This window comes from Pelatocladus sp. BLCC-F211, from assembly GCF_041928655.1.
Lineage (GTDB): Bacteria > Cyanobacteriota > Cyanobacteriia > Cyanobacteriales > Nostocaceae > Pelatocladus.
In genome coordinates this window covers 1-57,671 of record NZ_JBHFLM010000041.1, presented here as the reverse complement: position 1 = coordinate 57,671, position 57,671 = coordinate 1, and the positions used below count along the sequence as shown (strand labels likewise).

The window sequence follows — 57,671 nt, the reverse complement described above, 5'->3', positions numbered from 1 at the left end:
GAGTTCGCTATCTATTAAATAGTGCTTTTCATCTTTTCAATGTTCTGATAGGAACTATTATTGGTGTTTTAATTTTACTTTGGCGACCAAATTTTTTGCTCAATTTAGCTGCGACTGTCAATCAATATCCTCTGCAAAGTGGGTTGTGGGGTTTAGGCGGCTTGTTTGCTGTCATTGTGCTAATAATTCTGTTAGCAGTGAGCTTAATTGGCATACCGTTGTTACCCCTAGTTGGGTTGATAGTTGCGGTTACAGTTATACTGGGAACTCTCGGAGTTGCTCTTTGGGTTGGACAAAGAATTTTGACTGGAACAGAGCGATCGCCCATGCAACAATTTCTCGTCGGTGTGCTGATTTTAGCTTTAATCGGTTTGATTCCAGTACTGGGAGGATTAGTGTTGTCAGTGGTGAATATTTTTGGTTTTGGTGCATTATTGCTGTGGTTGTTTAAGAAAAGGCGTTACGCGTAGTTGTGCTATGGATGTTCACAAATTTTCTTATATCGTGTCCGCTTGAACACTATGACATTTTTGACGAAGCTGGCTCATTTAGTTTAAAATCTACTGTAACTTGATAGATTTACAGTAGATTTATGTTAAGTAATAAAAATGACATTAGTCCAAACTATTCATAAAACTAAAAAAGTTAATGATCATCACTTGTGGAAGTTAGCAAAACAAGGTGCAGCATTGCTCACGGGGCTATGGTGGCACACTAAAGCATATACGACGGTTTTTGGAATTATGCTCCTGACTTTTGCTAGCTTGGGCTTTTTATACATTCATTGGTCAGGGCGAAAGTTAACACAAATTTTTAAGCACAATACTGTTGTAGAACCAGAATGACTATCTTACCAAAACTACGTGCTGTATCCTATTTAGCTCCTAATTACTTCGGATTTTACCAGGAAACTACAGCTTATTTAGGGCGTGTTTTAGGATTGGAAACACAGCTACACCAAGGAGAATATGACCCTTTGGAAGATCCACTACTATTGCAAGACCAAATAGACCTGGTATTTATTTGTGGACTACCACTCATTCGCTACTGTCAAGTGATATCAGATCAATTGCAGACATTGGTTGCTCCTGTGATGCAATTATCTCGATATTACAACCGCCCCATTTATTTTGCAGATGTAATTGTCAATGCTAATAGTGATATCAGAGCATTTGCAGATTTGGCAGGAAGAATCTTTTGCTACAATGACTCTGATTCTAACAGTGGTTACAATCTGCTCCGCAATCAATTAGTTCAGCAAAGATATCCTTTAAATTTTTTTGGCAAGACGATACAATCAGGTTCTCATCAGTGTTCAATTCGTTGGGTAGTTGAGGGACTAGCAGACTGTGCAGCGATTGACAGTGTAGTATTGGAACAAGAATTACGCGACTTTCCCGAATTGTCACAGCATTTGCGTGTGGTAGAAGTACTTGGCCCATCTCCCATACCACCATTGGTAGTAGCACAGCGTTTGGGTGTATCTTTGATTAGGCAGATGCAATCAGCACTACTCCAACCAGATGTAGAATTGCAAAGGGCAATGGAACGAGCAGGAGTCAAGCGTTTTACTACAGTTGAATTAGAAGATTATACGGTACTAGTTAAAAGTGATGGTCTGAAATATAGCGATCGCCAGAAAACCGATCTAATATTCCACCACATTAATTGAGAACATCCCAATTTTTGAAAATTAATTACCAAAGACGGCGGTTCCAAACCGCCGTCTTTTTGTGATTCACCCTTTTGGGTGAATACGATCGCACCCAGAAAAATCTACTCTGAAAGCAGAAGACGGACGTGTCTGATGGGTGTGTGGGTGTGGGGATCGGGTGTAGGAGAAGTCCGATTTTCATCCTTGGTTATGGAATTTTTCCGTGAGTGGCTGGCTTGAAGTACGAGATTCAGATTTAGCAAGCTTATTTATTTGTAGAAATAATTTAAAATCGAGTGACCAGGATGCTTATATCAGTACAGAATTTCCCTATTTTTTATTTTTAATTTTTGAAATTTTGAATTTCTTATTTGAATTGTTTACCTGGGATGGATTGCAGATGAAGACTACAAACCGCAAGTTAAGGGAGGAGGAATTGCATCAGGTTGAGGCGCGTTATCAGGCGATTTTAAATGCTATCCCCGATACAATGTTCTGTATCAGCCGTGATGGAGAGTATCTGGATTTCAAGAGTGAGTGTATCACACAAGAGATTATTGGTAAAAACTTGTGGGATATTCTGCCTGAAAATGTGGCTGTGATCAAGCAAGAAGCGATCGCTAAAACTTTGGCTGCTAACACTTTACAAGTTTGCGAATATCAACTGTCAACCCCTTTGGGAATGCGAGATTATCAAGCCCGGTTAGTCAAAAGCGGTGAAAACGAAGTCTTAGCAATTGTTCGAGATATTACCGAACCTAAACAAACAGAAATTGCTTTGCAAAGTTTGGCTGAAAAATTTTCTAAAGCTTTTCGTTGTAGTCCTGATCCAATCACAATAAGCACGCTTCACGAAGGACGTTACATAGAAGTTAACGATAGCTTTGTGCAACTGAGTGGTTATCAAGCTTCAGAAGTTCTTGGACGTACAGCTTTTGAATTGAACCTTTGGATAAACCCCAGCGATCGCACAATTTTACTGCAACAATTGCAAAATCAAGGATCTATTCGCAACCAAGAAATTAGATTTCGGAAAAAATCTGGTGAGGTAATTTTAGTACAAGTTGCAGCAGAAGTGATTGATTTAGATGGTATCCCTTGCTTACTTGCAATCAGTCGCGACATCACTGAACGTAAACAAACTGAGGAATTATTGCGCCTATCTTCTCAACGCGATCGCTTGTTAGCAAAAACATTAATGCGAATTCGCCAATCCCTCAATCTAGACGAAATTCTGCAAAATACTGTTACTGAAGTTCGGCAATTTTTGCAAGCAGACAGGGTATTTATTGCCCTTAATGATAGCCGTGATTTATTTAAAATGATAGCCGAGTCGGTCGAGCCGCAATATCCATCTGTTTTGAATTGGAAGAAAAAAGATCAAACTCTTTTGCAAGAATTAAGAACCAAACTCTTAACAGATCAGGTGCGTGTAGTAGAAGACATTACCCAAATCGCAGTATCTCCCCAGCTAGCAGAACTTTATCAGCAATTTCAAACTAAAGCTAGTTTGGCTGTACCCATTATGCTAGGTAAAGAATTGTTTGGCGCGTTAATTGCTAACTCTTGTGCGAAACCACGCCATTGGCAAGAAATCGAAATAGATTTACTTCAACAACTCTCACAACAGCTAGCTATTGCTATCCAGCAAGCACAACTTTATCACAAACTCGAACAACTCAATAATAATCTAGAACGGCAGGTAGAAGAACGCACTGCTCAATTACAGCAGAAAATGCAAGAACTGCAAGAGATTAATCGAGTCAAAGACGTACTTCTGCACGCAGTTTCCCATGATTTGCGAACTACGGTAATGGGTAATTTGATGGTGCTGAAAAATTTGCTTAAAAGTCCGGGAGTGAAGGGACAAGGAGGAGATGGGGGACAAGGGGGACATGGGAGTAGTCTTTCATTTTTGTCTAGCTTGTCTTCTCTCAATTCCCAATCCCCAATCCCCGTTCCTCGTTCAATCATCGATCGCATGATTCAAGGTAATGATCGCCAACTACGAATGATTGATTCATTATTGGAAATACATTCAACTGAAGTAGAGGGAATTACTCTCAATCAGGAAATCATCAAATTTAATATATTTATTCGAGAAGTAATCAAAAATGTCGAGCCAATGTTGAGACAAAATCAGTCACAATTAAAAACATTGGTGGCTAGAGATTTACCGTTAGTATCTGCTGATACTGTAAAATTACATAAAATTTTTGTCAATTTATTTACTTATATTCTCCAAAGTAATCCACCGGGTCTAGACCTCCAACTTACTGCCAAAGTACAAGCAGATATGATTCGTTGTAGCATTAAATTTAACGGTACTCAAATGAGTAAATTGGAGTGCGATCGCCTATTCGAGTTATATGTTCACGATCCACAAGCACGTTTTTCTACAGGTATTAGCTTAAAGATGTACCTGTCTCGACAAATTATTAAGGCGCACGGTGGCGAAATTGGCGTTGAGAGTCATCGTCAGCGTGGAGTAATTTTTTGGTTTACACTACCATTAGCAATAAAACAAAAAATTTAATTCCTTATCCTTACCAATGACAAATGACATAGACGCGATGTTCCTCGCGTCTCTACTTTATTTGTGCCAACCTATGTATAAGCGATTTGGTCACAACTAATGAAGACCATGTGGAAAATAATGCGGAAATGGCGAAAAAAAGTTGTTTCTGAGCAAAATAAAACGCCAATAGCAGATTATATCGCCAATGAATACCAAAATTGGCGCAATAACTTTTTATGGCAGAGACTAGGTTTATTGTTATGGCTGGGTCTCATCTGCATCTTAACGTTTACATTGCGAGACGTTTATAATTTTTTCTTCCCTCTCAAAGAATTGCAAAAACTACCAGAGGTACTCAGAACTCAAGCTCTATTCATGGATATTGCTATGTTTCTGAGTCTGGGTTTATGCATGGCTTTGCGTCAAACAAAATTTGGTCGTCAGTATCCAGGAATAGTATTTTTAAGTTCATCTTGGTCAATAAATCTCATCCCTCAAATTTTTGCAACTCTCAAAGGTTTTGCACTACCTGACACCTTGGGTTGGTCGCTTTTGTTCCTCAGTCAAGCGACATTTTTACCAGTACGCTGGACTCTGCATTTAACATCTCAACTAGGATTATTTATTTACTATTTTGGTCTGAATACAACGCTAGGGCTAAAATTACCACTCCCAGAACACCCGGAATTATATAATGTCACCTTTATTTTATATTTGTTCTGGTTCTGTACTATTTGTAATATTGGTGTTTATTTATATGATCGCCTACAACTCTCTGAATTTTACGCCCGTAAAGAACTGGAATTTGCCTATCAAAAATTGAGAGTAACAGAAGCGAAATATCGCAGTATATTTGAAAACGCTGTTGAAGGTATTTTCCAAAGTACTCCCGATGGACGTTACATTACTGCGAATCCAGCATTAGCGCGTATTTATGGATACTCATCTGCAACAGAAGTAATAACAAATTTCACTGATATAGAACATCAACTTTATGTTAACCCCCAGCGACGTTCAGAGTTTGTGCGCTTAATTGAAGAATACGGAAAAGTATCGGAATTTGAGTCACAAATTTATCGTCAAGATAGTAGTATCGTTTGGATTTCGGAAAAAGCATACGCAGTTCGTGACGAAAACGGGAAGTTACTTTACTACGAAGGATTAATAGAAGATATTACTAAACGTAAGCAAGCTGAGGCAGCTTTACAAGAACAATTGGATTTTTTACAAGTTTTAATTGATACTATTCCGACGCCAGTTTTTTATAAAAATGCTGAAGGTTTTTATCTAGGTTGTAACAAAGCTTTTGAGGAAGCTTTGGGACTCAAGAAAGAGCAAATTATTGGTAAAACAGAGTATGATTTATCGCCCAAAGAACTAGCAGTAAAATATCAACAAGCAGATACAAATTTATTTGTACAACGAGGTGTGCAGAGTTACGAAGATTCAGTGGTGTACAAAGATGGCAAAAAACACGATGTGATTGTTTACAAAGCAACTTTTTGCAAAGCAGACGGATCTCTTGGTGGTTTAGTCGGAGTAATTTTAGATATTAGCGATCGCAAACGCACCGAAGAAGCATTACGAGTATTTGTCCATGCAGTCTCTCACGATTTACGTAACCCGGTTTTGGGTACACTTATGGTGTTGAATAATTTACTTGCACGTCCTTCCTCTATTCCCGTTCCTCGGTCAATATTAGAACGGATGCAACAAAGCAGTGAGCGACAGCTAAATTTAATTAACTCACTGATGGAAGCTCATATGAGCGAAGTGCAAGGTATTGTTTTGCAACGTCAACCTGTAAGATTGCACAAAATTGTTGAAGATGCGATCGCTGATCTACAACCAATGTTGACAGAAAATCAAGCCACTTTGACCAACCTAGTGAAAGATGAACTACCCTTAGTGAGTGGCGATTCAACGCAACTATGGCGAGTATTTTCTAACTTAATTGTCAATGCAGTTAAACATAATCCTCCAGGATTGAGTATTACCATCAATGCGATCGCCCAGGAAGATAAGATTTATTGCACAGTTACTGATAATGGTGTGGGTTTGAGTCAAAAACAGTCCGAAAGACTATTTGATTTATACTTCCGGGGTAGCAATAACCGCAATTCTTTAAGCTTGGGATTAGGATTATATCTATGCAAGCGAATTATAAATGCTCATGGCGGAGAAATTGGTGTTGATAGCACACCAAATGCAGGCGCAACTTTTTGGTTTACCTTACCTGTTAACCAAGAATTTTAGGGGCGAATGGGATTGTCGCAACGAATTATATTGTAGGTTCAAAGGGAACTCTTAAGAGGGAACAGGCAACACTGAAATTTTGAAATATAATGGCGATCATTTTTCTCAGTCACATGACAATCACATAAGAATTATACAAGCGATCGCACTTATTTCTCTCCCTAACAATTTAGTAATACTGTCTTATATACTCGTAAGCCTTGCCAAACAATTCTTTGTCCTGATGCAGCGCATATTTCAACAGGGTTTTCCGCAATGCTTGTTTGACTTCCCTCTCTCCTGCGCTAGTTTGCTGCCAACCAGGGAACCTTACCAAACGCACAATTTCATCGATATCATTGACAATTCGTTCCACCATTTTCGGGGTTTGGTCGTTGCGAACTTCTGTAAATAATTCGGTTAGTGCTGCTTTTCCCCTGTCTTCGTTTTGTTCGATGGATGTGTCTTTCTCTGCTAGGAGCAAATCCCTTGCTAGGTCGAGTAATTCTTTTAGGAAGGTGACGCTGTAAATTTGCCCTTGTTCGTGACGTTCTTTGATTGCTTCTAAACGTTGTGATAATGCCAAGAAACGGGGGTTTCCGATATGTTTGCGAAGACGATTGGCAATTTTGATCTCGATTTCCTGGGATTTTTTGTGGGGATCGGGAGAATTGAGGACTACTTCTAATAGTTCAGCATTGAGGACTATTTCATCGAGGTCATCACGTACTGCTTCGACACTAATGTTTTTGTGGATGAGTTCGATAGTTTTTGCTCCTAGTGCGTGCCAAATCAGTCTACCCATACCTGTTGTCGGTTGTACGGACACGTATATTTGGGACAGCCATCTGTAATCTACTTCGTATTGTTGCAAAATTGGGTCGGGTGATATTGCTTCCCACAGGTTAGAGAGGTTGCTGTAATCGGCTGCGAAGGTATCGCGGGTATCGTTGTTGGGTAAACATTCCTGTGCTGCAATTAGTCCTTCGTAACCTGTGAGGGTACGGTCTACTCCCAAAAAGTAAGCAAGACATTTTTGTATTGCTCCTGGTAGCTGGTTTTTGAGGGTGACAATTCCAGATACCACTTGTTGAAAGCCTTCCTCATCAAATTCTAGTGCTTGGGCAACATCATCAAATATACCCAAATAATCTACTACTAAACCGTGGGTCTTTTGGCTGCCGTAGGTGCGGTTGGTGCGGCAAATGGCTTGCAGTAAGGTGTGTGCTTTTAAGGGTTTATCTAGATACATCGCTTGCAGGATGGGTGCATCAAACCCTGTCAGCAGTTTGGCTGTGACTACCAATATTTTCATCGGGTCATTATGGTCGCGGAATCGATCCAAGAGTTTTTCTTCTTGGTCGCGGGTGCGTTGGTAGGGTTTGAAGCGTTCGTCCTTACCTGTGGCGGAAATTATGACTTCGATCGCTTCCTTCGGTAGGTGTTTTTCTAGTTCGGCTTGATACAACAAGCAACATTCTTGGTCGTAGGTGACAACCATTGCTTTAAAGCCGTTGGGGGCGACTTTTTCTTGATAATGTTGGGCAATGTCGGCACAGATATTTGCGATTCGTTCCGGTGCTTTGACTAATACCGCCATTCTTGATGCAGCTTTGGCGAGGTTATCCCGATCGAGGTCGGATAATCCTCCGGTTAACTCAGCATAAGCTTGGTCGATCGCATCATGATCGATATGCATTTCCAGCAAACGTGGCTCAAAGTGTAGGGGTAAAGTTGCCCTGTCGCGGAGCGATTTTTCAAAACCATAGCGACTCATATAACCGCGTTCGTCTTCTTCTGCACCAAAAGCATAAAAGGTATTTCTGTCCCTTTGGTTAATGGGTGTACCTGTAAAGCCAAATAGAAAAGCATTTGGTAATGCTGCCCGCATTTTAATACCCAGGTCGCCTTCTTGGCTGCGGTGGGCTTCATCTACAAGCACGATGATATTATCACGGGGGTTGAGGACACCATCGGCTTCCCCAAATCTAAAGATGGTGGTGATGATAATTTTGCGGGTGTCCTGTTTGAGTAGCTTTTCTAATTCTGCGCGGGTTTCGGCTTTGACTAGGTTGGGTATATCGGAAGCGTGGAAAGTAGCACTAATTTGGGCATCTAAATCGAGGCGATCTACAACAATGATGACTGTAGGGTTACGCAGTTGTGCTTGTAACCGCATTTTTTGAGCCGCAAATACCATTAACAGGGATTTACCGGAACCTTGGAAATGCCAAATTAACCCTTTTCTAGGTCTACCAGCCAACACCCGGTCAACAATCTTATTGACAGCTTCGTATTGTTGATAGCGACAGATAATTTTGATGCGGCGTTTCTTCTTGTCGGTGGCGAATAATGTGAAGTGATTGAGGATATCGAGAACAACAGAGGGGTTATGTAGAGATGCGATCGCCTGTTTGAGTCCGGCGAGGCTATTGGGTGGTGTATCATCAAGTCGCCAAGTTCCCCACAATTCTATCGGCATTCGGATGGAACCGTAGCGTAATTCTTTGCCTTCGGTGGCGACGCTGAAGACGTTACAGGCAAATAATTCGGGGATATATTTTTCATAATCTTCATGTATCTGCAATGCCCCATCAACCCAGCTTACTGCTTTCCTGACGGGGGTTTTGGCTTCGATTAGCACCAGGGGAAAGCCGTTAACCAACAGGACTAAATCTGCACGACGTGATTCTGCACCAGCGCGGTAGGTGTATTGACTGGTGAGGATATATTGGTTATTTTCTAGGTTATCAAAATCGATGAGGCGGACTGTTGTGTGTTCGTAGTTAGTGCCAAAGGGCATAGTGCGATCGCCCCTTAACCATGTGGTAAATTCTTCGTTAGCGCGGATCAGTCCATCGCTGGGGGCTGACCGCACAATTGCCCGTAAGCGGTAGAGAACTTCTTCGGTTCGGTTGGGGTTAGCGGCGATTTCCGGGTTGAGGCGAATTAAAGCATCACGGACAAAGGTTTCAACGAAGACTTCTTGTGGTTGGCGGGGGATATTTTGTGAGGGGAGGTAGTGCCAACCGACACCGTTTATTTTTCCGTTTCTCCGTGATAAGCCAGGTTGAGGTGGTGTGGCTTGGGTGACTTTACCGCAGATGATATCACGGATGAAGGCTTCGACGGTGTTGGCTTCGTTGAACATCTCTGACTTCCAATTTTGCAAGAAAGCACTGTTTAATCACTTTAAGCTCGTTGAGTCTCTTCAGCAAGGAGGTATACGCTTGAACGTATTCTTTTGATGTCTCAACAAGTAGCTGCTGTTGTTTTACTGTGGGAACAGGAATTTTAAGTAATTTCACCACTGTTGAATTGAGGGTATTCAAACCACTGGTACTTTTGGCGCAACTTCTAAAATAATTTCGTCCAAATTTTGAATTAATAAAAGAACAGAGATATTCTGGTATTAGTTGTGATTGGCAACGAACACGAATCAGGTGGTTTTGATGAAACATTTCTGTCTCGTCCTCTAACCACACAGCCGAACGACCTACTTCATTTGAGTCGGCATGACCCTCAACAATTAGAACATCTCCTTTATGGAGTAAAAAGGTTTCATCCCCTTCAAGTTTACCAGTATACTTAATTTCATCTAAGTTTAAATTCGCGCGCTGTACATTAGCAACACGCAGATAAGGAATCTCTAAGTTAGCGTTTCTCCTTTTAGAATTGATAGTCAGTCCATACTGCACATCAGCCATATCACTAAGCGAAACCGTAGGAACATTTCGATAAATTTCACTTAGCTTTCTAACTATGTAAGCCTCATGTAGATTGAAAATACTATGAGCAAGATAATTTATGCATTCAAATGTATTATCAATATTACTTAGAAGATTTATAAACTGCTTTTGCTCCTTCAATGGGGGCAAAGCAAACTCAAATTTAGCAAGACTAGTCCAATTTGTTCTCGGAGAAAGTGACCCAGATGAAGTTCCTACAGCATATTCAAAAAACCGATCTGTTTGACAAATAAACGGTAAAAGTTCAGGAAGTAATACGCTTGGATTAGCACTTTCAAACACATAAATATCCCCAGAACAAACCCCTTCAAAATCAGCAACAGCAACCTTGCGCTGATATGCTCGACGCTTACCAAATAAAACCTGTCCAGGCTTAAATTTGCTCGTAAAAGTTGTTCCCTCAGCTACAAGTCCCCAGCGCCGAATCCGTAAATCATCAGGGTCAATATGCTCAAGCCCCACGTATCGCTCAATACCTTCTGCTTCTGGATTGGCAGCACGTTCTTTGCTGAGGCGTACCACATCCCCAAACTTTACCAACTTCCACCCTGGTTTTAACGTATCAGCCTGTATCATCTTGTACTTATTCTAGCCCTTGCAACCCTAGTACATCACTTATATTACTGTGATGATTTTCCTTTTATCCGCTCTAAATTAGTGCAATATTGGGCTTCACGACGGAGCCAAAACCCTGCTGTACTTCCTAACACCTGTTCTAGTTTTAGGGCTATTTCTTCATTAATAGAAACTTCGCCCTTTATCAACAAAGTCACATATTCACTGCTATAACCAAGAGCTTCTGCTAATTGTAAAACTGTCCAATTACGTTCTTCTAATAAATCAGCAATGGTATCACCAGGAGAAGAAACCCAATCAGGAGTAAAGGGTCGGTTTGTTTTAGTCATGGTAATCTCCAATCAAAGCAATACAAGCAGCAGTAACTTTTGACCAATAAATGCTTCCCTCCTCAGTTATGTTTCTTCTGGTTATCCCAAGCTATTCAACCAAGTTACCAAATCCTCTGCATTTGTAAAATCTAATAAAGCATCAGCTAAATCTTCCACTTGAGTCGGCGATAATTGCTGAATCCGTGCTTCTAACTCTGGTGTAACCGCACCAACTTTCCTGTTAAGCCAACGCATAACTATTTCCAGTCTTCCTTGCAATTGCCAGCTTGTTACAATTTCCATAACTACCTCTTGTTTGGCGGATTCAAATTGAGCAATTTCGCTTTGAAAAATCTCCGCTTTCTTATGTTATGTTTCTTCTGGTTGTCCCAAGCTATTTAACCAAGTTACCAAATCGTCTACATTTGTAAAATCTAATAAAGCATCAGCTAAATCTTCCACTTGAGTCAGCGATAATTGCTGAATCCGTGCTTTCAACTCTGGTGTAACCGCACCAACTTTCCTGTTAAGCAGATGCATAATTATTTCCATTTTTCCTTCCAGTTTTCCTTCTTGCCTTCCTTCTTCTCTTCCTTGCAATTGCCAGCTTGTTACAATTTCCATAACTACCTCTTGTTTGGCGGGTTCAAATTGAGCAATTTCGCTTTGAAAAATCTCTTGTTCTGCTGCATTTAACTGGAGATATGTGTCAACAAATCCAGAAATCAGTTTCATTTTGGCTGGATTTAGTCGTAAAGTCGCCAATAAGCGCAAACATTCAGCCTTCACTCTCGGACGCTCTGAGGGTGCTATCCTCATTTTAGCCATCAGCGCACTAGCAACAGGGTTTTCTTGCTGCAAAAAATCACGCCAGTTTAATTGATTGAGTTGTACCACCCCATAGTTAAATTCCAGAACCGTTTTGTCGGGAAATGTCACACGATAAATATTTGCTTGGGGTGTGCGGGGACTGTCGTAAGAGAAAATGACAATTGGATATACAGGTAATCCATATTTTTCAAATAATCGAGCAAAGTAGCGGAACATCCTCCGTCCAAAGTCAGCTTCTGGGTATGACTGATTTTCTATATGCACAAGAAAGAAAGTTTCTTGTTCTCGAAATCGGATTTTGACCACTAAATCAGCTTCGTATTGTTCGCCAGCAGTGACATCAGTAAATACTTCTTTATCTAAAAATGTCAATGATTCTGGTTCTATATAAGTAATGATTTGGGGAAAAAATAATTCTAAAAATTCTAGGAAAAATGTAGCAATTAGTTCTTTAAATAAACGGTCATGGTCAATCATATCAATATCGTCAATCAAGATAAATTACAAAGAATCCAGCATCTCAACTAAAGCATCCATCTCTAGCCAAAAAGCCCTACTCCCCTCTTCCCAATCATCCCAAACTTCTTGCAGTGTCTTCACTTCCTCAGTTTGATGATTAGCGATTTTACGCCGCACATAAAGCGGAATCGATAAACTGTAATCCTGATTGGCGATTTCCTCTAAAGTGGCAACTTTAGCAAAGCCAGGGTTATCAATATAACTTTGATAGGCGTTGAAAATACGTAACTGATGCTCCGGTTTGAGGAAACTTTGCCCCTGCATACGGGCTACTTCATGCACCGCATCAATAAATAAAATCCGTCTTTGCCGTTCTGGGGGTTTACGAGTACGGCAAATAATAATACAAGCTTCCATTGGTGAATTATAAAACAGGTTTGGTGCCAAACCAAGGACACATTCCACCAAATCAGCCTCAACCAGCTTTTGCCTCATCTGGGCTTCTTCCTTACGGAACAGCACCCCATGCGGAAAAAGGATTGCACAGCGTCCGGTTTTCGGATCAAGACTTTTGAGAATGTGCTGAAAAAAAGTATAGTCAGCCCTTCCTTGAGGCGGTGTCCCCAAAAAATTACGCTGCCAAGGGTCTGTTTGAAACGCTTCCCGGTTCCACTGTTTGATAGAGTAGGGGGGATTGGCGAGAACTACATCAAAAACCCGCAATCGATCGCTTTCAGTAAAAGCAGGACGTTCCAAAGTATCCCCGCGCATAATTTGGTAATCACCGACACCATGTAGTACCAAGTTCATGCGAGCAATCGAAGCAGTCATGTGGTTGCGTTCCTGTCCATAAAGCTTGAGGGTACGGTGTTCTCCACCTGTGCGCTTCACCTCAGCCAAAGCCGAAATCAACATTCCACCTGTACCGCAAGTTGGATCGTAAATGCGATCGCCTGATTTTGGTGCGAGCATCTGCACCATTAAATAAACCACGGTGCGGTTGGTATAAAATTCTTGGGCTGTATGTCCGCTATCGTCGGCAAATTGTTTAATTAAATACTCGTAGGCGTTACCTAATTCATCTTCGGGAACATTCGCCAGGGAAAGCACCACAGTCGAAAAATGTTCCAGCAGGTTCTTAATTACGGAATCCGGCAAACGTTCCTTATTTGTCCAAGGAGCATCCCCAAAAATACCATCCAAGCGACCTGGGTTAGCAGTTTCAATTGCCCGCATCGCATCCTGTAAAGCTTTGCCAACATCCTTGGCAACAATCCGCACATCTTTCCAGTGAGCGCCATCGGGGATAATAAAGCGATCGTTGGCAGTATCACGGGCATAATTCGCATCACTCGTATCAGCTAAAGCTTGAGTAAATTCCTCATCCCAAACATCAGATAACCGCTTGTAAAACAGCAAGGGAAAGACATATTGCTTGTAGTCACCCGCATCAACTAACCCCCGTAAAATGGTGGCTGTACCCCAAAGATAACTCTCCAGGGCTTGTTGTGTAATTTGTCCCATCAATCCAGCCATCCCCCTTCCAACATTACCTGGTGCAAACGCTCCTCAGCTTCCCGGCATTCTACCAAAGCCTGTTTAAAAGATGCGATCGCTTCTTCTAGCGGTGGAATATCTGCTCCTATGGGCGGTAACACGTAACGCGATATATTTAAAGTCCACCCTTCCTTTTCAATTTCCTCCAGGGAAACCACCCGTACCCTATCTTCGACATCGACAAATTCCCGATACCAACGCAAAATTTCCGCAGTGTGTTCTGACTCTAAAAAGTTTTGAGCGCGTCCTTTGCGAAACTGGGTTGATGCATCGATAATTAAAACCTTACCTGCTCGTACTTTGGCTTTATTCTGACGTAACACCAAGATACAAGCAGCCAAACCAGTACCATAAAACAAGTGTGGTGCTAGTCCAATCACCGCTTCAATCGCGTCCATTTCCAACAGGGTACGCCGAATTTGTCCTTCCACCCCACCACGAAATAAAGCACCTTGGGGTAACACCACAGCCATCCTTCCATGTGGCTTTGCCATTGATTTAACCATGTGTTGCACCCAGGCAAAATCACCACTACTATCCGTCGGTAAACCCCCAAAAGCCCGTCCCCAAGGGTCAGTTTCCCAAACTTCCCGTCCCCATTTTTCTAGGGAGAAGGGAGGATTCGCGATTACCACATCAAATTCTGCCAAGCCACCCGTATTGGCGTTGGTAAAAACAGGGGTACGCAAAGTATCACCACGTTCAATGACAAAATCTTCAACTTCGTGGAGGAATAAATTCATCCGGGCAGTAGCAGCAGTAGTTAAATTCTTCTCTTGCCCGTATAATTTGCCAAAGAACGTCCTTGCATCTCCTCCCTTATTCCGTACATGGGCAACAGCTGCAAGTAACATTCCCCCCGTACCGCAAGCTGGATCGTAAACTGTTTCCCCTTCCTGGGGGTCTAACATATCCACCATCAGCTGTACCACACTACGCGGTGTATAAAATTCCCCCGCTTTATTTTTGGTAGTATCCGCAAACTTTTTAATTAGATATTCGTAAGCATCCCCCATAACATCATTGTGGACGCGCTTGTTACTAAGATTGAGCGCCGAGAAATGTTCAATTAGGTCTTTGAGCAGTTCATCAGACAGCTTCTCTTTGTTTGTCCACTGAGCATCGCCGAATACACCATACAAATGTTTTTGATTAGCAACTTCAACATTACACAGGGCATTTTGTAAAGCAGTACCAACATTACTAGATGTCAAGCGCACATCTTGCCAGTGGCTACCTTCAGGAATTTGGAAACGGTGTTCGTCGGGAAAATTTTCTCCGTATTCTTCAATCATTTTTTGACATTCTTCATCCCAAACATCACAAATGCGCTTGAAGAACAGCAACGGCAAAATATAACTTTTCCAATCAGTACGGTCAACAGGACTACCACGGAGGATGTTTGCTGCCTCCCATAAATGAGATTCTAGTTCTTGCAGCGTAATAGGAGCATCAAACAGCGATCGCTGAATCATCGATTTCCATACTCAAATAAACGAGCAACCTTTGTTTTGATGTTACAAACACCAAAATATAGCGACGATAATTATAGGACAGAACCCCTTGTTCTATCCTGTTATACATCAAGCTTTAATTATGTTGTTTTGTTAAGCTCATTTGGTAGCTTTGTGATTGGCTTTTGTCTCTTACCAAAGCCAGCAGTCGGATTTGAACCGACGACCTTCCGATTACAAGTCGGATGCACTACCACTGTGCTATGCTGGCATAGCTTTGCTGATATTTAACATCAAGCGTCGCACTAATTTTTAATTATACCATAAGGCAGTTTAGTGTCAACTATCAATATTATGTGTTAGGTATGGGGCATGGTTAACCATTAACCAACACCAACTTTTTCTACCAAAAGGATGATGAAATTTTTGAGGAAATCGTGGTTTGTATAGTGGTTTGTAACACTGATATCATCGATAAACTAATATAAACATCAAAGTTGCCTCAACTTATAGATGAGATACAGAAATATTTGGTAGAGTTTTAGAGCGCTACTTCTTGCACGGCAGTGTGCAGAACAGAGAAGATATAATTTTTCTTTACAAACAAGAAGCATGGCATTGTTGAGCGGACGAGATTTATTAAGTCTGGCAGACCTCACTTCCCAAGAGGTCAAAGAACTCCTGCAAATGGCAATCCATTTGAAATCTCAACAGTTAAGTTTACGATGTAATAAAGTTTTGGGACTGTTGTTTTCCAAAGCTTCTACTCGCACACGAGTAAGTTTTTCCGTGGCGATGTATCAACTGGGTGGACAGGTAATAGATTTAAATCCAAATGTCACGCAAGTGAGTCGCGGTGAACCTGTGCAAGATACTGCTAGGGTTTTGGATAGATATTTGGATATTTTAGCAATTCGGACTTTTGCCCAACAGGAATTAGATACTTTTGCAAATTATGCCAAGATTCCTGTTATTAATGCTTTGACTGATTTAGAACATCCATGTCAGGTTTTAGCAGATTTATTGACAATTCAAGAGTGTTTTGGTGATTTATCTGGGCTAACCTTGACTTATGTTGGTGACGGTAATAATGTCGCCAATTCTTTGTTGTTGGGTTGCGCTTTGGTGGGGATGAATGTAAGAGTAGCCACACCAAATGGATTTGAACCAAATGCAACAATTATTGAAAAAGCACGAGCGATCGCCAATAATAAAACCCAAGTCATTCTCACCAATGATCCTGAAACTGCAACCAAAGGCGCCCACGTACTTTACACTGATGTTTGGGCAAGTATGGGTCAAGAATCAGAAGCAGACGATCGCCTCCCCATTTTTCAACCCTACCAAATTAACGAGCAACTATTGAGCATTGCTGACCCACAAGCGATCGTTTTACACTGTTTACCAGCTCATCGGGGCGAAGAAATTACTAACGCAGTGATTGAAGGTTCACAATCAAGAGTTTGGGATCAGGCCGAAAATCGTATGCATGTGCAGAAAGCTTTGCTTGCTAGTATTTTAGGAGCAGAGTAAACAAGTTAAAAGTTAGCACAGACGCGATTAATCGCGTCTGTACAAAGTTAAAACTCAAAATTTCTGACTTTTACTTTTAACTTTTTATTTTTATCTTTCCATCGGGGGGTTTTTTGTAGTACTAATGTTCTAAGGAACTATTTATTTTTACCTCCCTACAAATTTATGGAAAGACTCACTGAAGCGCAACGCGAACTTTATGATTGGTTAGCAGAATTTATCCGACAACACCAGCATTCTCCTTCAATTCGGCAGATGATGGAAGCGATGAATTTGAAGTCACCAGCACCAATTCAAAGCCGCTTAGAACATCTTCGCACGAAAGGATACATTGAATGGAGTGAAGGAAAAGCGCGAACAATTAGAATCTTGCATCCATTAAAGCAAGGTGTACCGATTTTAGGAACAATTGCTGCTGGTGGATTAATAGAACCCTTCACCGACGCTGTCGAACATCTCGACTTTTCCAATATGTCCTTACCACCCCAAACCTATGCTTTGCGGGTAGCAGGCGACAGTATGATCGAAGATTCAATCGTTGATGGAGATTTGGTTTTTTTGCGTCCCGTACCGGAACCAGACCAACTTAAAAATGGCACAATTGTCGCTGCGAGAGTAGATGGATACGGTACGACATTAAAACGATTGTACAAAGACGGCGATCGCATTATTCTCAAACCAGCCAATCCTAAATATAACCCCATCGAAGTACCAGCCATGCAGGTACAGGTACAGGGTTCCCTAGTCGGTATCTGGCGTACTTATAGTTAAGGGGAAAGGGGATCGGGGATCGGGAATTAGGAATTGATAGGACATTGGTGTTTTGTTTATCCCCTCCCTTATCCTCCTTATCCTCCTTGTCCCCCTTGTCCACGCCACGTGCTACAACGCGGGGGACCCGCGCAACGCAGTGGCTCCCCTTGTCCCCCTTGTCCCCTTTCCCCTTTCCCTCTTAAGCGTTCCCCAATGTATCTGACACAGCAAAAAGTCCCGTCACTAAATACTTTCGCAACCAAAGTTAATAAACCTTCAGGAAAGTATCGCCTGAAATTACCATTTGCGGGTGAAAGTAAGGGTAATTACCAAACTCAGCAACCATTACCAGGATGTCCGCAAATGCCAGTATATCTGCAATTGCGACCATATCAGCGTCAAGCTGTGAATAATTGGTTTGCTAACAACGGCAGAGGTACACTGAAAATGGCAACGGGTAGTGGTAAAACAATTACTGTACTTGCTGTTGCTTGCGAGTTATATAAACAAATTCACTTACAAGCATTACTGGTAGTGTGTCCCTACCGTCATCTTGTTACCCAATGGGCGCGAGAATGTGAAAAATTTAATTTACAACCCATCTTAGCTTTTGAGAACTTACGCAATTGGCAAAGTCAACTTTCTAGTCAACTTTATAATGTCCATTCTGGTTCACAATCATTCATCACAATAATTACAACTAACTCCACTTTAATTGGTGATGGATTCCAATCTCAACTCAAATATTTTCCCGAAAAAACTTTAATTATTGGTGACGAAGCTCATAATTTAGGCGCACCCAAATTAGAAGAAAGTTTACCCCGACGTGTCGGTTTGCGCCTAGCTTTATCTGCAACACCAGAAAGATATTTTGATGAAACTGGAACCCAATCTGTCTTTAATTATTTTGGTTCGGTTCTCCAACCAGAGTTTACTTTAAAAGATGCTATTAATCAAGGTGCTTTAGTCCATTATCTTTATTATCCAATTTTAGTAGAATTAACTGAAACCGAAAGCCGTACTTATGCAAAAATTACCCAGAAGATAGGCAAGGCTTTATTGTATAGAGAAAAAGAAAACGGATATGCAAATTATTTTGAAGATAATGAAGATTTAAAACCATTGTTAATGCAAAGAGCGAGATTAATTGGTGCAGCTGCAAATAAACTCAAGGCGTTGCGTGAATTAATGGCTACTCGTCGCGAAACAACTCATACTTTGTTCTATTGTAGTGATGGTTCTCAAGAAACAGGACAGCGTTCTAATTTGCAGCAACTTAAAGAAGTTGCCAAGATTTTAGGAGTAGAATTAGGTTACAAAATCAACACCTACACGGCTCAAACTTCTTTAGAAGAAAGAGAAATTTTACGCCGTCAATTTGAAAGTGGAGAATTACAAGGTTTAGTTGCAATTCGCTGTTTGGATGAAGGTGTAGATATTCCAGCAATTCAAACTGCTGTAATCTTGGCAAGTTCTGGAAACCCTCGTCAATTTATCCAACGACGCGGACGAGTTTTACGTCCTCACCCTGGTAAAGAAAGAGCAACAATTTTTGACATGATTGTTTTACCACCCGATTTGGACAGAAAAACTTTAGAAGTAGAACGTAATTTGTTAAGAAAAGAATTGCGACGCTTTGTCGAATTTGCTGATTTAGCAGATAATGCTGGTGAAGCCAGAATAAAGTTACTTGATTTGCAAAAAAGGTATGAGTTATTGGATCTTTGAAGGGATCGGGGACTACCGCTTCGCGAAATTAAAAATTAAAAATTAAAAATTAAAAATTGGTAAGGAGGACAAGAGGAGAATAAACACCAATAATCAATGACAAATGACAAATGACAAATGACAAATGACAAATGATCAATGACAAATGATCAATGACAAATGACAAATGACAAATGACAAATGACAAATGACAAATGACAAATGACAAATGACCAATGATCAATGACAAATGACAAATGACAAAAAACAATGAATAATCAACCTAATATAGATGATGTTCAAGAACCAATAATAACTGCTCCTCCAGAGGTAAGGCAAATTATTGAACAAGTATGGCAATTAGAAAAAAGCAGGTTGGATAAAAAAAGTAATAGCCATATCAATGATGATATTTTAAGGATAGTGAAGGATGCTGTGCGATGAAGTTAATTTCTATTAAATTATGCAACTTTCGCTCCTTTTATGGTAAAAGTCCAGAAGTCATCCTTGCTCATGGAGATGCTAGCAACACAACCGTAATTCATGGGAATAATGGCGCAGGTAAAACTAGTTTTTTGAACGCATTTACTTGGGTGCTTTATGAAAAATTTAGTGCGGCTTTTTCCTCAGCAGAACAATTAGTAAATAAGCGTGCGATCGCAGAAGCAAAAATTGGACAACCTATCGAATGTTGGGTAGAAATTGTCTGGGAACATGATAATAAACGCTACCGCATCAAACGTGCTTGTCGGGTTTACAAAAATGAAACTGATTTTGAACCCGGTAAAACAGAATTGAGTATGTGGGTGGGTAGAGATGATGGTTCCTGGTATTTTGTTCCACCCAATCAAAATTTAGAAGATATCATCAATCAAATTTTACCCAGCAGCTTACATCAATATTTTTTCTTTGATGGAGAACGTATAGAACATATTGTGCGTTCTGATAAAAAAGCTGAAATTGCTGAAGCTACAAAAATTTTATTAGGAGTTGAGGTAATTAATCGCTCCATTAGACATTTAAGCGAAGCTAAGAAAACCCTAGAAAACGAATTAAAAGTTATTGGTGATTCGGAAACAAAACAGTTGCTCAAACAACAAAGTAAAATCGAGCAAGAAGTTGAGCGAATTAACACTCGCCAAACAGAAATCAAGCAAGAACTAGAATATCAGCAAACTATCAAAAAAGAAACTAGTAACCGTTTACGAGAACTCAGCGCTGCTAAAGAATTACAAGAAAGACGACAGAGTTTAGTATCACAAAAAACTCTCAATCAAGAAGAATTGAAAAAAAAATGGGAAACACTGAAAAAAACAATTTCCACACGTGGATATACAGTTTTACTTTCCGAGACTACAGTACAATTTCGAGAGATAATTTCCAATTTAAAACAACGTGGTGAATTAACTCCTGGAATTTCTCGAGAATTTTTAGATAATTTACTCGATTCTCAACGTTGTATTTGTGGTGCGGAATTACACGAAGGAACTCACCCCCACACAAATGTTAAAATCTTGCTAGAACAAGCAGGTTCATCGGTAGTCGAAGAAACTGCGATTCGGATGAATGCTCAAGTTGATGAAATTGATAAACAAGCGATCGCATTTTGGGAAGAAGTTGATCGAGAACAAGTAGGAATCAATCAGTTAAGACAAACAATCTCTCAAATCGAAGCAGATTTAGATAGCATTCAAGAACGATTGCGAAAAGATCCCAGTGAAGAAATTCGCAATTTACAAAAACGCTTGGATGAAATAGAAGAAAAAATTACTGATTTAACCTTAGAACAAGGGGCTAATCAGCAGCAAATCGCTAACAATAAAACCGAAATTGAAAGCTTAAATAAACAAATTACTAGACAGAAATTTAACGAAGAACGCCAAGCACTAGCACAACGCCGGATTGCTGCTACCCAAGATGCAATTGATAGATTAAATTTAGTCAAAACACGCCAAGAACAACAATTTCGCTTGCAATTGGAAAAGCGAGTTCAAGAAATATTTAGCGAAATCTCATTTACACCTTACATTCCCAAAATCAGCGATAAATACGAACTGGCGCTAGTAGAAAATACAATTGGTATAGAATCACCAGTTGCAGCTTCCACTGGTGAAAATCAAATTCTCAGTTTATCTTTTATCGGTGGAATTATCGACAGGGTAAGAGAGTGGAGTCAAAAAAGAATGTTGATGGTTCCAGATACTAGTACCTTACCAATTGTCATGGATTCACCCTTTGGCAGTTTGGATGTGATTAATCGCCGTCAGATTGCGAGAGTAATTCCTAAATTAGCAAATCAATTAGTGGTGTTAGTAACTAAAACCCAATGGCGAGGTGAAGTCGAAGCAGAAATAGCCGAGAGAATTGGTAGAGAATATATCTTAGTTTATTATTCTTCTAAACCTGATTGCGAACAAGATTATATAGAATTGGGAGAAGAAAGATATCCTCTTGTCAGACAAAGTCCCAATGAATTTGAGTATACAGAAATTATTGAAGTGAATCGTAATAGTCTAGCATCATCTTGAAATAAATAACTAATAGGTTATTTATAAAGTAAAAATAAAATCGCTGTAGCTGTAGTGGCGTGGCAAGGCTAAAATGTTGCATTAGATTTTTATAGGACTTACGCAATAACTCTCCCAAACTCTTATTTCTACCTTTTAGGAAGCCACTGCGTGTCTACGTGTCCTTTGTGTCCTACCCTGCGCTTCGACACTCCCTGTCTACTTGCAGAAGTCGCTAACGCGTCTATGTGGTTCGTTTTTTCATGATTTTGCGTAAGTCCTATTTCAATACGGTTCAGTTAAGAAGAAATGTAGGTTGGGTTGAGCGCAAGCGAAACCCAACAAAGCCTTGATAATGTTGGGTTACTCTGCGAGAAGCCGCGCAGGGCGCGTCTACGTTCCTCAAACGCCAGGTGCTACAACGGGGGGACCCCCGCAACGCACTGGCTCCCCAACCTACGCTAGTTTTAGTTTTTAGCCTTAACTGAATCGTATTGAGTCCTATTTTAGTTTTTTCAGCGCTTCAGCGCTGACTACAAACTTTTTTCGCACTACTTTAGTCTAGACACGCCACTACTTAAGATTTACTACTCTTACTCATCGGGATATATTAACAACAAAGTTAACCTGACCACAACCTCGCTGAACCTGTGGATTTCTTCTGATATATTCCTGACAACTTTGATATTCCTCAAAAGTGCGATAACCGCTCCGTGACAACCTATAATCTTTAGAATGAAGAGTATTAGCAATCTGATTAGAATCTAAACCAGTATTACCAGTATTCAAAATAAATGAGATGTGTCTTTCATCTATTAAAACAACTTTTGAATCACTGAAACGCAATACAGGAGTGTTGTTAACTATTTGCGTTACCTTAAAAGGTATTACATTGCTTTCAGCATAACCAGACTTAGTTAAGACAACACCATAATTCTTACTATTAGAACGAATTGAAGAGGAATTTATCTGTTCTCCAAAATTTTTAAAATTTAAGCCTCCAGGCGGAAATTCATAATATTCAGTAGACACACCTTTAGACCTCACAAGGTTCTGGAACTTTGTCAAATTAGTAGTACCTAATGCTACAGTTATAGTCTGTCGGGGATTTCCTGGAGGTTTAATTTTTTGATATATACTTCCAACTAATTGATTCATATTTCTTGAGCTATTAAAAGCTTGACCAACTTGAACTCCATTTGCATTCTTGATAGTTATTCTGTATGAACTTTGCGCCGATACAGGAGTAAAAGCGAAAAATAAAGACACAGATGTTAATGTAATACTTTGATAAAAATTAACTTTCATGTCTAATTTACTCCATAACTTGAAGTTGATAATTCAAATATTAACAGGTAAAAAAGTCAGTATTAGTAACAAAATCTATCAATTATCTGACTTAGAAATGGCACATCTAAATCCGTATTGAGGGTCACGTTGACTAATATCAGATAAGGGAGTTTCGTATACAGGACTAAATTGTTGGGGTCTACCAAATGAGCCTCCTTTTAAAGCTTGCTGATGATAACCAGACTTTATAGCAGTAAGTTCCTTATTTACAATTGGTTCCACATACCAAATATCCGTCCACTCAGAAGCATTTCCTATCAAATCAAAAACCCCATAAAAGCTGGCTCCATCCTGATATTTTCCTACCTCTTCTGTTCTGCGATCATTCTGATTAGGCCATTTGTCAATAGTGTTTGCTTTGGTAATATCCGGTTCATCACCCCAGGGATACGCATACTTTTTTGGTTGTCCTTGTTCATCTCTTCCAGAAGCTGCTTTCTCCCACTCTAAAACAGTTGGTAGACGTTTACCTTGCCATGCACAATAGGCAAAAGCATCATACCAATCGACATTTATAACAGGAGACATATTAGTTTTGCTATAGATTTGATACGGAAAAGTTCCCCATAAACCAGGTTTATACCCATCTTGATCTTTCTTATATTGAGGTTGATCGTTATAAAAAAATTGATAGCTTTCACGGTTAGCTGCAACTTCTTCAAGAAATTTTTTATAATCTTGATTAGTTACTTCATATTTATCAATATAAAAACTATCTACAACAACTGAACTTTTCTCTAAACTGTTGATTTCTGAAGGATTACCAACAATAAATTTACCTTTAGGCACTAGAGCCATATCTTTGACTAAATCTATAGATAATTTATCTGTAGGTATTTTCAGAATAACTGGTTCGTTATAATTTCTATATCCATCTATTTTTACTGGTTGTTTAACAATATATCCATTGTGTTTGACTTCTGCATAATAAAGACCTCTAGGAATTCCATCGAAGTAAGGAACTCCCCAAGCAATCTGATACTTTTCTTTAGAGCCATCATTTTTAATAGTAAATAATTCAGTATTTTTGTGTAAGTCTTCTCCTTTGAAGGATTGAACTCTTAAACGACCAATTTCATGGGGTATCAGATAGAAACGATGAAAAAGTTGATCGGCGAGGAAAGCAAATAATCCAGAAATTGCAAATCCAATCAGGAGATTTGTACCATAATAGATTTGTGAACTACGTTTAAATAATTTTTCTCCCTCTTCATCTATACTTAAGTTTGACTTATATCTTTTAATTGCTTGAAATTGCTCTCTAGGTATTGGTGATTTATAAAGCTTCCAGTTTGTTAAGCATCTTTCAAAAAGCTCTTTAGCCTTTTTAATTTCTAATTCTCTAATGTCATACCACTGGTTGACTTTCTGAACTAAATACTCATGAGTTAATGAATATTTTCTTTCGCTTGGTATAGTCTCAATCAGACGACTACGATCTAGTTGTTGAATTATTTTTTCTATTTCATCTTCAGAAAGATTAAGCTGAGTTTTAATTTCAATTAGTGTTCTAAAAGCACGGGTTCCTTGTCCAGTTACCATTTGTTTAAGAATAGACTTAGCCTCTTCTCGCTCTTTTGGCGTAAATTGAGCAAGAATAGAATCAACGTACCCCAGTAATATTCCCTGAACACCACCTAGTTCTTGATAAAGATTTTCCTTGATGATGATTGTTTCACCATCTTGAAGCTTCTGTCGATTTTGAGTTCTTACTTCATCAAATAATCGGTTACAAACTATTTGCAGATGAACTGGCTCAACCTGTGCATTTGATTGTTTCCCAGTATCTTTGAGTAAGTGAGGAAGCAGTTGAGTTTCTAAGAAGTCTGGGTCGTATATGATATTGGGATATAACCGTTGTAAAGGCTTTTTAATTGCATCTAAAGCCTCGCTACGACTTAAGGATTCTAAATAATACTGATAACTCTCTGTATTAAACTCAGGTGAAGCTTTCCAAAATTCCCCAAGATTACCATAAAAGTCTTGACGCACAGAAATAATAATGGCTATTTCATGAGATTTGATACTATTGAGACATTCACTAAACTCTTGAATAAACTGAGCTTGCTGGTTGACGTGAAGATTTAGAAAAAATCTTTCAAATTGATCTAAAAAAATTGCTATTGGACGCTTTGCATCAATGTGAGTCTGATGCAAAATCTCAGTAAGTGTTCTACTCTCACTTAAATCAATCTCTACATTTTCCAGACTATCAATACCAGCCTTAATAATATCCGTTGGATATCCGTAATCTCTAAAAATAATAGTGAAATAACCTCTTTCTGTAAGTCGAGGAACGATACCAGCATTAATTAAAGAGGTTTTACCGCTACCAGATTTGCCATTAATAAGTACTAACTTATGATTAGATATTTTGGAAACAAGTAAATCTGATACTACTTCTCGACCATAGAATATATCTGCATCAAGGGTGTCATAGTAGCTAAGAAATTTATATGGTTCTTCTAAAGAAGATTGAGATTCCTGACGGTAACGATTCCAACTTGCTTGTCCACTCTCAGAATTAGAAGACAGAGCATAAAATCTAACTTCATATTTATTTCCGCCGACTACATCTCCTTGAACAACTGCTTGATCACCAAAGAAAATTCCCCCACTACGATTATCTATACTCTCTTGTTGACTTTCGGCTTGTTCTCCTTGGGAGTGAGATTGTCGATTTTCATCTTGACTTTCCATGTAAATTTCTGAATTAATAAATTACTAAATATTTTTTTAAACCTCGTCCATCTTGAAAAGAGGAGTTTTTCAAAAAGGACATTATGTAGCTTGGGTTACACTCCGTTCCACCCAACCTACAAAACTACAGTTCTCAAAGTAGACGTGGTTTAAATTTAATTTTCTAAATTATTGTAATCCCAATTAACTTTGCTAGTTTTGTCAAAATCGAAAAAGCTTTGCTACCAATTTCTCCAATGTCTTTCACCCGATCCAGAATTGTTTTAGTGTCTGCGAGATATTTACTTATCTTTTCTTGAGTTTCTTGAGTTTCTTGAGAATTCTTGACATCTACTTTCTTGGTTTCGCTAATTGCAGCTGCAATTTGACCTGTAGCAATATCTTTTTCGTCCTCATCAATTGATGCTTCTTTGATGGAAGTTTTTAATTCTGCAAGAAGTTGCAAAATCTCATCTTTTGGAAAAACTTCTCCTGAAGTGGTAGTAGTTGTTGTGGTAACAATCTTGTCTCTCCCAACTACATCACCTTGGACGGTTGCACTGTCACCAAAGTATATTCCACCACTACGTTTATCTATATTTTGTGTGGTTGAACCGTTCATTATATTGGTTTTTTCTTTAATTGGGGTTGGGGATTCTATGGGAAATGTGTTGGTTTGATTTGTTTTGGGTTCTGTCTTTTGTTGATCACTACTTTTGTGTTGATGAGAAAATCGTGATCTAGCTCTAAGTACTGGAGTTTCTGACTCTGGAATTCCCTCTAAGTCAACAGAAGCACAACCAACTTCAAAACAATCCTCGTAAGTTCTACCAGCACCTAACGCGTCATAGAATCCTACAGCAAACTCTATTGCTGCGCGATCGCCTATTGTCCGATTCATACCAATTACATAATCAATGTGTTGATAGATGGCTTCTGCTTGAGCTTCTGAGTAACAGGCGTTGAGTAAAACGCATTCAACTGTGTTTTTAAATAACTTAAATAGCTTTGCTAAGGATTCTGTACTTACTAGTTGCATTTGCCCAAAATTATTTTCTAAGGCTAAACCAGTACTTCCTGAACCATGTCCACAGAAGTGAACTATTGTCGGTTCGTGATCTAACAGCGCACGACGCAAATCGTCCACTCGTACCGCCCATTCGGTGACAATTTCAAACTGTTCTCGATTGTTAGCACGTTTTAATGCAGCTTGGATTTCCCGCACTTCTTCATCTAAGCGCAGCTTATTTGTGTCTTTGGGATTTGCTGATAATATTAATATTTTTTTCACAATACAATCTTTTCTTGAATATAGTTGTTATTAAAATATACTCACTTCATAGGTAATTTTGGTCAATTGTGTTTGCTCTTTATAACTTTTAATATCGCTAAGTAAAATCCATATATATAGTTTTAAAACACGAGGCAGCTTAGACACTGTAGTGGGCATCAAAAACTTTTCACTGTCCAGTAACTGGAAATTCATACTTTTTTAAAGTTTGTGTCACAAACTTGAGATGTTATGCAACCTGTGCATTTTCCAGTTGGTAAAGGTAATTCAAAATGAGCTTATCGCGCCGAGATTTTCTTTTATCCAGTGTCACAGTCACCGCACTAGCTGCAACCCAATTAGGTGTTAGCGCTCAAAAGAGCAATCAAAACCGATCTAATTCCCAAGTGAACCAGAAGGATTGTGTCTTCATTTGCAACGAAGACTCCAACACACTTTCAGTAATTAACCCACTCACCAATCAGGTGGAGACAACTATTAACCTCACGAGTTTCGATGAAGATCCCCGTCCTCCGTTTCGCTTTGTCACCGGAGGTATGATGCCAACCCATGGTGCAATGATCATTAAGCCACTGTATCATGGGGCAATTCACATCCACGGAGCAGCACCATCCCCTGATTCTCGTCTGCTAGCAGTGACTGGTCGCGGTACAAGTAACGTTTATCTCATAGATGTTGAGAAAAAACGTGTGCTTGGTACAAAGCCCAATCCATCTTATGGAAAGGAAATTGATGTTAATCCACTATGGATTTCCAGTGGGATTTTACTTGGACGGGAACCTCACGAACCAACTTTTACTCGCAATGGTAAAGAATTGTGGGTGGCGTTGCGTGGTGAAAATCGCATTGCAATTTTAGATGTGCAAGCTGCTTTGGAAGCCCTTGAAAAAGGAATCACAGTTGGTGCAGTGCGGCAGTATATTGATACTATTGACGGTTCAGCGCAAATATGGTTTTCGCGTTCTGGTGACACTGCATTTGTGATTTCCCAGAAAACGCCGTTTGTTGATGTTTTCGATGTTAACCCGGATGCAAACGGATGGAGCCGACCAAAACTGAAAACCCGGCTTGACATCAAAGCACAAGACCCATTTGGCTTTACTCCCTTCCAAAAGACTACACCAGACGGTAAAGAAATTTGGTTTTCTCACAAACTTGCGGATGCTCTCTCAGCTAGGGAGACAAGCGGCTCCTATCGAATGCTTGACCATATTTTACTAGGCGATCGCGCCCGACCCAACCATATAGAATTTGTCGAAAATCAACAGGGTAAAGTCGTTTACGCAACTTTTGCTCGTGTTGATGATGGTGGACCTGGTGATATTGCTTATAGCCAAGTAGCAATTATTGACCGAGAAGTTCCATCGGGAAAACGTCGTCTAGTGGGAACATTTTTTAGCTACGGGCGCGAGGCGCATGGACTTTGGACAAATCCAGAAAATACTCGACTCTACATTGCCCATGAACTAGATGAACTACCCTCAACGCCGAATGCGGGTCAAACAGTATGCACTGTTTTTGATGTTTCCAATCCTTTACAGCCAGTTTTTATCAGCCAAATTCCCCTTGGTGATTTACAACTGCCTTCAGGAAAATTACGGAATAAAAAAAGCATTAATTTAGTCTACGTACGTCCTGGTGCGCCAAGTCAAACTGCATGAGGTCAGCAATGTTTGTGAGAGCTTTGTTTTTCGTTTTGCTAACTATATCTATTGTGTTTGGGTTTGCGGATGTTGCGGTGCAAGCAAACCAAGCTTGGCATGATCACAAAGATCACACTCAAGTTTCTGATCAGTTTAACTCGGAAGCAGGAAAATTTACCTCGGCGATGGAAACTGGGATGAAAAAAATGATGGTTGATATGCACCGACCTGGAATGACGGGTAATCCTGATGTTGATTTCCTGGCGATGATGATTCCCCATCACGAAGGTGCAGTGGAAATGGGGCGGTTAGTGCTGTTGTATGGTAAAGACCCTTTGGTGCGTCAGTTGGCTTTTGAAATTATCACCTCACAACAAGTGGAAATTGCTGCTATGCAAGCTAGACTCCTAGTGCTTAGGCGAGGTGCAGATCCTAATCCCGACGGTTTTCCTGCTATTGATGGAACAAGGGGAAAAAGCTAGCCCCTACACCCCTATACCCTTATTTCTTAATAATGTCTGCAACTACAACCGTTTTGATTGTCGAAGATGATGTGAGTCTGCGCGAGACGGTACAGCTTTACATCGAACGCGAAGGAATGCGTTGTCTGACTGCTGATAGCGGTGCACAGAGTACTGCTCAAATCCAACGTTTTCGCCCAGATTTAATTGTGCTGGATATTATGTTGCCTGATATAGATGGGTTTCAAATATGCCAGCAGGTGCGCTCTGGTGGCTGTTTTATACCTATTTTGATGTTAACTGCAAGGGCAGATGAAAGCGATCGCATTCAAGGATTGGCTATTGGTGCAGATGACTATCTTACCAAACCATTTAGTGCTAAAGAACTTATTGCCCGGATCAAATCTCTGCTGCGGCGAGCCTACAGCGCTGGATATCGGGATGTCAGTTGCAGTAGTGGGTTAACAGTAGATAGACTCAAGCGCCAAGCCTTCCTTAACGGTAAATTTTTGGATTTACGCGGTAAAGAATTTGACTTAATTGAGCAGTTACTTACAGCGCCAGGACGAGCTTATTCCCGCGAAGAACTGCTAGAAAGGGTATGGAGTTATGACTTTGAGGGAGATACCCGGATTGTCGATGTATATATTCGCAAGCTGCGAGAAAAGCTAGAACTTGACCCAGCCCATCCAAAGTACATTCAAACTGTTTGGGGTGTGGGATATAGATTTAAGGCAGATTAATCATGCTAATATTGCATCGCATTTCAACACGATTAACACTAACACTGTTGGGGGTTTCTCTAGGAAGTTTGTTAACGTTTTCCTGGCTGTTGAACAGATCCTTAGAAAACTTTTTTATTCAAGATGCTCAAATGTATTTGCTGCGACAGGCTGATAGCTTGGCTAATCAGATAAATTTGTCTGGAGGCGATTCTCCCAAAAGAGAGACGCTACGCGATGGTGCAAAGCACCCGCCTTATGGCGATCGCACTCTGTTGCATCAACTTACTGAACTCACTGCTCAACAAGGGCGAATTCAGGTTGTTTTGTTGGATAATGCTGGCATAGTGCAGTTGCAAAAGCTTGGTGTTGCAGCATCCCAGACAGTGGAAATTCCCCCATTAGTTATTGTTAACACCCGATCAGGAACGCCACAACAGGGAAGATTTCGGGTAAAAACCGATACTCAATATCCTTGGTGGATTTATAGTACAGCGCCTGTACGACAAACCACAACTAATCAAGTGATAGGAATTGTATACGTTGCCATGCCAATGCGCCGTCCCAGGTTGTTTGCCCAACAGGTGACTGGAGTAGTTATGGTAATGGCTATTTTTGCTACTAGTGTGGCAGCGATCGCAGGCTTGCTGCTCTCACGCAGTGTAACTCGTCCACTCAAGCGGTTACATCATCAAGCCGAACGCCTGAAAATAGGGGATTACACGGCTCGTTCTAGGTTGCAAGGACAGGATGAACTAGTGCAACTAGGCCAGCTTTTAGATGAAATGGCGACCAAGTTAGTTACCACGATGGAAGCGCTCACCGCCCAGGAGATTTCGCGTAGGGAATTGGTTGCGAATGTTTCCCATGATTTACGTACACCTCTTGCGACTTTACGGGTTGAACTAGAGGCTATTTTGGATGGTGTTGTCTCTGGTGAAAAAGCAAATCAATATCTACGTCGCGCCTGTCGGGAAACAGATTATTTAGCACACCTTGTAGAGCAATTACTACTCTTGTCAAAGGCGGATGCGGGACAATTACCAATCAAACCGCAAGCAGTTTCCGCAGTGGCGATCGCACAAGAATGCATCTCTCGCATGGAACTGACGGCTGCTCAATCTCAACTCAAATTAGAATTATCTTCTGTGCAGTCTTTACCAGCAGTTTGGGTTGATCCAGAGTTAACGGGACAAGTTGTTCTCAACTTACTTGACAATGCCATTAAGTATGCACCAGAAAGTGGTGTGATTCGCTTAGAACTTCTACCGGAAGTTGAACAAAATCAACAACGCTACGTCCCCTTACAAATACGCGATCGCGGCCAGGGAATGCAACCAGAAGAACTCCAACGAATTACAGAACGTTTTTATCGAGGAAATCAAGCGCGTCCTCGTGGAGGGTTTGGCTTAGGTTTGGCGATCGCACAGCAAATCTGTCAATTGCAAGGAGGATACTTGCAAATTAACAGCCAACCACAACAAGGTACAGTTGTGCAATTACTTTTACCAACTTGCCATAATTAAGATAAAAACTTAAGACTCGCGCTTTGTCATCTGCTGAAACAATAGTTGAATCGCCAAAGCTACTAAACCGATCGCCACAAGTGCAAATACTCCAGAACCCAAAGCAACTATACCCAAAACTAAAGTACGCACAGCCGAAGAAATTCTCAGCGCAAATACATTATCAGAATGAATTGGCTTGGCTGCAAAAGTTGTAGCGATAGAAACCATGAGAGAATAAGCAGCAAAAGCCAAAGACCCCGAAATCACAGCGCCAATTAAACTACGTAAGGGAGTAGCTTTAGCTTGCGTTTGAGTCTCTTCTGGATCACTCATAAAAATTACCCAACTGATAACTGATAACTGTTAATACCAATTCTTTGTGAAGCTGCATAGAATTTTACCCCACCCCTTAATCCCCTCCCCGAAATCGGGGAGGGGAAATTCGAGGGGAACGCGAGAATTGGGGTGGGGTTCTTTATTATTCAACTTCATATTAAATTGGTATAAGGTGCTATTTTAATACCGTGAGTAATAAACTCAGTTACAAATAATTCTAAATCTTCGTCAGGTATTGCTTCCCTGACACGCTGCTGAACTTGTTGTGCTTGCTGCTTTGACTCGCACAGTGCAAACACACTCGGACCAGAACCAGACATCATTGTTCCTAAAACCCCTTCTTGAGTTGCAAAGATTTCACGCAGTTGCAAAACTTGTGAATAAGCTGGTAATACTATTTTTTCTAAATCATTGTGGAGTTTGTCGGCTATTTCTTTGACATCTTGATGCAAAATCGCTTTCACCATTCCTCCAGAATGCACAGCCTCAGCCCGCGCTGTCAAATTTGCTTTATCTTTGATATACGAACTACCAAATGAAGTACGGTAGGTTTTATATGCCCAAGCGGTCGATACTTCTAAACTACGGTACTTTGCCAATACTATATATATATTGTTTAAACCAGCTAGAGCAGAAAGTTGTTCACCTCTACCTGTGGCGATCGCAGTACCACCACCTACACAAAATGGTACATCGGAACCTAAAATCGCTCCCAATTCTTCTAATTCCGACTGCGTGAGTCCCAAATTCCACAACAAGTCTATACCGACTAACACTGCTGCTGCATTTGTCGAACCTCCAGCTAACCCAGCAGCAACGGGAATGCGTTTGGTAATTGTAATATCTACACCACCATACTTAGCATAAGCATCAGGAAATTCCGTTGCCATCAGTTCAGCCGCACGGTATGCTAAATTACTTTTATCTGTCGGTACTTGCGGATGGTCGCAGCGAACGCGAATGGCTTCTGTACTGCCTGCACGGAGATCAATTTGGTCAGCAAGACCAATACTTTGCAGTATCATTGCTAACTCGTGATAACCATCAGGGCGATCGCCAATGATTTCCAGATATAAATTAATTTTGGCAGGAGCGATGAGAGTATAGCTACGCATTTTTGGGGATAGGGGGTCGGGGATCGGGGATTGGGGATCGGGGAGCGGGAACAAGGGAGACATGGGGGACAAGGAAGTTATGACAATTGACCATTAATTGTACAGACGCGAGGAACATCACGCATTGTACAGACGCGTAGACGCTCGTCAGAGCGGCTTCAAGGTAAGAGTATAATCGCGTCTCTATCCACTAACCATTAACCCCTAACTGATTACTTAAGGCAACCCATTGTCCAATACTGAGTTCTTCAGCACGAACTTGAGGATTTATTTCTAATTGTTCCAGTAATTCGGTCAAGCGATCGCGTTCTACAATTGATTGCAAATTATTGCGTAGCATTTTCCGCTTGGCTCCGAAGCCTAATTTTACCAAAGTATCTAGTTTGCGCGGGTCATCGGCTGCTGGTTCGATTTTGCGGGGAATCAATCGCACTACCGCAGAGTCTACTTTCGGTGGTGGATAAAATGCTTTGGCTGGCACAATACTAATTAACTCACACTCGGCTAAATATTGTACCCGCACTGTTAACGCTCCACAGGCTTTGGAACCTGGTTTAGCTACGACTCTGTCTGCTACTTCTTTTTGAATCAGCAAAACTATAGCATCATAAGGTTTTGGATTGGGATTAGCAATTGTCCCCAAGAGTTTTTCGATAATCGGCCCAGTGATATTGTAGGGAATATTTGCCACAACTTTATTCGGGTTTTGAAAAGCTGGAAACCCTTCTAGTAAAGATGGGACATCCAACTCTAAAAAATCCCCTTGTAAAAGCAAAAAATTTTCGCGCTTACCCAATCCTTTAGCTAAATTTTCACACAAATCGCGGTCAATTTCGACTGCAACTAAAGATTCGACTAAGGGTAATAAACGACGAGTTAAAATGCCAGTACCAGGGCCAATTTCGAGAATCCGGTCATCTTGTTTTAATTTTGCAGCTTGAACAATTTCTGCGAGTGCTTTTTCACTCTTGAGCCAATGTTGACCAAAGATTTTGCGCGGTCGGATCATTAATTTTACTCTTTTTACAAAGCCTTTAAGGTAGGGTGCGTTATGGCTTCAGCCTAACGCACCGCCATCACATGGTGCGTTAGGCGCTGACATCATAATTTTTCGTGAAAAATGAAATTATAAAGATGCGCCTAACACACCCTACAACTTTTTTAAAAAGTCGGGGATCTATAAACCACTAGCATTTTATTGGAATCATCATTTATACCGTTGTATATATAATTTATGGAGTAATTTTATCTATATACTTAACGCATTATGCCAGAAACACCTTCAGATACTATTTTGATTGTCACCGATGAAACTCCTCAAATCTCTATTCCTGATGGTACTAGAGGTGTGATTGGTAGAGGAGACGACTGGAGAGATGAGATCAGGGAAGCGACTGGTAGTAAGGGTGTAGGAGATACGGTTAAAGTTAGCGCTCAAAAATTAGAGCAAGAAATGACCAATTTTCTCCAAATCGTGGGACGCTTATTTAGCCATGCGGAACAGCAAGCAAAAGTTAATTCTGGGATGCAGTTGGATGAAATCGAGTTATCGGTAGAAATTACGGGAGAAGGGCAAGTAAAGTTAATTGGTAGTGGTGCGAAAGCTGCTGCAAAAGGAGCAATCAAACTGACATTCAAGCGCCAAGAACTAAAGTGATACCAATTTGAAAAACGAACATGACAAACCATACACATACATATTGTAGAGACGCGATAAATCGCGTCTTAAACTTAAACCGATTCATCGCGTCTCAAACCAATGATATGTTGCAACCCCTAATTAAATTGGTATGAGATGGCGAAAAATTGGGCAATAACTATTGGTATTAATCAATACGAGTACCTGCAACCCCTAAATTATGCCAAGCGGGATGCACAATTAATGCAGGAATTTCTGCGTAACGAGGCAGGATGTGAGAGAATATTCTTCTTCTCGGATGATTCCCCTGATATTAATGGAAAATCAACTCGCCCCAACCGCACAAATTTACTGCGACTCTTGCGCCAGCTATTTGAACAGCCTTTTATGGGAGCAGGGGATAATCTTTGGTTTTTCTTTAGTGGTCACGGTATACGCCACACTGACCGCGATTATCTCATGCCTTGTGATGGCGACCCAGAGGATATTGAAAATACGGCGATTCCGATTAACTTTGTCACTGAACGCCTGCGTCGCTGTGGTGCTGATAATATAGTGATGATTTTAGATGCTTGTCGCAGTCTTGGGACTCGTGCAGGTGAAGGAATTGGACGACAAACGGCTGAACAAGCGCGTCAACAAGGAGTAATCAGCATTTTTTCCTGTAGTCCCCAAGAATATTCTTATGAAATTGAAGCTTTACAACAAGGTGCTTTTACCTATGCGCTTCTGGAAGGATTAGGAATTCAGGGTAAATGTGCCACTGTTGAACGGTTAAACCAGTATCTCAGTTTTCGTGTGCCTGAAGTTGTTCGTCAGCATAAAAATAAAAGGCAAACACCTTGTATTATCGCTGAACCTGTAAATAAATCTCATCTGATTCTTATACCACGATATGCAAGTCTCGCTGAAATCGCTACGTTGAAAATAGATGCTTATCATGCAGAAACTGAGGAAAGAAATTTAGATTTAGCAGAGCAACTGTGGATTCGGGTGCTAGCTGCGGGTGTAGATATGGATGCAATTAGAGCAATCCAAAGAATTGAACGATTGCGAAACACTTCATTTCCCGATTTGTCTAATCCACCAAATCCGCAACCAGTTCAGCACCCACCCCAAAGCTTAAGCATTGAACAACAGCGCCGATTACAACAAAAACGAGACGGAGTACAACAAGAGTGGAATCTTCGCAGTCAGAAAATACAACAAATCAGGAAAGCTTTAGCGATTGAAACTAGTGTGACAGTAAAATTTCAGTTAGAACAGCAACTTCAAGAAGAAGTCGCTAGGCTGGATAAGCTCAGTAATGAACTCAATGAAATTGACGCTTTATTGTCTTCTCAACCCAGTGCTACTTCAAGCAAATCTAGCTCACCTCAAGTTGTAGAAATTCCTATTTCCCAACTCGTAAAGAAATCCGATTTCTCACCAGCACCATCACCACAAGGTATAACTCTACAAACCTTCCAATTTGAAACTGTCACCGTCGATGCACGAGGAAACATTACCAACCGTCGTCACTGCGAAGCAAAATACTTTGTTGAAGACTTGGGAAATGGTGTCACCTTGGAAATGGTGCAGATACCAGGTGGTAAATTTCTCATGGGTTCACCGGAAGGGGAAGAGGGAAGAAGAAACAATGAAGGGCCACAGCATGAGGTTACAGTTCCTAGTTTCTTTATGGGTAAGTATGTAGTTACCCAAGCACAATATCAGGCAATTATAGGTAGTAACCCTTCTAGGTTCAAAGGGGAAAGACGACCTGTAGAAACAGTATCTTGGCATAATGCTGTAGAATTCTGCGAACGCTTAAGTCAGAAAACAGGACGGACTTATAGACTGCCAAGTGAAGCAGAATGGGAATATGCAGCTCGTGCAGGAACTACTACACCTTTTTATTTTGGTGAAACGATTACCACTGATTTAGCAAACTATAACGGAAATTATACTTACGCTTCTGCACCAAAAGGTGAATATCGCCAACAAACAACAGACGTAGGAATATTTCCTCCTAACTCTTTTGGTTTATACGATATGTGTGGTAATATATGGGAGTGGTGTCTAGATAAATATCATAATAATTACGATGGAGCGCCGACAGACTGTAGTGCGTGGTTAGAAGGTAGTGGAAGTTATCGGCTGCTGCGTGGTGGTTCTTGGAGCTAAGTTCCTGGATTCTGTCGTTCTGCCAACCGCTACTACGGCAACCCAGACTTCGATCCCTACAGCGTCGGTTTTCGGGTTGTGTGCGGTGTTGCGCCGAGGACTTACTAGCACTTGACACTCTCGCGCTCTTGCCCTTTACACTTCTTATTCTTTTCTCTTCTTCCCGCGCGAAGCGCGATCAAATATTTTTTCAAAAAATTGGGTGTCTTTCTCTACACATTATCATACACCATTTCTAATCAGTTTTCTCACTTGTTTGAGAAATTGAAGATGGGGCAGGAATTCAGTTATCAGTTATCAGTTATCAGTCAATCATGAATAGTTTAGTTTATGAGAAAGCATATAAATTTGCCATTCGGATTGTAAACGCCTACAAATATATTTCCGAAGAGAAGAAAGAATATATTTTATCGAAGCAATTAATCAGAAGCGGAACATCAATCGGAGCCAATATTGCTGAAGCTAATGGAGCAATATCTCAAGCAGATTTTTCCGCCAAAATTTCTATTGCTTATAAAGAATGCTTGGAAACGAAATATATATTGCCTTTCTTTGTTAAAAGATACAGAATACATTGAGCAAAAAGCGTTTGATAGCATTTATCAGGATGCAGATGAAATAGGAAAAATTCTGTTCTCAATCCTCAAAAAAACAAAAATTAACCACCAATCAATAGACTGATAACTGATAACTGATAACTGATAGGCTTGGTAGATTGCAAAATCGAACAGTGGTCCGACTCAATCATTTTTTGACAATAAAATATCCAATATCAAAAATATTGTTTGGAGACGTTGCAGTGTAGAGACGTTGCAGTGCAACGTCTCTACAGACCAAAACAATGTCGAAAAATTCTTCACCGAGAAGTATTGCAATGCGATCGCCATTACTAATCAATACTGCTTGGATAAGACAAATCGATTAACATTTAAACTTTGTAGAGACGCGATATATCGCGTCTCTACAACTAGAGAGCTAAAAAGGAGAAAATCAAAAAGTTGGATATTGCCAAAATATTATGACCTTAATTCTCACTAATGATGATGGTATTGACGCCCCAGGTATTCAAGCACTCCAGAAAGCTGTAAACAAACTTGGTATTAGCAGTTTGGAACTGTTGAATGGCAAACACCCAGCACCCAGTACTCCTTTATCAGTAATCATAGCTGCTCCTAGAGATCATCTCTCTGGCTGTGGTCATCAAGTCACCACAACTAAACCGATACACGTTCACCATCGCTCAGATCATGAGTATGCGATCGCCGGAACTCCAGCTGATTGCGTGAGAATAGCAATATCACATATCTGTGAGCATGTCAAATTTGTCATCTCTGGGATCAACGCCGGTGGTAATTTAGGGGTAGATGCTTATATTTCTGGTACTGTTGCGGCGGTACGGGAAGCAGCAATGCATGGTATTCCTGGGATTGCAGTCTCTCACTATCATAAACGTAAACTCACTGTTGATTGGGATCTAGCAGCACGGTGGACAGCGAATGTTTTAGCTGATTTACTCAACCGTCCTTTGGAACCGGGAAATTTTTGGAATGTGAATTTACCCCATCTTTTACCAGGAGAACCCGATCCAGAAGTTGTATTTTGTCACCCTTGTACTAAACCATTACCGATTAACTACCGTATAGAAGGTGATGAGTTTCATTATGCTGGCGTCTATCAACAGCGCGATCGTATTCCTGGGAGTGATGTTGATGTTTGCTTTTCAGGTAAAATAGCAGTTACCCAGTTAAAAGTATAAATCAGTGATCAGTGATCACTGATAAGCTATCAATTTAATAACTGTCAACTAATCACTGTTCACTGATCACTCTTCAAGAATCTTCTGGTGCTTCAATGAGTTGCATCAGACGGTCGAGATTGTTTGTCAACTGGGATATTCTTTGCAGCGAATCATCCTGTGTTTCAGCCAGAGTTTGCACTGCATCACATAAAGCTAAGATTTGATAACCCTGCTGCTGCAACTGTTTTCCTTGTTCTTCAACTTGGGTGCTGAGATTATCCACTCTTTGAGCTAAACGCTCGATAGTTTCTGTAGTAGCGAGTACAGCTTCCCCAATTTGCTCAACAATTGATTCTAAGCGACCTACTTTTATTTCCGCCCCTGCTATAACCATTTATCCCGCTCCTCAATCTTGAGATCGCATTACAGTAAATTTCTTGTTGCTTAATTTTTAAATAAGTTGAATGCAAGCAGCTATTGCCACTTTCATATTAATCTGGGATTTTTCCAGACTTCGATTAAGATAAGTTACGCCCCAGAAGTACAAATTTTCAACTCGACACTCCCAAAAAGTAAAGTGTCATTTTTATCCACCACGGAGTCTCATTTTTGATTGTGATAGAGAAAACCAACGTCAGATTTACTGCACGTTTTTAGTATTTAATTTGCCTTTTATACAAAGCAAAATCCTCTTTCTCTAACCTTGAGACTAATATTTTAGTGGAAGATTCTAAGCTGATACTTTTATGTAACAGGCAATAATTCAATGTGTCAATAATTACAATCATTTGATAGCAAATTCTAACACAACTACTTGTAATATCCACACCCAAAATGATTTTTCATCGTCCATAAGATATATTAAACGTGCTTTATGTGAAATTTATAAAAAATGATGATCCTGATCAACTAAATGAAGATTCAGTGAATATACGGTTGTGGTTGAATAATTAGAAGAAAGCTGAGTCTATAGTCGAAATATAAGATACATAAAAACACGTTTTTCACTCAACACTCGGCTTGACAATGTACGAAATACCATTTACAACCGTTGTTGAAGGTGCAACCTCTAACACATGGGACTTATCATTTTATCCTCATCTCTCAGTAAAGTCTAAATTTAAGCGTTGCTTAGATATTCTGGGTAGCATAATTGGATTATTTATACTAGCACTCGTATTTATACCGATTGCGATCGCCATTAAAATAGACAGTCCTGGCCCGATTTTTTTCACACAAAAACGTTACGGATTACACGGACGTCCGTTTTATATTCGTAAATTCCGCTCAATGCTTTCTGAGGCTGAACAATTAAAGTACTTAGTTAAAAACGAAGCTAACGGACTTATATTTAAAAATAAGAATGACTTCCGAGTCACCAAGGTTGGGCGGATATTACGAAGCACCAGCTTAGACGAACTACCACAATTTTGGAATGTCCTAGTCGGTGAAATGAGTTTAGTCGGAACACGTCCACCCACAAATGACGAAGTAGCACATTACAATCAACGTCATTGGCAACGTTTAAATGTTAAACCTGGTTTAACTGGTGAATGGCAAACTAGTGGTCGTTCCCATATAAAAGACTTTGAGCAAATTGTCGATCTAGACTTGCAATACCAAAAAAAATGGCATCCCTTATATGACTTATTTTTAATCGCCAAAACTTTCTATATTCTTGTTGGTAGAGTAGGAGCTTTCTAGCTAATACCATTTATACTTAGTTTTATAATATACCATATTTTTTCAGATGGAGGTTTCGTCCTCGTCTGATTTTTTATTTGATTATATTTAAAATTTGTTGACATCTATTCTTCAATAGTTTGACACATCTGTGAAACATTAGGGTTTTAAGTTAAACATATTCACCTCAAGCTGGTGTTTATATACTCAATGAGCATCAAATATTATCTTGAGTTCACATCTGACAGTACTACTAGTACTCCGCCACAAAGATTTTGACAGGCTAAAAGAGTTCGTAGTAAGGACTTTAGTCCTCAAGAAAGGACTAAAGTCCTTACTACAAACCTAACTAGTACTCTGGCAGAAAAAAGTTTGATGCACAACATTACTTCCAATTATTGAGTTTTAGTTTCTACAACAATTTATGAACAATACGATACCTCTAAAGAAAGAAGCCCATATTAAAACTAAAAACTCTACATCTCAGTTTGATATGGTGCGTACTTATCTTCATGAAATTGGGCGTATTCCTCTATTGAATTATGAACAAGAGATTTTTTTATCTAAACAAGTACAGCAGATGATAGCTATATTAGCTGTACAAGATAAATTGGCATTGGAATTAAAGCGTGAACCCACACTACAAGAGTGGGCAAATAGTCTCAAAATGAGTGAAGAACAATTGCTTTATTTGTTAAATAAAGGGCAGCAAGCCAAGCAGAAAATGCTAGTATCTAATTTGCGATTAGTCGTTTCTATTGCTAAAAAATACCAAAAACGTAATTTAGATTTGTTAGATTTAATTCAAGAAGGTACTTTAGGACTAGAACGAGGAATTGAGAAATTTGATCCAACAAAGGGCTACAAATTTTCGACTTATGCTTATTGGTGGATTCGCCAAGCTATGACACGAGCGATCGCACAACAAGGACGTACAATTCGCTTACCCATTCACATCACCGAAAAACTAAACAAAATTAAATCTACTCAACGAGAATTATCACAGAAATTAGGGCGTACCCCCAGCACAGCAGAAATTGCTCAAGTACTTGATTTAGAACCTGATGAAATTAGACAACACTGGCTTTCTGCACGTCAACCCGTTTCTTTAGAAATGCGAGTTGGGACGGAATTAGATACAGAATTACAGGAGATGTTAGAAGATGATGGTTTATCTCCTGAAAACTACACAATTCAAAAATCTCTGAATCAAGATATTCAAAACCTGTTATCTAAATTACCTCCTCAACAACAGGAAATATTGACTTTACGCTTTGGTTTAATTGATGGAAATGAACTCTCATTAGCAGCAGTTGGTGAACGGATTGGAATGAGTCGAGAAAGGGTGCGCCAATTAGAACAAAAAGCTCTGAATACTCTCCGAAGACATCAGAATAAACTTAGTTGCTATTTAGCTAGTTAGTAAAAACAGCAACTGTTTATTCTCTTAAAAATGGGGAATAGGGATAAGGGAAGATAGAGTTCTCTCAGGGGAACTCGCTACCCACTTTGGGGATTAGGAGCGAAGGGAGAAGGGGAATTAGGGAATAGATTTTAATACCCTGATTTTGGGCAAAAATTACGTGAACTTTTGTATCGAAAATATTGTTTATTTTTTATATCATAAAAAATAAAAGTTGCATAAATTATAGATTTTACTGCTATCTTTGATTATTATCTTGGTTAACGCTGGAAACTTAATTTCAGAGTTGCTAGCGTTGAGAAACTTGATTTTTTTGGAAAGGTCATGAATAAGAAATTAGCATTAGCTTTGCTTGCAAGTCCTACCATTTTCACTTCTTTATTATCTGTAATCGGAATAGTAAATCCTGCTCATGCGGCTTCACCAGTAATTCGTCTTCAAGACGGAGAAGCCTGCATCAGACATCCTCACGTTAGTTATGATCGCTTTGTGTGTATACGGGCTTCCAAAGTAGATCCCCGTTATTCTACTGCATCTAAATTCAACGCAGTCAATTTTTCCAACGATAAAGTAGCAATGCTCAACTTTACTGAAGAGGAAAGTGATGCTGCACTCGCTACATTTGGTTGCGATTGTCCTTATTGTATGAATGCTCTACGTGCTTTGCGTGGTCAAGCACCTGTGGTTTATTAAAATTTTTATGTATTTGTGAATGCGATCGCATAATTAAAGAAGGCATATATAAACAAATAGAGATGTTGCAAAGCAGCATCTCTATTTATTACAAAATATCTATAATTAGACCATCAGTTTTGGGTTGCCAAATTTCGGCGTAGTCCTAATCCAATGAATAAACCAATTATGACAATTAAAGTCATATAACCTAAAGCAATGAATCGAGTTGTTAGAGGTGGTGCAATTCCCTCTACTTCGATTTCTCTTTCTAGTCGTAAAGGGGAAAATTGACTGATTGCATTCGCCAAGGGAGAAACTTCTATTTCTACTTTATGAGGCGCGCCATCAAAAAACTGTTGCTGCCATGTAAACTGACCTGTAGCATCTGGAATACCTTTGTAGACAAAAGCAGCCCATCCATCTTCTAGTTGGGTCGTTTTGATGTTTAAAAGTATATCCTTGACAGGCTGATTAGTTTTTTGGTCAATGACTTTCACTCCTAATGTGGCAGTTTGTCCCACACTTGCACTCTTATCTCCCAAAATTTGAGCCTGCAAACCACCTTGCTCTACTACCCCAGAGTCATTTATGCTAAGTGTATGCTGGACCGTATGAGAATGGGCAACTTTTGGACTTAGGTTAATGACTAACATGGCAATTATTGCCACTATCATTGCCCCACTCAACAATAATCGTACTCGTTCAGGTGCAATTTCTCCTGGTTGAATATTTTGCTGTCCTCCAATCACCCAGCCGCCACCAAATCCGACAACCAATAAAATTACAGCCAAAATACCGAAATTGCGAAACTTCACCCAATTTTCCGGTACTGATAATGTCAAAGTTTGTTCAATCGGGTTGAAAGCATTTGCCACATCAGGAGTAACATTAACCTGGAAGTGATACTTACCTCGGATGGGTAACATTTGCTGCCATTGCAGTTCACCTTTCGGGGCGTTGGCAGTCATCTCCAGAAGCTTTGTACCTTCTACAATGGGAAAATCTGTCGTGAACCAGGGATTTTTGGATGGAGTTAAAATCTTCAGGTTTATCTTGGCATTTTCTAAAGGTTTACCTGCGCCATCGACTGCTTGCAGTTTCAGCTTTACAGGTGATTGCGGTGAGGTGGCTTCAGCTTCAAAAGGTGATATCTGATTAACAGGTGGTTCTGTTGTCAGTCGTATAGTTGGCTGAGGCGACTGCGAGAAACCAATCAAACTATATAAAACCACACTCATCAGACAAGCAAAACTGATGAGTGCAGAAAACTTAAATTTTGACATTTTCACCCTGAGTTTATTTATTGCAAGGCGATCTCTAAATAGATGTTTAGTGGCAACTTACCATCAAAGTGTGGTGACGCAGAGAGTGGGCGCGATTGTGAACTGCGCTCAGAGTACTGAAGTAAACAGTCCAGAGTGTCAAAGCGCAGAGTGAAACGTACAGTGTTGCTTGCACAGGCTGAGATAAAGTCACCTGGGCTGTCTTTTGCCAAACCGAAGGATGAGCTTGTGTATGCATTATCTACCTCGCATAAAATCTAGAACAGTTTGTTAAGCAGCTGGTCTAGTAGTTAATTCACATTTATACACTTTTTGGCTGCAATAGTTGTTATGAATTTCTTACTTTGAGCGATCGCTATAGCTACTTTAAGGGCTGGAGCCGCTTACTACAAAACCAGTAGTCCAGTACTAGTTCCTTGGCTCGTTGCAAAAGCGTGGTAACAAGCTTTCATCTGTGCTACCACTGCGCGGAATTGGTGAAAGATAAGTTACTTTTTATTAATTTTTGTAATATTTTATGATACCTTAATAATTGAGAGACTAAGTTACATTGCCCAAATGCTCTCCTTGTTATCTTTTTGCCAGTTGCAAACCTAGTAAGGTAAATTTTTTTATGCCGTTTACTATTGACTCAGCTCGTGGTATTTTCCCAAAAACTCTATCTGCTGATGCAGTACCAGCCACGATCGCTAGATTCAATCAGCTTAGTGCTGAAGACCAACTAGCATGGACTTGGTTTGCTTATCTTGAGATGGGTAAAACAATCACGATTGCTGCTCCAGGGGCTGCTAGTATGCAGTTTGCAGAAGGAACTTTGAATCAAATTCGGCAAATGACTTTCTCTGAGCAAACGCAGGTTATGTGTGACCTAGCAAACCATGCTGATACACCGATTTGCCGTACTTACGCTACCTGGTCTGCAAACATCAAGCTAGGATTTTGGTATCAACTTGGGCAATGGATGGATCAGGGTATCGTTGCTCCAATCCCAGCAGGCTATCAGCTTTCTGCTAATGCTTCAGCAGTGCTGCAAGCAGTTAGAGAACTGGATCAGGGTCAACAAATTACAGTCTTACGCAGTGCTGTGGTAGATATGGGGTTTGATCCAAGCAAGTTGGGTGACTATAGCAAAGTTACTGAACCTGTCGTTGCTCCCAAAGAAGTATCACAGCGAACTCAAGTCACCATTGAAGGAATTGACAATCCAACGGTGCTGAGTTACATGGATAATTTGAATGCCAATGACTTTGGAGCTTTGATTGATCTGTTCGCGCCTGATGCTGCTCTGCAACCTCCTTTCCAAAAACCAATTGTTGGCAGAGATGCAATTCTTCGATTTTTTAATGAGGAATGTCAAAACCTCAAATTAATGCCGGAGCGAGGCGTTGCGGAACCAGCAGAAGATGGCTATACCCAGGTGAAAGTCACTGGTAAAGTACAAACTCCGTGGTTTGGCGCTGCTGTGGGAATGAATATGGCTTGGCGATTTTTGCTCAATCCTAAAGGCAAGATTTTCTTTGTAGCAATTGATTTACTGGCTTCTCCCAAAGAACTTTTGAATTTAGTTCGCTAGAGAAAGCTCAGTGTAAGTAAGCCTGACTAATTACGTGAGCGCTCTTAACACAGAGCGCTCCGTTATTTGAGGTAGATGGCACAAGTTGATATAAAAAATAACTGCATAGATTTTAGGGTTAATCAAGCAAGTGAGTGACGCTGAGTGGTCTAAGACTGAGAAAGAAGTAGCTCAAAAAGCCTTCGAGAGAGCTTATGAGCGAGAAATCGATACTTTGATCAAGGAAGTTCGCGAAAAAGCAAGTGCGATCGCACAGCTTGATCATATATGGCAATTACACAATTTCTTGAGTGCAAGGAGACACGAGATAGATGGCAAGTACGACTACAGATATTCAGTTCTCATCTTTGTGTTTGCGAGATTGGTCAAAGAAGGTTGGCTACATCTCGATGAACTAAAGGGATTGAATACAGATAAGCTGACTAAAATAGCGGCTCTTACCCGTATATAATTTGGTATTAGTCATTGGTGGCAATTTGCTAAGTTCACAATACCTAATATCAATTAACTGCTTTCTCTTAACAAATGAGTATTTGACTTTGAGTTTGAGATTGATATCATAGTTTAATCTTCCCCAGTTTGTGGGATGTGTTTTGAATAGCGATCGCTCTCAAGTTTTCCAGGCTCAACGAGCGATCGCTTTTAGCATTTTGATTATAGTCTGGTTAATGTTGGGTTACACTCCGTTCCACCCAACCTACATAATGTCCTTTTTGAAAAACTCCTCTTTTCAAGATGGACGAGGTTTAAATACGCAAAAACGCCTGACAAAAATGTCAGGCGTCTTGTTGCAAAATATTAAACAGAGCAAGTATTTGCAATTAAATCTACAGCCCCTCGGTTTGTTCAGTAGAAATCACATTTACTTGTGTACTAGCAACTGTTTTAGCTTGCAAAGTTGGAATATCGGTGACGGAATTGTTAGCCAAGGTAAATAATGGATTCGACAAAATCCCAGCAATTGTAGTGGCGATCAAAGTAGTTATCAAACCCACTTGCAAAGGTCTAAACCCAGGCAAATTCCAACGAATTTCGGGATAATTTTTCACAGCGTCGGACATTTCTTGGGGTTCTTTAACCACCATCATCTTCACTACGCGAATGTAGTAATAGATGGAGACGACACTAGTAATTAATCCCAACAAAACTAACCAGTAAAGACCTGCTTGCCAACCAGCCCAGAATAGGTAAATCTTGCCAAAGAAGCCAGCCAAGGGCGGAATACCACCTAATGACAACAGGGAAATACTTAATCCCAAAGTCAACAGTGCATCTTTCTGATATAAACCAGAGTATTCAGCAATTTGGTCAGTTCCCGTCCGTAGAGAGAAGAGAATCACACAAGTAAAGCCGCACAGGTTCATAAACAGATAGACCAACAGATAAAATATCATGCTGGCGTATCCGGCTTGGGTGTCAGCAATCAAGCCAATCATCACAAACCCTGCTTGAGCAATGGATGAATAAGCTAACATCCGTTTCATGCTGGTTTGTGCTAAGGCGACGACGTTACCCAACACCATACTCAGCACAGCTAAGGCGGTGAAGACAAACTTCCACTCTTCGGCGACAAGAGGGAAAACATTTGTCAGCAAACGAATCGCAAGGGCAAAACCAGCCGCTTTGGAACCGACAGACAAAAAGGCAATAACAGGGGTGGGTGCGCCTTCATAAACGTCTGGTGTCCACTGGTGAAAGGGTGCGGCGGAGATTTTAAAGCCAATACCTGCAATGGTAAATACCAGGGCAATAACTATACCCAATGATTGAGACAGGTTAGCTGTGGCGATACCATTAGCGATCGCACTAAGTTCTGTTTGTCCACCAGACAAACCATACAGCAAAGAAACGCCATATAAAAATACTGCCGTACTCGCAGCACCAATTAACAAATACTTCAGTGCTGCTTCATTAGAACGGGGATCGCGCTTGGTATAACCAGTCAGCAAATAAGAGGAAATACTCAAGGTTTCTAGTGAGATGAAAATCATCACTAGTTCATTGGCCCCTGATAAAAACATTCCTCCCAAGGTAGCTGTCAGCAAAATCGCTATGAATTCCGCTAAAGGGGTGCCACTTTGCTCAACGTAACGAATTGACATCAAAATTGTCACTGCTGCGGACAAAGCCACAATCCCGCGAAAGACAATACTGAGGTTATCGCCGTTGAAAGCACCAGCAAAGAATAGGGGATTGGCATTATCCCATTTAAAATAGAGGGCGACTATGGAAGCAAGCAAACCTGCGATCGCTAGATATCCAATCCAGCGTGAAGAACTGCGCCCCAAAATCAAGTCCACTATCAAAACCCCCAAGAGGGTGATGATGACAATTCCCTCTGGTAATATCGTTCCAGCATTCAACTGGGATGCAACATTAGCAAAATCCATGAGCTGTATAGGTTTTGGCTATTAGACATTTAAGGAATCAACTGTGTTAATTCTATTGTGTTTTTAACTAAAGTTTTGCGAATATGTCTGTATTACGGGATCAATACCATCAAATTAATTTATGCTTAAGTTTGTTATTTGTTAGTTATTGGTTTTTTACCACTACCCAATAAAAATTTTCAAAATAATAAGCAGATTCAGTGTATGATAGAATCTGCTGTTCTCGCGTAATTATATTGCGCTTGGCGAATAGTTTTGATATACCCCCTCGTCCTGAACGAGCGAGTATTAGTTGACGCTTCACAGAAACTTGCTACGCTTGTAGTCTACAGTTTCTCCACGTCCGTTTAGAGTCTCCCAATGCCCTAAGGCGACTAGCTATTTTGTACCAAATATCTCTGTAAAGCCATCAAGCGAAGGACGGGGTTTTAGACCCAAATTCTCGATAAGTTCATTCAAAACTTAATAGCGTCGAGAGTATCCACCGGCGTTAGCTTTTCCCCAGCTATTACCGTTGGAACGCCCACCTTTTTCCTCCCGTGGTCTGGCTTTATTAACTTTCATTACGCGACCTTTCCATTCGGCACCATCCAAGGCATTAATAGCAGCCGTTTCTGCTTCTTCTGATTCCATTTCTACGAAACCAAAACCTCGTGAGCGACCTGTTTCCCGATCCGTGGGAAGTTGAACTCGCGTCACAGTGCCATACTCTGAAAATACGTCGCTTAATTCTTCTTGGCTAACGTTGTAGGATAGGTTGCCTACGTAAATTGACATTAATCTCTCCAGAATTCAGTTATGCAGAGCCGTTCATTCGGAGAGCCACTTGCAGTTTTCAACAAAAACAAGAACACCACCGCCGAACTTTGTTCTCCGAGCTTATTTTAACATAAACTCGATTTCAGCAAGGCGAAATTTGCTCTTTTGTGTCGTTTTTTAAAGCAAAATGTATTATTTTTTACGATTAATCCTATTAGCAACTTCCAAAGAATAAATTAATCAGGACTTACGCAACTAGGACAAAATGAGGGCGGGGCATAGTCCCGCCACGGGGTAATTTAAATCAGACTAAACATATATGAACGTCGGGAAATTTTAATTGCTGAATTAAATAATTAGATAGTAAGTTGTGCTTGGTTTTATAACTAGTTTTACCTGTCTGATAGGCTAAATTTTTCAGTCTCAGTCCAAAAAACATAGCACAAGCAATATAAAATTTTGCTAACAGGTATATACTTGTCAAAAATGTTTTTCAATCTGCCACATATCGCCAACCTTGAGGTTGATATTCTCGCTGAATTCGCACCATCCACGTACCTTTAGGGATAGAAATCTCCTTATGCTCTTCGTGAGCAAGTGTTGCTTCTTCTGAATAGACACGCAGGTAAAGAGTACCATTTTCTTCGTATAATTCCGCCTGTCCCTCAATGATACGGTGTTTGTGTCCCGTAACTTCACCTTCTGCTAAAGTCAAATGTGGTAGCTTTTGTCCTTCGATTTGCTGTATGGTGTGCTGTACAGGCAGTAAAATCACATCGCCTTGACGGATTGGTTGCATGTCTTTATTCTCCCACTGAATATACGCAGGCCGCATTACAGACTCTTATAAAATTTGATTTAATTTTGCCACAACCTAGAGAAAAGAGTAGGAAAAATGGAGAAATGGGTGAAGTGGAGAGGTGGAACGAGTTTGTAGACGTGACTCTTGGGGTTTCTCTTTCGCTGTCAGGCGTTACCGTAGGGTAGTGTACTTGGAGTGGGCATTGACCATTGACCATTGACCAAAAAGTGCAATTTTCAAAATAATAGTCGCCAAATATGCCTCAGATAAGTTAAAGATTGAAATAACTGGAAATTCGCAGTTGTAATTACCCCACCCTTTGGGAAATACTACCTGCGGACATGGCAAATGCCTGACGCTGGAATTTTAGGGGATTACTTTGCGAGTAGTTTGTGTGAGGATGAAATCACATACCTCTAGTGACTGATAATCTTGACATTTACCTCCCAATTATTTCAATTTGACTGTTTAGTGACTATTTAGCTTTGCAGCTATTCTTTTTTTTAAATTTCCATGTCAACTCTTGTCATCGTCGAATCTCCGACCAAAGCTCGTACCATTCGCAACTACCTGCCAAAAAGCTATCGGGTAGAAGCATCTATGGGTCATGTGCGTGACCTACCCCAGTCGGCTAGCGAAATTCCCGCCAATGTCAAAGGGGAAAAATGGGCGCAGCTAGGGGTTAATGTAGACGCCGACTTTGAACCACTGTATGTCGTTCCCAAGGACAAAAAGAAAATTGTCACCCAGCTCAAAGAGGCTCTCAAAGACGCATCTGAGCTGATATTGGCAACAGATGAAGACCGAGAAGGTGAAAGCATTAGTTGGCATTTGTACCAGTTGCTTAAACCGAAAGTGCCAACTAAGCGGATGGTGTTTCATGAAATTACTCAAGAAGCCATCAAAAAAGCTCTGCAAAACTGCCGCAGTATAGACGAGCAGTTAGTTCGCGCCCAAGAAACACGGCGAATTCTGGATCGACTAGTGGGTTATACCCTGTCTCCTCTGCTGTGGAAAAAAATTGCTTGGGGATTATCTGCGGGTCGTGTACAGTCCGTAGCAGTGCGGTTGCTGGTGAACCGAGAACGGGAACGCCGTGCTTTCAAACAAGCGACATACTGGGATTTGAAAGCTACTTTGACTCCCTCGTCAACACAAAAGAGCAAAGAGCAGTTCTTTACTGCTGTACTTGTCACCTTGGCAGGAACCAGACTAGCAACTGGTAGCGATTTTGACTCTACCACAGGGAAAATAGTCGGCGATCGCAAAGTCGTGCTGCTCAAGCAAACCGAAGCTGAAGCCCTCAAACAACGCCTGAGTGATCAAACTTGGACAGTTACAGATATCGAAGAACGTCCAGTATCGCGCAAACCAGCACCACCGTTTACTACTTCCACTTTGCAGCAGGAAGCAAACCGCAAATTGCGGCTTTCGGCAAGGGATACAATGCGGGTCGCTCAAAGTTTGTACGAACAGGGGTATATTACCTACATGCGTACAGACTCGGTGCATTTGTCGGAACAGGCTATAGCAGCTGCCCGTAGCTGTGTAGAACAACTATACGGCAAACAATACCTTAGTCCTCAACCGCGACAGTACACCACCAAATCAAAAGGCGCACAAGAAGCCCACGAAGCCATTCGTCCGGCTGGTAGCACCTTCCGCACCCCCCAAGAAACAGGGTTGAGCGATCGCGAACTCAAACTCTACGATTTGATTTGGAAACGTACCGTCGCCTGCCAAATGGCTGACTCTCGCCAAACCCAAATCACAGTACAATTGCAAGTGGAAGATGCTGGATTTCGTTCTTCTGGTAAACGCATCGATTTTCCCGGCTACCTACGCGCCTACGTCGAAGGATCTGATGATCCCGAAGCTGCACTAGAAGACCAAGAAATCATTTTGCCTGACCTCAAAGTTGGAGAGCATCCCGATTGTCAAGACTTAGAAACAATCAAACACGAAACCCAACCCCCAGCCAGGTTTAGTGAAGCGACTTTAGTCAAAACCTTAGAAAGCGAAGGCATTGGACGTCCTAGTACCTATGCCAGTATTATTGGCACCATTATCGACAAAGGTTACGCCCAACTGACAAATAATGCCTTGATCCCCAGCTTCACTGCTTTTGCTGTGACTGAACTGCTAGAAAAATACTTCTGTGATGTCGTTGATCCTAGTTTTACCTCCAAAATGGAGCAAACTCTAGACGATATCGCTACTGGCGAAGCTCACTGGCTACCCTACTTGCAGAAATTTTATCTTGGAGATCAAGGTCTAGAAACACTAGTCAAGCAAAAAGAAGACCAGATTGATGCTAACGAAGCTAGAACTGTTGAACTAGAAAATATAGACGCCAAAATCCGTATTGGTAAATTTGGTCCCTATATCGAAGTTGAAAATGGTGATGGTGTTGTTACAGCATCAATTCCTAGAGACTTGACTCCTGCTGATCTCGATCCCCAAAAGATCGAAACCTTGCTCAGACAAAAAACCTCTGGACCAGACGAGGTAGGACGTCACCCCGAAACAGGTGAACCCATTTATTTACTCATAGGCCCCTACGGCCCTTACGTGCAATTGGGTGACAAGTCTGATGAAAATCCTAAACCGAAACAAGCTTCTCTACCCAAGGCTGTGAAGCCAGAAGATGTCACCTTAGATATTGCTGTTGGTCTTTTATCCCTACCACGGACACTAGGCACACATCCAGAAACAGGTGCAACCATTCAAGCAAACTTGGGACGCTTTGGCCCTTATGTCGTGCATAATGCCAAGGAGGGTAAAGACTATCGCTCTCTAAAAGCCGGTGACAATGTATTGACAATTTCCTTTGACCGTGCATTAGAATTATTGTCCGAACCGAAAAAAGGACGCAGCGCAAGTAGTAAATCTAAGACGGCTTTACGGGAATTGGGAACTCACCCAGAAGATAGCGAACCTGTGAACATCTATGATGGACCATACGGGCCTTACATCAAGCACGGTAAAACTAATGTCAGTCTCCCAGAAGATACATCACCAGAAAATATCACGCTGGATACAGCATTAGAGTTGCTAGCAACTAAAGCATCGAGCAGCAAATCTACTCGCAAAACTACTAAATCAACAACTAGTTCTCGTAGCAAATCAACAAAAGCCAAATCGTCAACGACAACTGCCAAAAAAACTAGCTAAATGCAATAGGTGAAGTACCCCAACTTCAGCGAAGCAAGTTGGGGCTTCCAACATTAACTCAATTCAAGAACGTTCTGATTCGTACTCAAAATATAGGAATCTGACTTGATTCCTGAATCACTCGTAGAGAGAGAACTCTTAACTCTTAACAGGGAACAAGAAATAAACGTGTACTGAGTTTTTTAAGCGCAGAGCGCAGGCTACACCAACAAAAATCAAATAGGATTCCTATCGCTGGATTGCTTGAGAAGCCTGCACTGTACTGCTTGCGCTCAGTGTAGGAGTATGTCACAAGAGATGAGCCGTCTAGATGAAGGATGTGATACTCTAAAAAATAACGGAGAAAATAACACTATAATTTTAAGAAGTGGCTCAAACCCGGAATACGGGAATATAAATTGTCTGATCGAAAGCCAGAGTGCAAAAAAGCTAAGTTTCTCCGTAGCTGATAACCGAAAAAATCGAGTTAGTATTTCAGGAGCGGTCAGTCCAATGGACTATATTGAAAAGGTGCTAGAAAAGGTTAAGGAATTGGCACGTAAGCTAATTGAAGCCCTTTTAGGGCCAGAAGCAGAGCCAGAACCGGAGCTAATTCCCATTCCTGTAGACGATCGCTCACGCCGTCGCTAAGAGGGCAAAAGTGCAGGAATTGAAATTAAGCCCCTTAAACGTTCTAGTGTTGCATGGTCCAAACCTGAATCTGCTAGGACAGCGAGAGCCTGGTATTTATGGCTCCTTGAGTTTGGCTGAAATTAACCGCCAGTTAGAAGCGGAAGGACAAAAACTGGCAGTGAAAGTATCTATCATGCAATCAAATCATGAAGGGGTATTGGTAGATGCAATTCATGATGCCTTGGGAAAACACCAAGGCATTTTGATTAATGCTGGAGCCTACACCCACACTAGTGTAGCATTGCGAGATGCGATCGCTGCTGTAAATCTACCTACAGTGGAAGTACATTTAAGCAACATTTATAAACGAGAGGAGTTCCGTCATCACTCCTATATTGCCCCAATTGCCATTGGTCAAATCAGCGGTTTTGGCTCACAAAGTTATATCCTGGGATTACAGGCATTAGTGTGTTTTTTAAGACAAAGTATATTTGTTAGCAGTTAGTTGTTAGGCAATTGTCATTTGTCATTGGGCATTGGGCATGAATCAGTTAACAGTTACCAGTTACCAGTTACCAGTTACCAGTTTAATTTGATCACTGATAACTGATAACTGATAACTGAGAAGTTGTCCCCCTTGTCCACGCCACGTGCTACAACGCTCTTAACCCGCAAGGGCGCAGTGGCTCCCCGTGTCCCCCTTCCCGTGTCCCCGATCCCCCTATTCCCATTAACTTATGCGTTATTCTCTTGCTAGCCGCACTAGAGGCACTATACTAGGGGCTTTAATTGGGGAAATTTTAGCCTTGGAAGGCGGGCAGATGCAAAAGTTTGCATCTAGCTATTGGCAAAAAATGATGATTACGGGTGCTGAAAGTTTAATCGAACTGGGTAGATTCGATTTAGATGATTGGAGTAGGCGTCAGCAAGAATCGGGAATTATTGTTGAAAACAATACACACGCTTCACTACAAGTAATTTTGTCCACACTACCAGTAATATTGTTTTTTCATGAACACAATATCAAACTGCGACAAAATTTGCTAAATGTAGTCAAAATTTGGCATAGTAACCCAGTTATAGAAGATTGGACTCTCGCAGTAGGCTATGCGATCGCTCAATCTTTCAGAGAAAAACTTACTTCTTCTACCTTGATTCCGCAAATTATTGGCTTTTTGGAAGAAACACCCACATCTGTACCACAGATTTTATTGAAATTACACAATTTATTAGAAAAACAAGCTGGATTAGAAATAATACAAGCTGAGTTCTGTACAGAAGAAAAGCTCAGTTATGACCTAGCAATTGCTTTTTATTGCTTTGTTAGTAGTTTAGAAGACTTTCGCCTTTCAGTTTTACGAGCTACTAAAGTTAACTCGCCTTCGGTTTATCTCAGTACAATTACTGCTGCTTTATCAGGAGCCTATAACGCTACAACAGGCATTCCTGTCAGTTGGCGGTTTTTACTTGCTAAAAACAGTCCGGCACAATGGCAAACAACCGACTTACCCCAAATGGTAAAATTAACAGATACACTTGTGGCTACTTGGTCAGGAGTGTATCATTCTACTTTGAACCAAGGTGAAGTGAGAGCAGAATGGCCTATAACTCTAAGTTACGCTTCCCTAGAGGCGATCACAGCTCCCCGCGTCATTCGACTACGTTAATCTCACTTCTGAGTTGAAATAAAGATCAGGGATCAGGGATTCTCCGTCATGAGACGCACTCGCGTTCAGGGATTGGAAATTGGGGAAGAGATTTTTATGAGTGGTGATGAAATTTTTTGATTGGGACTACCTTACTTATCGTGCGAAGTATAAACCATAAAAATTATCTATTACAATAAATTAACTTTTAGTAAAAAAATATACTATATAGAGGGAAAACATTAAAATGCAATTCGGATTCTGTAGGTAGCAATTGTGGCAAGCGGGCTTCAAGTGTTTTCCTCAAGACAATTAATCAAGCAAGCAACTGCGGTCAGAAACGATGAAAACGCAGCCTTTTTTTCAATCGTTGACTCAGCGATTTATTCACTGGAAGCGACTTTCCAAAGCCCTACACCGTTTACATTTATCGAAATCAACTGTGAAAGGCAAATATAACAAACAAAGAGCGCCACACTCAAAGACAACTACCGGTTGTCTATCTGGAAAACCTGCTCCTGTTGTTTTCGTAATTGCAGTGGTGTCTCTTACTGGTGTAATGGGGCAAAAGTTATACAACCAACCCCAATTAAAGATGGGCAGTACTGCACCAGAGACCATTCGAGCGCCCTACAGTAGCCTGATTGAGGATACAAACAAAACAGAAGCACGGCGCAAAGATGTTAGTAAAGCATTTGTGCCAGTGTTGATGGTTGATGAAAATATTAATCAACAAATCAAGCTTAAATTACAAAAACTTCTGGCTAGAGGTAATGAAATTCGAGCTGCTGCCGATTCTTTTCCTTTTTTTGATACTTTTGTTTTGTCTATTTCTAGTCAGCGTTATCTGCGCTCCTGTGCTGACTCAGAATGGGAGGCCTTACTAGTAGCTTTAGAACATAGCAATGAAAAAAAATCAGGAGTATTAACTCAAAAACTTAAAAGCATTTTCATTAAAACAAAAGAACAAAATCAAAATCTCAATACGCCAAGAGTTGGAGACGCTGAGAATGTTTTCACACCATCACATCCAGATCGTACCTTGTCTTCCTCGGAGTCAAAGCCTTCCTTACTCAACGTTAACTCCAAGCCGGAAGTTAAACCCATTGATCTGTTCAAAAGTGCAGAATTTACACAAGCAATGGCAGAATTAGAAGCTTACCGTCTGAAGAGTTCTACACAGAAATTGGTTTCACTCTTAGATAAAGTTTCTCAAGCACGCCAAGGCTACATCCAAGCCACCATTAAGTTATCACAACTGCTGAGTGAAAACCCTCAAACTGCCTACGAAACAACTTTGTTTCTAAATTTATCTGATGAAGACTGGGTAAAAACTCAAAAAGGGATTCAGCAGAGTGCAGAGCGGATTTTAGCTCAAGGTATCTCCCCAGGACTACCTCCTGCTATCTTACAAAATGCAGTCAATCTGCATGTGCGTAACTTGGTACCAAAACAAGCAGAATCTTTTGCTCAGAAACTGCTGGTGGATATTTTGGAACCGAATCTCAAACAAGATGAAGAACAAACCCAATTACAAGCAGCAATGGCTGCTGCGGAAGTCAAGCCTGTAATTGTAGCGGTAGAGCAAGGTGAAGTCATTATCCGCAAAGGCGATCGCATTACAAATTGGCATTTAGATATACTAGAACATTACCATTTACTGCGTCGGGAAATTAACTGGCGGGGATTGCTATATTTGGCGGGAACTGTCAGCGGTGGTGTGGGAATTTTTACTTTAGTTGAACGAAGGATTAAATATCGATGGCGACAAAGCGATCGCCTGTTGGTATTGTTACTAACTTTAAGTACACCTTTAGTACTCACCATGGGTACACCTTACACCACTTGGAGTGGTGTGGGTTTATTGCTGGGTAGCTTTTATGGTGCAACTGCGGGTGTGACAGTGGTAGGATTACTGATGATATTATTAGGCATGAGCCTAGAAATCAGTAAAGTATCGCTGTTCGCTGGTGCGGCTGGGGGATTGTTAGGCAGTTGTATGGCGCATCGACTGCGATCGCGTGAGGAATTAGCACTTTTAAGTGTGGCGATCGCCTTCACCGAAGGTGGTGTTTACCTACTGGCTCAAATCTTCTTAGGTGCAGCTTTTGGTCCTTCTTTTTATGTTGTACTCAAAGAAGCAGGGTTTTTTGCCTTGTCTGGTTTAGCTTGGAGTATTGTGGCGTTAGGGTTAAGCCCTTATTTAGAAAAATTATTTGATTTAGTGACTCCGATTCGCTTGGCAGAACTAGCAAGTCCGAACCGTCCTTTATTAAAAAAACTAGCAACAGTTGCTCCTGGTACTTTTCAGCATACGCTATTTGTATCTACTTTGGCTGAGGCTGCTGCTAAAGAATTAGGATGCAACATTGAATTAGTTAGGGCTGGTACATTATATCATGATATTGGTAAAATGCATGACCCCCAATCCTTTATTGAAAATCAAATGGGGGGACCAAACAAGCATGATACAGAAATCAAAGACCCTTGGCATAGTGCTGACATCATTAAAAAGCATGTCAGTGAAGGTTTGGCAATGGCAAAAAAACACAGTTTACCTTCCTCGATTCAAGCTTTTATTCCAGAACATCAAGGCACGATGCAAATAGCTTATTTCTATCATCAAGCTCAACAGATGGCGAAAGAAGATCCGAGCTTGACAGTAGATGAGGCAGACTTTCGCTACGATGGGCCTATTCCTCAATCACGGGAAACAGGAATTGTCATGTTAGCAGATTCCTGTGAAGCAGCATTGCGATCGCTCAAAGATGCTAGTTGTGAACAAGCTTTGGTGATGGTTAACAATATTCTCCGCGCTCGATGGAAAGACAAGCAATTGGTAGATTCAGGGCTAACACGGGAAGAAATGACGAGAATTGCCGAAATTTTTGTAGAAGTTTGGCAACAATTCCATCATAAACGTATTGCTTATCCCAAGCTCAAATCTGGGAATTAGCAGGGCTGTTTCAGCCTTACCAAGCTTTTTCAATGTGTAAATTCTGGAAAATGAAAACCTCTTGTTGACACTCTGCGCTCTGAAGAGACGCAGATTCTCGCATCAGATTCAGCAACAGCCGAATCCAAATGGGCATTGTCAAGATGCCTCTAGACGCTCAGACCTGCTACCGATGCGATACAGGCGTTGCGCTTACTTATTCA

The 57,671-nt window shown here is 40.6% G+C and carries 46 protein-coding genes, 1 tRNA gene and 1 pseudogene (1 of these 48 running past the window's edge); 28 read left to right on the top strand and 20 right to left on the bottom strand.

Annotated elements, in window-relative coordinates:
* The 5 genes from ACE1AT_RS03920 to ACE1AT_RS03900 all read left to right on the top strand — a co-directional run.
* A protein-coding gene (locus tag ACE1AT_RS03920) for a hypothetical protein (RefSeq protein WP_374865990.1) crosses the window boundary here: on the top strand, positions 1-470 show its 3' portion. Its footprint begins 406 nt before the window's first position; 470 of the gene's 876 nt are visible here — the last part of the coding sequence; its start codon lies off the left edge, out of view; the stop codon is at positions 468-470.
* Positions 471-608: 138 nt separating this feature from the next.
* The gene (locus ACE1AT_RS03915) at positions 609-845 is read left to right on the top strand and encodes a hypothetical protein (RefSeq protein WP_374865989.1); all 237 of its coding nucleotides are present in this window, start codon (positions 609-611) and stop codon (positions 843-845) included.
* The gene (locus ACE1AT_RS03910) at positions 842-1,672 is read left to right on the top strand and encodes a phosphate/phosphite/phosphonate ABC transporter substrate-binding protein (RefSeq protein ID WP_374865988.1); all 831 of its coding nucleotides are present in this window, start codon (positions 842-844) and stop codon (positions 1,670-1,672) included. The genes ACE1AT_RS03915 and ACE1AT_RS03910 overlap by 4 nt, the downstream gene beginning before the upstream one ends.
* Before the next feature lie 382 nt (positions 1,673-2,054).
* Complete coding sequence (locus ACE1AT_RS03905; RefSeq protein ID WP_374866003.1) at positions 2,055-4,190, top strand: PAS domain S-box protein; 2,136 nt, start codon at positions 2,055-2,057, stop codon at positions 4,188-4,190.
* A gap of 99 nt (positions 4,191-4,289) precedes the next feature.
* Positions 4,290-6,428, top strand: coding sequence for a PAS domain S-box protein (locus tag ACE1AT_RS03900; protein ID WP_374865987.1), 2,139 nt, complete (start codon positions 4,290-4,292; stop codon positions 6,426-6,428).
* A 169-nt stretch (positions 6,429-6,597) separates the two neighbouring features.
* On the opposite strand, the gene ACE1AT_RS03895 is transcribed toward ACE1AT_RS03900, so the two are convergent.
* From ACE1AT_RS03895 to ACE1AT_RS03860, 8 genes are all read right to left on the bottom strand, one after another.
* Positions 6,598-9,558, bottom strand: a complete 2,961-nt coding sequence (locus ACE1AT_RS03895) for a type I restriction endonuclease subunit R (RefSeq protein ID WP_374865986.1) — start codon at positions 9,556-9,558, stop codon at positions 6,598-6,600.
* On the bottom strand, positions 9,518-10,732 hold the full coding sequence (locus ACE1AT_RS03890; RefSeq protein WP_374865985.1) for a restriction endonuclease subunit S: 1,215 nt from the start codon (positions 10,730-10,732) through the stop codon (positions 9,518-9,520). Before ACE1AT_RS03890 ends, ACE1AT_RS03895 begins: the two co-directional genes overlap by 41 nt.
* Positions 10,733-10,776: 44 nt before the next feature.
* Positions 10,777-11,061 carry a transcriptional regulator gene (locus ACE1AT_RS03885; protein ID WP_374865984.1) on the bottom strand — a complete coding sequence of 95 codons (285 nt, stop codon included), beginning with the start codon at positions 11,059-11,061 and terminating at the stop codon, positions 10,777-10,779.
* Positions 11,062-11,142: 81 nt separating this feature from the next.
* Positions 11,143-11,346, bottom strand: coding sequence for a DUF4351 domain-containing protein (locus ACE1AT_RS03880; protein ID WP_374865983.1), 204 nt, complete (start codon positions 11,344-11,346; stop codon positions 11,143-11,145).
* A gap of 66 nt (positions 11,347-11,412) precedes the next feature.
* Positions 11,413-12,351: an Rpn family recombination-promoting nuclease/putative transposase gene (locus tag ACE1AT_RS03875; protein ID WP_374866002.1), complete on the bottom strand. Its 939-nt coding sequence runs from the start codon at positions 12,349-12,351 to the stop codon at positions 11,413-11,415.
* Between the two features lie 24 nt (positions 12,352-12,375).
* Positions 12,376-13,869: an N-6 DNA methylase gene (locus ACE1AT_RS03870; RefSeq protein WP_374865982.1), complete on the bottom strand. Its 1,494-nt coding sequence runs from the start codon at positions 13,867-13,869 to the stop codon at positions 12,376-12,378.
* On the bottom strand, positions 13,857-15,365 hold the full coding sequence (locus ACE1AT_RS03865; protein ID WP_374865981.1) for an N-6 DNA methylase: 1,509 nt from the start codon (positions 15,363-15,365) through the stop codon (positions 13,857-13,859). The genes ACE1AT_RS03870 and ACE1AT_RS03865 overlap by 13 nt, the downstream gene beginning before the upstream one ends.
* Positions 15,366-15,543: 178 nt before the next feature.
* Positions 15,544-15,615 (bottom strand) — tRNA-Thr (locus tag ACE1AT_RS03860).
* Between the two features lie 341 nt (positions 15,616-15,956).
* Between ACE1AT_RS03860 and argF the strand changes: the two genes are divergently transcribed.
* From argF to ACE1AT_RS03835, 5 genes are all read left to right on the top strand, one after another.
* A complete protein-coding gene (gene argF, locus ACE1AT_RS03855; protein ID WP_374865980.1) occupies positions 15,957-16,877 on the top strand; it encodes an ornithine carbamoyltransferase in 921 nt (306 codons plus the stop codon).
* A 165-nt stretch (positions 16,878-17,042) separates the two neighbouring features.
* On the top strand, positions 17,043-17,648 hold the full coding sequence (lexA, locus tag ACE1AT_RS03850; protein ID WP_374865979.1) for a transcriptional repressor LexA: 606 nt from the start codon (positions 17,043-17,045) through the stop codon (positions 17,646-17,648).
* 195 nt (positions 17,649-17,843) lie between these two features.
* Entirely contained in the window at positions 17,844-19,358 is a 1,515-nt protein-coding gene (locus tag ACE1AT_RS03845; RefSeq protein ID WP_374865978.1) for a DNA phosphorothioation system restriction enzyme, read from the top strand.
* A gap of 249 nt (positions 19,359-19,607) precedes the next feature.
* Entirely contained in the window at positions 19,608-19,781 is a 174-nt protein-coding gene (locus tag ACE1AT_RS03840) for a hypothetical protein (protein ID WP_016860395.1), read from the top strand.
* The gene (locus ACE1AT_RS03835) at positions 19,778-21,865 is read left to right on the top strand and encodes an AAA family ATPase (protein ID WP_374865977.1); all 2,088 of its coding nucleotides are present in this window, start codon (positions 19,778-19,780) and stop codon (positions 21,863-21,865) included. Before ACE1AT_RS03840 ends, ACE1AT_RS03835 begins: the two co-directional genes overlap by 4 nt.
* A 576-nt stretch (positions 21,866-22,441) precedes the next feature.
* On the opposite strand, the gene ACE1AT_RS03830 is transcribed toward ACE1AT_RS03835, so the two are convergent.
* From ACE1AT_RS03830 to ACE1AT_RS03820, 3 genes are all read right to left on the bottom strand, one after another.
* Entirely contained in the window at positions 22,442-23,152 is a 711-nt protein-coding gene (locus ACE1AT_RS03830) for a hypothetical protein (RefSeq protein WP_374865976.1), read from the bottom strand.
* 78 nt (positions 23,153-23,230) lie between these two features.
* On the bottom strand, positions 23,231-25,894 hold the full coding sequence (locus ACE1AT_RS03825) for an SUMF1/EgtB/PvdO family nonheme iron enzyme (protein WP_374865975.1): 2,664 nt from the start codon (positions 25,892-25,894) through the stop codon (positions 23,231-23,233).
* A 163-nt stretch (positions 25,895-26,057) separates the two neighbouring features.
* Positions 26,058-27,164, bottom strand: coding sequence for a CHAT domain-containing protein (locus ACE1AT_RS03820; protein WP_374865974.1), 1,107 nt, complete (start codon positions 27,162-27,164; stop codon positions 26,058-26,060).
* A 272-nt stretch (positions 27,165-27,436) separates the two neighbouring features.
* Here ACE1AT_RS03820 and ACE1AT_RS03815 point away from each other — a divergent pair, with 272 nt between their 5' ends.
* The 4 genes from ACE1AT_RS03815 to ACE1AT_RS03800 are packed head-to-tail and all read left to right on the top strand — an operon-like array spanning position 27,437 to position 31,516.
* The gene (locus ACE1AT_RS03815) at positions 27,437-28,825 is read left to right on the top strand and encodes a YncE family protein (RefSeq protein ID WP_374865973.1); all 1,389 of its coding nucleotides are present in this window, start codon (positions 27,437-27,439) and stop codon (positions 28,823-28,825) included.
* Positions 28,826-28,833: 8 nt separating this feature from the next.
* Positions 28,834-29,289: a DUF305 domain-containing protein gene (locus tag ACE1AT_RS03810; protein ID WP_374865972.1), complete on the top strand. Its 456-nt coding sequence runs from the start codon at positions 28,834-28,836 to the stop codon at positions 29,287-29,289.
* A gap of 32 nt (positions 29,290-29,321) precedes the next feature.
* The gene (locus ACE1AT_RS03805; protein ID WP_374865971.1) at positions 29,322-30,011 is read left to right on the top strand and encodes a response regulator transcription factor; all 690 of its coding nucleotides are present in this window, start codon (positions 29,322-29,324) and stop codon (positions 30,009-30,011) included.
* A 2-nt stretch (positions 30,012-30,013) separates the two neighbouring features.
* Positions 30,014-31,516: an ATP-binding protein gene (locus tag ACE1AT_RS03800; protein WP_374865970.1), complete on the top strand. Its 1,503-nt coding sequence runs from the start codon at positions 30,014-30,016 to the stop codon at positions 31,514-31,516.
* A gap of 9 nt (positions 31,517-31,525) precedes the next feature.
* Here ACE1AT_RS03800 and ACE1AT_RS03795 read toward each other — a convergent pair whose 3' ends face one another.
* From ACE1AT_RS03795 to rsmA, 3 genes are all read right to left on the bottom strand, one after another.
* Positions 31,526-31,831 (bottom strand): DUF3082 domain-containing protein, encoded by a 306-nt coding sequence (locus ACE1AT_RS03795; RefSeq protein ID WP_374865969.1) that lies wholly within the window; start codon positions 31,829-31,831, stop codon positions 31,526-31,528.
* Positions 31,832-31,986: 155 nt separating this feature from the next.
* Positions 31,987-32,949 carry a 4-(cytidine 5'-diphospho)-2-C-methyl-D-erythritol kinase gene (gene ispE, locus ACE1AT_RS03790; RefSeq protein WP_374865968.1) on the bottom strand — a complete coding sequence of 321 codons (963 nt, stop codon included), beginning with the start codon at positions 32,947-32,949 and terminating at the stop codon, positions 31,987-31,989.
* A gap of 190 nt (positions 32,950-33,139) precedes the next feature.
* A complete protein-coding gene (gene rsmA, locus ACE1AT_RS03785; RefSeq protein ID WP_374865967.1) occupies positions 33,140-33,958 on the bottom strand; it encodes a 16S rRNA (adenine(1518)-N(6)/adenine(1519)-N(6))-dimethyltransferase RsmA in 819 nt (272 codons plus the stop codon).
* Positions 33,959-34,216: 258 nt separating this feature from the next.
* Here rsmA and ACE1AT_RS03780 point away from each other — a divergent pair, with 258 nt between their 5' ends.
* The 4 genes and pseudogenes from ACE1AT_RS03780 (at position 34,217) to surE (ending at position 38,510) form a co-directional block, all read left to right on the top strand.
* On the top strand, positions 34,217-34,606 hold the full coding sequence (locus ACE1AT_RS03780; protein ID WP_374865966.1) for a hypothetical protein: 390 nt from the start codon (positions 34,217-34,219) through the stop codon (positions 34,604-34,606).
* 138 nt (positions 34,607-34,744) lie between these two features.
* Positions 34,745-36,862, top strand: a pseudogene (locus ACE1AT_RS03775) (SUMF1/EgtB/PvdO family nonheme iron enzyme).
* Between the two features lie 206 nt (positions 36,863-37,068).
* Entirely contained in the window at positions 37,069-37,332 is a 264-nt protein-coding gene (locus ACE1AT_RS03770) for a four helix bundle protein (protein WP_374865965.1), read from the top strand.
* A gap of 440 nt (positions 37,333-37,772) precedes the next feature.
* On the top strand, positions 37,773-38,510 hold the full coding sequence (surE, locus tag ACE1AT_RS03765; protein ID WP_374865964.1) for a 5'/3'-nucleotidase SurE: 738 nt from the start codon (positions 37,773-37,775) through the stop codon (positions 38,508-38,510).
* 73 nt (positions 38,511-38,583) lie between these two features.
* Here surE and ACE1AT_RS03760 read toward each other — a convergent pair whose 3' ends face one another.
* Positions 38,584-38,886 (bottom strand): hypothetical protein, encoded by a 303-nt coding sequence (locus ACE1AT_RS03760; protein ID WP_017312470.1) that lies wholly within the window; start codon positions 38,884-38,886, stop codon positions 38,584-38,586.
* Positions 38,887-39,518: 632 nt separating this feature from the next.
* On the opposite strand from ACE1AT_RS03760, the gene ACE1AT_RS03755 reads away from it, so the two are divergent.
* The 3 genes from ACE1AT_RS03755 (at position 39,519) to ACE1AT_RS03745 (ending at position 42,291) form a co-directional block, all read left to right on the top strand.
* Positions 39,519-40,196, top strand: a complete 678-nt coding sequence (locus ACE1AT_RS03755; protein ID WP_374865963.1) for a sugar transferase — start codon at positions 39,519-39,521, stop codon at positions 40,194-40,196.
* Positions 40,197-40,599: 403 nt separating this feature from the next.
* Positions 40,600-41,598, top strand: coding sequence for an RNA polymerase sigma factor, RpoD/SigA family (locus tag ACE1AT_RS03750; protein ID WP_374865962.1), 999 nt, complete (start codon positions 40,600-40,602; stop codon positions 41,596-41,598).
* A gap of 324 nt (positions 41,599-41,922) precedes the next feature.
* Positions 41,923-42,291: a hypothetical protein gene (locus ACE1AT_RS03745; protein WP_374865961.1), complete on the top strand. Its 369-nt coding sequence runs from the start codon at positions 41,923-41,925 to the stop codon at positions 42,289-42,291.
* Positions 42,292-42,404: 113 nt separating this feature from the next.
* Here the strand turns inward: ACE1AT_RS03745 and ACE1AT_RS03740 are convergent, their stop codons facing one another.
* Positions 42,405-43,556 carry a hypothetical protein gene (locus ACE1AT_RS03740; protein ID WP_374865960.1) on the bottom strand — a complete coding sequence of 384 codons (1,152 nt, stop codon included), beginning with the start codon at positions 43,554-43,556 and terminating at the stop codon, positions 42,405-42,407.
* Positions 43,557-43,602: 46 nt separating this feature from the next.
* On the bottom strand, positions 43,603-43,794 hold the full coding sequence (locus tag ACE1AT_RS03735) for a CbtB-domain containing protein (RefSeq protein WP_374865959.1): 192 nt from the start codon (positions 43,792-43,794) through the stop codon (positions 43,603-43,605).
* 375 nt (positions 43,795-44,169) lie between these two features.
* Here ACE1AT_RS03735 and ACE1AT_RS03730 point away from each other — a divergent pair, with 375 nt between their 5' ends.
* On the top strand, positions 44,170-45,129 hold the full coding sequence (locus ACE1AT_RS03730) for an orange carotenoid-binding protein (protein WP_374865958.1): 960 nt from the start codon (positions 44,170-44,172) through the stop codon (positions 45,127-45,129).
* Between the two features lie 121 nt (positions 45,130-45,250).
* Positions 45,251-45,580 carry a hypothetical protein gene (locus ACE1AT_RS03725; protein WP_374866001.1) on the top strand — a complete coding sequence of 110 codons (330 nt, stop codon included), beginning with the start codon at positions 45,251-45,253 and terminating at the stop codon, positions 45,578-45,580.
* A 376-nt stretch (positions 45,581-45,956) separates the two neighbouring features.
* Here the strand turns inward: ACE1AT_RS03725 and ACE1AT_RS03720 are convergent, their stop codons facing one another.
* The 3 genes from ACE1AT_RS03720 to ACE1AT_RS03710 form a co-directional block, all read right to left on the bottom strand.
* Positions 45,957-47,519, bottom strand: a complete 1,563-nt coding sequence (locus ACE1AT_RS03720; RefSeq protein ID WP_374865957.1) for an NAD(P)H-quinone oxidoreductase subunit N — start codon at positions 47,517-47,519, stop codon at positions 45,957-45,959.
* Between the two features lie 462 nt (positions 47,520-47,981).
* A complete protein-coding gene (locus ACE1AT_RS03715; protein ID WP_044450830.1) occupies positions 47,982-48,296 on the bottom strand; it encodes an RNA-binding protein in 315 nt (104 codons plus the stop codon).
* Positions 48,297-48,771: 475 nt separating this feature from the next.
* Positions 48,772-49,077 carry a hypothetical protein gene (locus tag ACE1AT_RS03710; protein WP_374866000.1) on the bottom strand — a complete coding sequence of 102 codons (306 nt, stop codon included), beginning with the start codon at positions 49,075-49,077 and terminating at the stop codon, positions 48,772-48,774.
* Positions 49,078-49,593: 516 nt separating this feature from the next.
* Between ACE1AT_RS03710 and topA the strand changes: the two genes are divergently transcribed.
* The 5 genes from topA to ACE1AT_RS03685 all read left to right on the top strand — a co-directional run bounded on the left by topA (position 49,594) and on the right by ACE1AT_RS03685 (position 57,468).
* Entirely contained in the window at positions 49,594-52,254 is a 2,661-nt protein-coding gene (topA, locus tag ACE1AT_RS03705; protein ID WP_374865956.1) for a type I DNA topoisomerase, read from the top strand.
* A gap of 297 nt (positions 52,255-52,551) precedes the next feature.
* The gene (locus ACE1AT_RS03700; protein WP_374866005.1) at positions 52,552-52,884 is read left to right on the top strand and encodes a hypothetical protein; all 333 of its coding nucleotides are present in this window, start codon (positions 52,552-52,554) and stop codon (positions 52,882-52,884) included.
* A gap of 10 nt (positions 52,885-52,894) precedes the next feature.
* Positions 52,895-53,371: a type II 3-dehydroquinate dehydratase gene (aroQ, locus tag ACE1AT_RS03695; RefSeq protein WP_374865955.1), complete on the top strand. Its 477-nt coding sequence runs from the start codon at positions 52,895-52,897 to the stop codon at positions 53,369-53,371.
* A 232-nt stretch (positions 53,372-53,603) separates the two neighbouring features.
* A complete protein-coding gene (locus ACE1AT_RS03690) occupies positions 53,604-54,533 on the top strand; it encodes an ADP-ribosylglycohydrolase family protein (protein ID WP_374865954.1) in 930 nt (309 codons plus the stop codon).
* A 322-nt stretch (positions 54,534-54,855) separates the two neighbouring features.
* A complete protein-coding gene (locus ACE1AT_RS03685) occupies positions 54,856-57,468 on the top strand; it encodes an HD family phosphohydrolase (RefSeq protein ID WP_374865953.1) in 2,613 nt (870 codons plus the stop codon).
* Positions 57,469-57,671 lie beyond the last annotated feature (203 nt).

Bases quoted from the DNA above. Each gene is read 5' to 3' on its own strand.
- ACE1AT_RS03915 (WP_374865989.1), top strand. From the start codon at position 609: ATGACATTAGTCCAAACTATTCATAAAACTAAAAAAGTTAATGATCAT.
- ACE1AT_RS03910 (WP_374865988.1), top strand. From the start codon at position 842: ATGACTATCTTACCAAAACTACGTGCTGTATCCTATTTAGCTCCTAAT.
- ACE1AT_RS03905 (WP_374866003.1), top strand. From the start codon at position 2,055: ATGAAGACTACAAACCGCAAGTTAAGGGAGGAGGAATTGCATCAGGTT.
- ACE1AT_RS03900 (WP_374865987.1), top strand. From the start codon at position 4,290: ATGAAGACCATGTGGAAAATAATGCGGAAATGGCGAAAAAAAGTTGTT.
- ACE1AT_RS03895 (WP_374865986.1), bottom strand. From the start codon at position 9,558: ATGTTCAACGAAGCCAACACCGTCGAAGCCTTCATCCGTGATATCATC.
- ACE1AT_RS03890 (WP_374865985.1), bottom strand. From the start codon at position 10,732: ATGATACAGGCTGATACGTTAAAACCAGGGTGGAAGTTGGTAAAGTTT.
- ACE1AT_RS03885 (WP_374865984.1), bottom strand. From the start codon at position 11,061: ATGACTAAAACAAACCGACCCTTTACTCCTGATTGGGTTTCTTCTCCT.
- ACE1AT_RS03880 (WP_374865983.1), bottom strand. From the start codon at position 11,346: ATGGAAATTGTAACAAGCTGGCAATTGCAAGGAAGACTGGAAATAGTT.
- ACE1AT_RS03875 (WP_374866002.1), bottom strand. From the start codon at position 12,351: ATGATTGACCATGACCGTTTATTTAAAGAACTAATTGCTACATTTTTC.
- ACE1AT_RS03870 (WP_374865982.1), bottom strand. From the start codon at position 13,869: ATGGCTGGATTGATGGGACAAATTACACAACAAGCCCTGGAGAGTTAT.
- ACE1AT_RS03865 (WP_374865981.1), bottom strand. From the start codon at position 15,365: ATGATTCAGCGATCGCTGTTTGATGCTCCTATTACGCTGCAAGAACTA.
- argF (WP_374865980.1), top strand. From the start codon at position 15,957: ATGGCATTGTTGAGCGGACGAGATTTATTAAGTCTGGCAGACCTCACT.
- lexA (WP_374865979.1), top strand. From the start codon at position 17,043: ATGGAAAGACTCACTGAAGCGCAACGCGAACTTTATGATTGGTTAGCA.
- ACE1AT_RS03845 (WP_374865978.1), top strand. From the start codon at position 17,844: ATGTATCTGACACAGCAAAAAGTCCCGTCACTAAATACTTTCGCAACC.
- ACE1AT_RS03840 (WP_016860395.1), top strand. From the start codon at position 19,608: ATGAATAATCAACCTAATATAGATGATGTTCAAGAACCAATAATAACT.
- ACE1AT_RS03835 (WP_374865977.1), top strand. From the start codon at position 19,778: ATGAAGTTAATTTCTATTAAATTATGCAACTTTCGCTCCTTTTATGGT.
- ACE1AT_RS03830 (WP_374865976.1), bottom strand. From the start codon at position 23,152: ATGAAAGTTAATTTTTATCAAAGTATTACATTAACATCTGTGTCTTTA.
- ACE1AT_RS03825 (WP_374865975.1), bottom strand. From the start codon at position 25,894: ATGGAAAGTCAAGATGAAAATCGACAATCTCACTCCCAAGGAGAACAA.
- ACE1AT_RS03815 (WP_374865973.1), top strand. From the start codon at position 27,437: ATGAGCTTATCGCGCCGAGATTTTCTTTTATCCAGTGTCACAGTCACC.
- ACE1AT_RS03810 (WP_374865972.1), top strand. From the start codon at position 28,834: ATGTTTGTGAGAGCTTTGTTTTTCGTTTTGCTAACTATATCTATTGTG.
- ACE1AT_RS03805 (WP_374865971.1), top strand. From the start codon at position 29,322: ATGTCTGCAACTACAACCGTTTTGATTGTCGAAGATGATGTGAGTCTG.
- ACE1AT_RS03800 (WP_374865970.1), top strand. From the start codon at position 30,014: ATGCTAATATTGCATCGCATTTCAACACGATTAACACTAACACTGTTG.
- ACE1AT_RS03795 (WP_374865969.1), bottom strand. From the start codon at position 31,831: ATGAGTGATCCAGAAGAGACTCAAACGCAAGCTAAAGCTACTCCCTTA.
- ispE (WP_374865968.1), bottom strand. From the start codon at position 32,949: ATGCGTAGCTATACTCTCATCGCTCCTGCCAAAATTAATTTATATCTG.
- rsmA (WP_374865967.1), bottom strand. From the start codon at position 33,958: ATGATCCGACCGCGCAAAATCTTTGGTCAACATTGGCTCAAGAGTGAA.
- ACE1AT_RS03780 (WP_374865966.1), top strand. From the start codon at position 34,217: ATGCCAGAAACACCTTCAGATACTATTTTGATTGTCACCGATGAAACT.
- ACE1AT_RS03770 (WP_374865965.1), top strand. From the start codon at position 37,069: ATGAATAGTTTAGTTTATGAGAAAGCATATAAATTTGCCATTCGGATT.
- surE (WP_374865964.1), top strand. From the start codon at position 37,773: ATGACCTTAATTCTCACTAATGATGATGGTATTGACGCCCCAGGTATT.
- ACE1AT_RS03760 (WP_017312470.1), bottom strand. From the start codon at position 38,886: ATGGTTATAGCAGGGGCGGAAATAAAAGTAGGTCGCTTAGAATCAATT.
- ACE1AT_RS03755 (WP_374865963.1), top strand. From the start codon at position 39,519: ATGTACGAAATACCATTTACAACCGTTGTTGAAGGTGCAACCTCTAAC.
- ACE1AT_RS03750 (WP_374865962.1), top strand. From the start codon at position 40,600: ATGAACAATACGATACCTCTAAAGAAAGAAGCCCATATTAAAACTAAA.
- ACE1AT_RS03745 (WP_374865961.1), top strand. From the start codon at position 41,923: ATGAATAAGAAATTAGCATTAGCTTTGCTTGCAAGTCCTACCATTTTC.
- ACE1AT_RS03740 (WP_374865960.1), bottom strand. From the start codon at position 43,556: ATGTCAAAATTTAAGTTTTCTGCACTCATCAGTTTTGCTTGTCTGATG.
- ACE1AT_RS03735 (WP_374865959.1), bottom strand. From the start codon at position 43,794: ATGCATACACAAGCTCATCCTTCGGTTTGGCAAAAGACAGCCCAGGTG.
- ACE1AT_RS03730 (WP_374865958.1), top strand. From the start codon at position 44,170: ATGCCGTTTACTATTGACTCAGCTCGTGGTATTTTCCCAAAAACTCTA.
- ACE1AT_RS03720 (WP_374865957.1), bottom strand. From the start codon at position 47,519: ATGGATTTTGCTAATGTTGCATCCCAGTTGAATGCTGGAACGATATTA.
- ACE1AT_RS03715 (WP_044450830.1), bottom strand. From the start codon at position 48,296: ATGTCAATTTACGTAGGCAACCTATCCTACAACGTTAGCCAAGAAGAA.
- ACE1AT_RS03710 (WP_374866000.1), bottom strand. From the start codon at position 49,077: ATGCAACCAATCCGTCAAGGCGATGTGATTTTACTGCCTGTACAGCAC.
- topA (WP_374865956.1), top strand. From the start codon at position 49,594: ATGTCAACTCTTGTCATCGTCGAATCTCCGACCAAAGCTCGTACCATT.
- ACE1AT_RS03700 (WP_374866005.1), top strand. From the start codon at position 52,552: ATGAGCCGTCTAGATGAAGGATGTGATACTCTAAAAAATAACGGAGAA.
- ACE1AT_RS03690 (WP_374865954.1), top strand. From the start codon at position 53,604: ATGCGTTATTCTCTTGCTAGCCGCACTAGAGGCACTATACTAGGGGCT.
- ACE1AT_RS03685 (WP_374865953.1), top strand. From the start codon at position 54,856: ATGAAAACGCAGCCTTTTTTTCAATCGTTGACTCAGCGATTTATTCAC.